Raw genomic sequence first — 55696 nt, forward strand, 5'->3', positions numbered from 1 at the left:
CACCGCGACCGTATCGTCGGGCTCGATGTCGCATTGCGCCGCGCCCTGCCAGCCGGTCGGGAAGATGTCGCTGAGGAAAAGCGCCTGCTCGTCCGTCATGCCATCGGGCACCTTGATGTGGGTGGCGTCGGCATAAGGCACGCGCAGATATTCGGCCTGGCCGCCCGGATAGCCGCCGGTCAGATGCGTGTAGCCGAACAGGCCCGCCGTGGTATGGCCGAACACCTTCTCGGCGAGATGCTTGTTGCGGTTGGTGGTCTCGCAGACCGAGAAATTGCCGCGCTTGCACTGCTCGCACTCGCCGCAGATGATCGTAAACGGCACGACGATGCGGTCGCCCTTCTTGAGCTTGCCGTTAACGCCGGAGCCGACCTCGACGACCTCGCCCATGGTCTCGTGGCCCATGATGTCGCCCGGCATCATCGCCGGGATGTAGTTGTGGAACAGATGCAGGTCCGAGCCGCAGATCGCGCAGCTCGTCACCTTGATGACCGCGTCACGCGGATGCTCGATCTCGGGATCGCTGACCGTGTCGCAGCGGATGTCCTCTTTGCCATGCCAGACCAGCGCCTTCATTCCCATCTCCGCGTCACCAAGACCTCCGGAGCAAGTCTGAGCCGCGACGATGGTTGCTATGAACGCGCGAATTTTCGCCGTGCCACGCGTGGTGCGGCACGTTCCGAGATCAGACGACGAGGCGCTGACCGGTGTGGGAGCTCGTCGCCCGGCTCACGTTCGGGGGTCAGCTCAGGCCTTCGTCTTGGCAGGCTTCTTCGGCCCGGTCTTCGCGGGAGGCGTCTTGCTCGCCTTGCCGCGGGGCGGCTTGGCCGGCGCGGCATCGGACGGCTTGTCGGCCTTCTTCTCCGGCGCCTTCTTGTCGGGGACCTTGGGCAGCTCGGCCGCGGCGGCCTGCCGCATCGCGCGGGCATAGCTGTCGGCAACGTTGTCGGCCGAGATCAGCAGCCGGCGCGCGGCGGCATTGGCCTGCTCGACCGCCTCACGGGCGAGCATCTTGAAGCGCTCCTTGGCGTCCTTGTCCTTTGCCTTGACCGCCATGCCGTTGAAACGGTCCCGGCGCTTCTTGGCGGCCGCCAGAATGGTCTTGTTCTGCTGCTTGGCCAGTTGCCGGATCACGGCATCAAGATCGGCATCTGCCATCGTCGTCCCCAAAACCCCCTCGAGAATCAGCGCGTCGGGCGCCGAAAAACGCGCGGACTATGCTATCCACGCCGCCACTTTGCAATCGGGGTACCAGAGGAGGGGCGCCGTCCCAATCGGAGGCGCGCTGGAGCCGTCGCATCCATCACCGCTCACGCCCCGAAGGGGCCTCGCGGGGGCCGCTGCATGTCAGTCATGCGGGGGGCGATGGTGCGAAGGCACCGTTTAGGACAATCGGAAACGGGATGTAACCGACTCTCTGCAATTCCATCAATTCCAACGCAACGGTTGATCCGCAACATCGTCCGCAACGGATCTTGTTTGTCGGAGTTTTGAGCCTTGTCGGCCGGACATCAGTACCTCACGCTTCTGTCGCGGTTCCAGCGCAACGACAGCGGTAATATCGCCATCATCTTCGCGCTGGCGCTGCTGCCGATCCTGGCCTTCGTCGGTTCGGCCATCGACTATTCGATGGCCGTGCGGGCCAAGGCCAAGCTCGCCGCCTCGCTCGACGCCGCCATGCTGGCGGCGACCGGCTATACGGCGATGCGCGGCAGCGCGTCGGACGCCAAGACGGCAGCGACCAACATGTTCAACGGCCAGATGTCGGCGCATAACCTGTCATCGAACGCGCTGACCATCGACATCGCCGACAGCGTGACCGCGCGAACCGTGACGGGAACCGCCAACGTGGTGGTGAAGACCGTGTTCATGTACATGTTCGGATATCCGACCATGACGATCTCCACGTCCTCGTCGGCCTCGGCCTCGTTCCCGACCTATATGGACTTCTACGTGCTGGTCGACAATTCGCCGTCGCAGGGGCTCGGCGCGACCACGGCCGACATGACCAAGCTGCAGAACGCGACCTCCGACAAATGCGCCTTCGCCTGCCACGACACCTATACGTCGAGCTCGAAGAAGACGCTGCAGACCAACAGCTATTACCAGATCGCCAAGAACAAGGGCGTGACGATGCGGATCGACGTCGTGAGGTCCGCGACCCAGTCGCTGACGGACACTGCGACCGCCAGCCAGGTCGTCAGCAATCAGTACCGGATGGCGGTCTACAGCCTGGGCAGCGATTGCGGCTCGCTGGGGCTGACGACCATCGCCAGCCTGTCCTCGAGCATGTCCTCGGTGAAGTCGTCGGTCGGCTCGCTCGACCTGATGACGATTCCCTATAACGGCTACAACAACGACATGTGCACCGATTTCGACGGCACCATGTCGGCCATGAACGGGGTGATCCCGACCCAGGGCGACGGCTCGTCATCGAAGCCGCAGAAATGGCTGTTCTTCGTCTCCGACGGCGTCGCGGATTATTCCTATCCGACCACGTGCAGCAAGACCGTGCTGTCCGGCGGACGCTGCCAGGAGCCGCTCAACATCACGACCTGCACTGCGCTGAAGGCCCGCGGCATCAAGATCGCGGTGCTCTACACCACCTATCTCGCGATCACCAACAACAGCTGGTACACGACCTACATCGCTCCGTGGCGCGACTCGATCGGCGGCATCATGAAGTCCTGCGCCAGCCCCGGCTACTACTACGAGGTCGATTCGAGCGGCAGCATCGGCACGGCGCTGACGGCGCTGTTCCAGCAGGCCATCGCCTCGGCGCATCTGACGAAGTAGGGCGGAGCTCATGCCTTTGCGGCAGGCAGCGTAACCAGCCGTTCCAGCGTCGCGCGGTCGTTGAGCACGGCGAGCGTTTCTCGGCGGGAGAGGAAGCCTGTCGCCTCGTCGAAGCTGGTCGCGTCGGCAATCCGGGCTTTTGCCGTCGCCAGCTCGACATTGATGTCGCCCGGCTTGCGCCGCGGCATTGCAGGCAGAGCGTCGACGTGCTGCCGTCGCAGTTCGGCATTCCGCTGCAGCGCGACCAGCGCGGGGGCGCGGCGCGGCTCCGGCTCATCCGCAAGCTGTCGGGCGCGGACCAGGACCGGGGGAGGAGAGCGGTCCTCGGGCGTGGTGAACAGGCCCGCGCCGGTGCTGCGTCCGCCGGTGATGAGGCCGATCGGAATCGACAGCACGAGGCCGGCGATCACCGGCGACATCCACGCCAGCAGAGGTAACGACACCGCATAGGCGCTGGCGGCCATCGCGAGACCGCACAGCGTCGGCAGCGCGAACTTGCGATAGATCTCCCGCCGGCTGACCCCGCCGTCGCTGCGCCGCTGCACCTGCCAGCCTGCGTCGCGGCCGAGCAGGATCTCGATCACCGCGATCGACTGGAAGATCATCATCGAAGGTGCGATCAACGCTGCAAGCACCGTTTCGGCGAGCACGGCAGCGCATAGCCGCAACCCGCCGCCGAAGCCGCGGCGCCTGTGACGGCGGAACAGCGTCGCGACACAGGCGAGCAGCTTCGGAATCATCAGCAGGCCGAGCGTCGCGGCGAAGACCTGGGCGGCGAGCACGGGATCCTGGGCCGGCCAGGTCGGAAACAGTGCAAAGCCCTTGGGGAAGTATTCGGGGCGGACGAAGTTGGCCTGCAGCGAAATGAGGATGCCGAGCACGAGGAAGGCGAACCACAGCGGTGCGGTCACATAGGCGCCGATGCCGATCAACAGATGCAGCCGCGATACCCAATGCAGGCCGAGTGCCGGCAGCACCGCCAGATGCTGCAGATTGCCCTGGCACCAGCGCCGGTCGCGCGCGGCATGGTCGATCAACGAGGGCGGCACCTCCTCGTAGCTGCCGTCGAGGTCGACGGTCATGTAGATGCCCCAACCGGCCCGGCGCATCAGCGCGGCCTCGATGAAGTCGTGGCTGAGAATATGGCCGCCGAACGGCTTCCGCCCGCGCAACTCCGGTAGCGCCGCGTCCTGCGCGAATGCTTCGACGCGGATGATCGCATTGTGGCCCCAGTAGTTGCCCTCGGAGCCGTACCACCAGGCATTGCCGGCTGCGATGAGCGGTCCGTAGAGCCGCCCGGCGAATTGCTGCAGCCGCGCGAACAGGCTGGTGCCGTTGACGATCACGGGCAGGGTCTGGATCAGCGCCGCCTGAGGTGCATGCTCCATGGCATGAGCCAGCCGCACCACGGTCGCGCCGCTCATCAGGCTGTCCGCATCGAGGATGAGCATGTGGTCATAGGCGGCGCCGAAGCGCTGGACCCATTCGGCAATGTTGCCGGCCTTGCGGGCGGTATTGTCCGCGCGGTGCCGGTAGAACACGCGGGCACCGCTGCAGACTTGGCGCAAAGCCAGGAACGCTGCCTCCTCGCCGATCCAGATGTCCGGATCCGTGGTGTCGCTGAGCAGGAACCAGTCGAAGCGCTCGGCCTGGCCGGTCTCGGCGACCGACTCGATCATGGCCCGCAGCCGCACCATCACCGCGTGCGGATCCTCGTTGTAGGTCGGCAGCAGCATCGCCGTACGGCTTGCGAGGGCGGGCAGGGGACCGTCGACGTCGATCGCGATCGTGTCGCGCCGCCGTGCGAACATCGCGCCGAAGCCGGCCAGCGCCGACACGAAGGCAAATGCGATCCAGGCGAGCAGGATCGAGAACAGCACGAGCACCAGACTCTCGAGCACCGTTACGCCGCCAACCTCGACGACCTCATACATCTTGGTGCAGCCCGCAAGCGTCAGGGCGGCGGTACCAAGAAACACGAGACTGCGACGGAAGGCGATGCGCGGTCCGCTCGTGACATCGCGCCTGGGGGGCGCGCGATCGTTGAGCGGCTTCGGCACCATCGCGAGCGGCGCCTCGGCCGGGAGAAAGCCCGAACCCGCGGCCTGATCGGATCGTCGCAGCTGGGTGGCGGTCATGGCGTCCATCGATAGATCCAGCTCTCTGAGATGAGCTTGTCGTTGGCGACCAGTTCCGCCCTGAGCTCGACCGGAGCGTCGCTGACCGCGCATTGGAAGCTGAGCCGCCAGCCTCCCGTTTCGGGATTGGGCTGCGCTACGATGTTCGTCACCTCGGACTTCGCCGCGCTGACCATGCCCTTGACCGTCGCCGGATCGATGCCCTTCAAGGCGTCGCCCTCCAGCTCGAGCACGAACAGCCGGCCTTCGCCGCGGGCGCCGACGCCGGTGCGCGTGAAGCGCGCCAGCGCATGTGGCTTCGGTCTATCCGGCCCCCAATGCAGCCGATAGGTCATGTTGTGCTCGCCCTTGGCGGCGAGCGGCGTCTTCGGCCGCCAGAATGCGGCGATGTTGTCGTGGATCTCTTGCTTGGTCGGGATCTCGAACAGCACCACGCTGCCTTCGCCCCAGTCGCCGATCGGCTCGATCCACAGGCTCGGCCGCTGCTCGAAATGCGACTCGAGATCCTGGTAGGCGGTGTATTTTCGTTCCCGCTGCATCAGGCCGAAGCCGCGCGGATTGAGATCGTTGAAGACGCTGACCTGGAGGTCGCGCGGATTGCTCAGCGGTCGCCAGAGCTGCTCGCCCTTGCCGTTGAATATCGCAAGTCCGTCGGAATCGTGCACCGCGGGCCGGAAGTCGTCGGCCTCATTGCGGTCGTTCGGACCGAAGAAGAACATGCTGGTCATCGGCGCCAGTCCGGCGTGGCCGATCTCGACGCGGGGATAGAGCGAGGCTTCGACGTCGAACACGGTGGTTTCGCCTGGACGGATGGTGAACCGGTACGAGCCGGTGGCGCTCTTGCTGTCGAGCAGCGCATGCACGACCATCGCGGTGGCGCCGCCCGTCGGCTTCTCCAGCCAGAACGCCTTGAAGACCGGAAACTCCTCGCCCTTCGCTTCGCCGGTGTCGATCGACAGCCCGCGCGCGGACAGCCCGTAGAGCTCGCCCTTGGACACGGCGCGGAAATAGCTCGCGCCCAGGAACACGCAGACTTCGTCGTAATAGTCGGGCCGGTTCATCGGTGCGTGAATGCGAAAGCCGGCAAAGCCGAGATCCGCCGCCGGAAACGCGGCCACCCCCGGACCGAACGCGAAGTCCTCGGGGCGATAGGGCACGGGCTTGGCCTGTCCGTCCGCGACCTCGTAGATGTCGACGCGGTCCTTGTAGATCGACCCGCGATGGAAGAACTGCGCCTGAAACGGCAAGTTCTCGCCGCGCCACAGCGCGTGATCCGGCAGGAAGCGGATCGAGCGATAGGCGTCGTAGTCGAGTTTGGCCAGAGCGTCCGGAAGCTGATTGTCCGGCGCGGCATATGGCTTGGCGGCGAGATTGCGCGCGAGATCGCGCACATAGGCTGCATTGAACGGCTGAGCAGCTGGCGCTGCGGCTGCCGCGCTCCGCACGAGTGATGCGGCGACCGGTATCGCAGCCGCAGATTGAATGAACTGACGGCGGTTCAACTTGTACTCGCTTTGCTGCATGGAACTGCGGAGCAACCTCTCAGGAGGCGTCGGGTTCCATCCGACTCGGCCGCATGTCTGACGAACAATGGATCATCGTGGCCGAACGGCAAATGAACGACGATCAGGACGCCGCTAACGGTGCATCATTGGCGGCAGCTCTGCGATATGGAATGCGACGGCGCGAGCGATGCTTCAACGCCGAGAGAGACCGATCTCCCCTGATCGGCGCCGTTCCGTGCGCAGGGCCCCAGCCGATCGGGAGCGCAACCAGTCGCGCAGGCTCATGACTTCCGGGCACTCCGCCGTGCCCTCAGGTGCCATGAGCCAGTCTCCCACCCCCGTGCCTTTGTCGATCCTGTCGCAGTGATAGCCTGGATGGCTGCCCAACCCGCGGCCGATCAGCGCATCGACCTTCCCTTCGACCAACTCACGCAAGCCGGCAGGCTGCAAGATGCGTAGACCAATGTCCGGATGGGTGCTGCGGAAATTCTCCAGGTCGAGGCGTCGCAACTCGAAGTTCTCAGGCACGCCCACCTGCAGCAGTACGGCGCATCGAGGCTTGAGTTGCAAGGTCGCATCTGCAATGCGGCGAAAGCCATCGGAGATTCCGACCAGATAGGCCTGCCCATCTGCGGTCAGCACGAGTTGCTTGTGCAGCCGCGCGAACAGGCGCACGCCGAGGCGTAGCTCCAGGGCCTTCACATGCTGCCCGACAGCGGCGGGTGTCACGTGCAGCTCATGTGCCGCCAGCTTGAAGCTGAGATGTCTCGCCGCGGCCTCGAAGGCACGGAGCGCGTTCAAGGGAGGAAGGCTGTAGGTCATTGTTTCATACTCTGGCACGGCTGCCACATGCGCTTGCAATAGATTTTCTATCGCTGAGGGGCAGAAACTCTGGTTTGAAACGCGCGCATGCTCCCGTCTACGATTTGCGTGCAAGTCCGCGGCCCTGGAACGGCAGGCGTCGCAGCACAGTCTTCGAAGAGGTGTTCGATGCCCGATATCCATCCATTCTACCAGACACAGCGCAGCGCCATGCAATCGGCTATGCGCCAACGTGTCACGCTTTCCCGCCCCCTGTTGCGCGCGCGGGCCGGATTGTTGGACCTCGACACAATCAGCGACGAGATCATGCAGGAATTCGACATCGTGCTCGCTCAGATGCCGTATGTCGGCGGCGTTGCGAGCCGCATGAGCGACTTCTTCATGCGGCTGATCGGATTCGTGGCGATGAGCCGGGTGCTTCGGCGACACGGGCTGAAACCCGCAGTGATCGGCGACATCGAACAGGAGGTCTACAATGCGCAACTCCTCGCCGAGCCTGAAGCAGACCGTCTCGCCGCGGGACGGTCTTTCATGTCGCCGGAGAACCAGCGATTGCTCCGCGACCAGGCGGCGTTGAGCGCCTCGGAAAGCCACCGAAGTGAATTCCCCGGTGACTTCGTCTACGATTTCGTCGAGCCCGCCCCTGGGGACGGGTTCGAATTCGGGATCGACTACAAGGCCTGCGGCTTCTGCAAGTTCGCAGCCAGTCATGGCGATCTGGACATTCTGCCGAACATCTGCGGGCTGGACTTCGTTGCCTATGCGGCGCGCGGCATCCGTCTTGAACGGACCCAGACTCTCGCCGGTGGGGCGAGCCACTGCAACTTCCGCTTCTCCCGGCTAAAGTCGGATCAGGTCGCCACGTTCGAGAGGTAGAGCAGGCAAAGGCGTGCTTGCAAGTCTGTCCGCGTCTATCACCGGCTGCTTCGCGCGCGTGACCACGATGCGGCCGGGTTTCGCCTGATGGACGGAGGGTACGCAGCCGCCCTTTGTGCGCCCGTTCGCCCAACCTGCGGGCATCACGGCCACCTCCGTCAACCGCGCTCGTCAGCGGCCAATCTGCCGATTTACCGAAAAAAATCCCGGTAACCCGGAAAATAGATCTTTCTTTTTTACAGAAATCATGGTTGTATGCACCGATCCCGTCTCGATCAAGGGGCGTATCGCGGTCGTCACGAGCGTTGATGCGGGATGCGATGGGCGTGTCGGGCCGCAGCGTGAGCAATCGCGCCGACGAACGGTTCGATGCGCACGGTCAAGCCGTGTGGTCCTGGTCTCCCGGTGCTGAGATCAAGTTCGCGCCGACGATGGTGCGGATGACAGGGGCAAGACAGCCGGTCCCTGGGGAGAGCGCGGAGTAAGCCGTAAAGCCATCGCGCAGGGAGGGCCGGGTCTGTCCGGCTGGACCTGTGGTACCTGCCGCCTGCATTTTTTTCGCAGGCGGGCCACGGGCCTCAGTCGAGGTCCGGCCTTCCCTGCGCCCTCGCGTTGTAAGTGAGGGTCCCGATCATCCCTTCGGGCGCGTGTTGCGCCGCGAGAGCAATGACGCCTGCGCGCCCCGGTGGCGCTGGCATACTGGATATGCTTAGTCGTTCGCGGGCGCCAAAGCGGGCGCTTCATCATGATCATTTCGGCCGGTCTCAACGGCTGAATCCAGGAGGAACCCAGATGGCACCCACCTCACGCCGCAATCTTCTCGCTGGCGCCGGCAGCATGGCTGCGGCGGCCGCGATCATGGCGGAGACACGCCCGGCTGCCGCACAGGCGGGACCGAAGCCGATCTTCGCCGTGCCGGCGACCACGATTCCGATCGTCGGCGAGCAAGGCGTGTTCCCGGTGCGGCGCATCTATTGCATCGGCCGCAACTACGCGGCGCATGCGATCGAGCGCGGCTCCGATCCGAATCGCGAACCGCCGTTTTTCTTCCAGAAGCCGACCGACGCGATTCAGAACGTTGCGGTCGGCGAGGTGGCCGATCATCCTTATCCCTCGCTGACCAAGAACTATCACCACGAGGTCGAGCTGGTCGCGGCGCTCAAATCCGGCGGCACCAACATCCCCGCCGAGCAGGCGCTCGATCACGTCTATGGCTATGCGCTCGGCCTCGACATGACGCGGCGCGACCTGCAGAACGGGATGGCCGCCGAGAAGAAGCCGTGGGAGATCGGCAAGAGTTTCGATCATGCCGCCGTACTCGGACCGATCCATCCGGTGGCGAAGGTCGGCCATTTCACCAAGGGCGCGATCTCGCTCGCGGTCAACGGCACGGTCCGGCAGAACTCCGATCTCACCAAGATGATCTGGAGCGTCGCCGAGCAGATTGCGAAACTGTCGGAAGCGTTCGAATTGAAGGCGGGCGATATCATCTATTCCGGCACGCCGGAAAATGTCGGCCCGGTGGTCAAGGGTGACGTGCTGCTGTGCAAGCTCGAGGGCCTGCCGGACATGTCGATCAAGATCGTTTGAGGGGAGGAGGATACGAGGTCAACCTGCTGCGCATCTACTCCTGTCAAATCAGATGAAGCTGGTCGCCGCGACGGATGGTGCGCTCCCTCTCCCCGTCCTTCATGGGGAGAGGGTTGGGGTGAGGGGTAGCCACGCGCACCGGCCCTGCGGAGAGCCCCCTCACCCGGATTGCATCTCTCGATGCAATCCGGCCTCTCCCCGCACGCGGGGAGAGGCGTGCAGCGAGCGTCGCCGTGCGTGCTGTTATCCCAAAGGGCGGCAGCCGCCATCATCCCTCCGGATGCCGCGCCTGCCGCCGTGGCGCTCGCGGCGCCGGGGTCCTCATCGCCTGCCGGCCACCGGTCATCGTTGTTCCCGCGCAAACAGCCGCTGCCAGCCGTTCGCAAGTTTGTGGGCCGACAAAGAGCCGCCGGGGATTGCCCTTTATCGTCGCCCGCAACAGGCAAGCGAACGAGGGCAGACGTGGCCATCACCATCGAGATCGATCACGCCAGGACGCGCCGCATGGCGCTGGAGCAGGGCCAAAGCCAGTCTCCGGCTCAACGCCTGACGCCGGTGCGCAAGCCGGCACGGTCGCCACGCCAGGTCGGCGGTCCCGTGGTCCCGCAAGGCGTCAAGGGACCGATCCGTCGGCTCAAATGGCTGATCCTGGTGCTGACGCTCGGCGTCTATTACATCACGCCGTTCCTGCGCTGGGACCGCGGCCCGAACGCGCCGGAGCAGGCGGTGCTGCTCGATTTCGCCCATGGACGGCTCTATCTGGGCCCCGCCGAGATCTGGCCGCAGGACCTCTATCTCATCACCGCGGCGATGCTGCTCGCGACCTTCGTCCTCGTCCTGGTCAACGCGCTGGCCGGCCGCCTGTGGTGCGGTTTCGCCTGCCCACAGACGGTGTGGACCGACCTGTTCCTGCTGGTCGAACGCCTCGTCGAGGGCGACCGGCGGCAGCGGCTGAAGAACATCGGCGCGCCGCTGACGGCGAAGCGGATCGCGCAGATCGTGACCAAGCACGCGTTATGGATCATGATCGCGCTCGGCACCGGCGGCACGTTGATCTTCTACTTCACCGATGCGCCGGAACTGGTGCGCGATGTCCTGCATGGCGAGATGTCGGCGACGGCGCTGACCTGGACGCTGGTGTTCGCGGGCACGACCTACGGTCTCGCCGGCTTTGCGCGCGAGCAGGTCTGCACCTTCATGTGCCCGTGGCCGCGGCTCCAAGGCGCGATCTGGGATCCCGAGGCCTTCACCGTGAACTACCGCGACTATCGCGGCGAGGTCAGGATGTCGGCGAAGAAGGCGGCCGAGGCGCGCGCGCTGGGCGAGCCGGCCGGCGACTGCGTCGATTGCGGCGCCTGCGTCGCGGTCTGCCCGATCGGCATCGACATCCGCCAGGGGCCGAACTTCGCCTGCATCAATTGCGGCCTGTGCGTCGACGCCTGCGACAGCGTGATGGCCAAGCTCGATCGGCCGCGCGGCCTGATCGACTACGAGAGCTGGCGCAACATCGAACGTGGCCGCGCTGCCGAGCCCCGCGTCTCGCGGCTGGTCCGGCCGAAGACCATCGGGCTTGCGCTCGCCTGTGTCACGCTGGCGGCGGTGATCGCGGTGTCGTTCGTGACCAAGACCACCGCGGTGCTGTCGGTCCAGCACGATCGCGATCCCTTGTCGGTGCGGCTGTCGGACGGCTCGGTGCGCAACGCCTACACCGTCAAGCTGCTCAACAAGTCTTCAGCGGTGCAGAGCTTCAAGCTCGGCATCAGCGGCGTCGAAGCGGCGCTCGCCATCATCGGCCATGTGGCGGCGGATGCCATCGAGGTCGAGCCGGACGGCTCGGAGACGCTTCGCGTGACGCTGACGATGTTCGCGCCCGTGGATGCGGACGTCACTTTCAAGGCCGTCGATGCCACCGGGCAGGTCGTGCTGAGCGCGCACGACCGCTTCGTCAAGCGGTAGAGGAGGGTCTAGAGATACGCCTTCGGCAGCAGCATGTGGATGCCCTTGTTGCCGTCGACCAGCTGGGTGACGCGCAGATTGCCGGCCAGCGAGCACAGCATGTAGGCCTGGTTGCGCGACAGGTTGGTGCGGGCGCAGACGTGCTTGACCATCTCGCGCACCGCCTGCTTGGCGGCGTCGTCGAGATCCTCGTCGAGGCCGATCGACATCAGGTGCGTGGCGTTCTCGGCGAACGGCCAGGTGACATCCATGTCCTTGCGCACGGTGAGGCGGAAGCTGCCGGTGACGCCGGTCTCGAGCGCGGTGATGCAGACTTCGCCATCGCCCTGCACGCCGTGACCGTCGCCGGCGAAGAACAGCGCGCCCTCGTTGAACACAGGCAAATACAGCGTCGTGCCGGGCCGCAGCTCCTTGTTGTCCATGTTGCCGCCGAAGCTGCGCGGCACCGGCGAGCCGCACCGCCCCCACGCCGGCGGCGGCGCGGTGGCGATGATGCCGAAGAACGGATCGAGCGCGATCTCCGTGCCCCAGGGCATGATGCAGACCTGGCGCTCGTGATCGACCTTCGGGTGGATGGTCTCGTAGTCGGTGAATTCCTCGGGCAGGGTGCCGAGCAAAGGCAGGATCGAGACGAAGCCCCAATCCTGGCTGACCTTGCAGCTGAGAATGTCGACCTGCAGCGTGTCGCCGGGCTGCGCGCCCTTCACATAGACGGGCCCGGTGATGAAATGCGGGCCCGGCCCCTGGATCATGGTGTCAAGCGCGGTGAGATAGGCGGGCGGAACAATGCTGCGGTCTTCGGGGAGGGTTTCCTTGCCGCCGGCCGGGAACGAATGCAGCGTCACGGTGTCGCCGGAGGCGACTTCGAGCACCGGCGGCGTGGTGCTGTCGAGATAGCCCCACACCATGCTCTCATGCGTCGCGGGAATCTCGTGGCGTTTGGACATGGGCTGTCTCCGTCGGGCTCGGGTCTCGGCGCTGATAACAAGGCAGGATGCGGCGGGCGGCAATGCCAAAAACTGGTCAGCTTTGCTCACGGCCCCGGCAGATCGACGGGACGTCTTCCGCTGATGTCAATTTTGCCAATCGGCGACGTGGCGCCGGCAGGCCCCGGCGATTCCACGCCGTCGCCCTTGACCGTTCCCGCCTTGCGCATCGGCGACGCGTGGTCGCGAGGGCCATGCGCCGGGGTACTACCAAGCTCATGGAATTCATGCGAGAATAGACCTGTTGGCCGCGTAGGGGTCTGTGAGCATGCGACGTTCCCTGCACACCGAGCACGAGATCCTGGTTCTGCTTTGCGAGGCGGAGTCGGGTGTTCCGATTGCCGAAATTTGCAGCACGGCCGGCGTGTCGCTGCGCACCTTTTATCGCTGGCGCCAGCGCTATGGCGGTCTCACCAGTCCTGCCCTGCGCCATTTGAAGGAGCTGGAGATCGAGAACCAGCGGCTGCGCTCGCTGGTGACCAAGCTCGTCGAGGGGCAGCCGAATGCCACCGTTGCCCCGAAGGTCGCGCCGGCACCGCTGCGCCAGGATTGCGGCAGCACGCCTCATGGCGTGGCCGGTGCGCCGGGACAGGCCCGCGGCGCCGTGATCGGCCGTTATGCCTCGGTGCGCTACGGCCGCTAGCTCGTTGCCGTTCTGTTGAAGGGATCATCGGCCGGATCGCTCCGGCCGATGACAGGCTCGTCGTCTTAGATCGCGAGCTGCTTGCCGATCGGCAGCGTGCGCAGACGCTTGCCGGTGGCGGCAAAGATCGCGTTGGCGAGCGCCGGCGCAAACGGCGGCACGCCCGGCTCGCCGACGCCGCTCGGCGGCGTGTCGGGATCAGCCGGCACGATGTGCACGTTGGTGATGAGCGGTGCCTCGTCGATCCGGACCACCGGATGGTCGTCGAAGTTGCGCTGCTGCACCCGGCCGTTCTTGAAGCTGACCTCGCCGTATTTGGCGAGGCTGAGCCCCATGATCGCGGCACCCTCGAGCTGCGATTGGATCCGCTCGGGGTTGACGAAGACACCGCAATCGATCGCGCTATCGACCTGGTGCACCGTCAGCTTGCCCTTGTCGTCGACCTCGACCTCCACGATGGTGGCGATGTAGCTCACGAAGCTGCGATGCGCGGCGATGCCGAGGCCACGGCCCTTGTCCACCTTGCGGCCCCAATTGCCCTTCTCGGCGACGAACTCGACGACCCTGCGCAGCCGCCCGGTATCGATCGGGTAGCTCTCATAGGGCTCGCCATAGTTCCAGAGGTCCTTTACCGAAGCGAGCTTGACGATGCGCGGAATGCCGATCAGTTCGAGCAGCATGTCCTTCTGGTCGCGACCGGTGGCGGCGGCGATCTCTCCCATCATCGATTGCACGGCGAAGGCGCGCGGGATGTTCGAGACCGAACGGAACCAGCCGATGCGGGTCATCGCCTTGGCGGCGGGGTTCTCGCACTGGATGTTGGCGATCTCGAACGGCATGTCGACAAGGCCCATGCCGAGCTCGAACGGCGCGGCGTGATCGGCGCCGGCTGCAAAGGTCGACAGGATCGTCGGCGCAACGCTGCGGTGACGCCACGCCACCACCTTGCCGGACTTGTCGAGCCCGGCCTCGATCCTTTCCACCGAGACGGTGTGCAGGAAGTCGTGCTGGATGTCGTCATCACGCGTCCACTGCACCTTCACGGGCGCGCCCAGCTCCTTGGAGAGCAGGGCGGCTTCGAGCGCGAAGTCGCATTTCGATTTGCGGCCGAAACCGCCGCCGAGCAGGGTGACGTTGACGGTCACGTTCTCGATCGGGATCTGCAGGGTCTTGGCGACGTCCTCGCGGGTGCCGCCCGGGCTCTGCACCGGCGCCCAGATCTCGGCCTTGTCGCCCCTGACGTCGGCCACCGCGACCGGCGGCTCCATGCTGGCATGGGCGAAATGCGGCAGATAGTACTCGCCGGTGATGACCTTGTCGGCCGACTTCAGCGCCGCTTCGACATCACCTTCCTGGCGCACGACGAGTCCCGGCTGGCGCGCGGCCGCTTCGAGCTCGGCGCGGTAGGCGACGGAGTCGTAGGCCGCATTGGGGCCGTCGTCCCACTCGACCTTCAACGCGTCGCGGCCCTTGATCGCAGCTCCCGTATTGCGCGCGATCACGGCGACGCCGCCAAGCGGCTGGAACTTCGATGGCCATGGCCAGCCCTTGACCTCGAGCACCTTCTCGACGCCGGACACCTTGAGCGTCTCTGCCGGATCGAACGACTTCACCTTGCCGCCCGTGACCGGCGGCCGGGCGATGACCGCGTACTTCATGCCGGGCAGGCGGATATCGGCACCATAATGCGCCGTGCCGACGGTGATGTCGTGCAGGTCGACGATGCTGACCTGGCCCTTGCCGAGATACCGGAAATCTCTAGGCGACTTCAGCTTGATGGTGTCGACCGCGGGCACCGGCTGACTGGCGGCGTCGGCCGCGAGCTCGCCGAAGCCGAGGCGCTTGCCGCTGGCGCTGTGCACGACCTCGTGATTGACCGCTTTCACCTCGCTGGCGGGCACGCCGAGCTTCTTGGCGGCAGCCGCCTCCAGCATCGCCCGCGCCATCGCGCCGATCTGGCGCATCGGCAGCAGATAGTGCCGCGTGCTGCGCGAGCCGTCGGTGTCCTGGTTGCCGAACTTCACCTCGTCGCCGGGCGCCTGCACGACGCGCACGCGCGACCAGTCGGCTTCCATCTCCTCGGCGACGATCAGCGGCAGGCTGGTGCGCACGCCTGTGCCCATCTCGGAGCGATGCGCAAGGATGGAGACGATGCCGTCGGGGGCGATCGACACGAAGATCTTGGGATCGACCACGGTGCCATGCGGCATCTTGCCGGCGCCGGTCTCATAGGCGGCGAACGCCGGACGCGACAACAGGGGGGCGGCGAGCACGAAGCCGCCGGCCAATCCCAGCGTCTGCAGAATTGCGCGACGCGAGACGTTCTCGACCTTGAGATGCTGTTCGAAGCCGCGGCGGGATGCGGGCTTTGCGATCTCGGGATTTGCGATGATGCTCATGATCACACCCCCGTCGAGGCCAGATGGACCGCATTCTCGATGCGCTGATAGCATCCGCAGCGGCAGATGTTGCCGGCCATCGCGTCCCGGATCTGGTCATGCGAGGGCTTCGGATTCTGGTTGAGCAGCGCCGCCGCCTGCATGATCTGCCCGGCCTGGCAGAAGCCGCATTGCGGGACGTTGACCTGCCGCCACGCTTTCTGCACCGGGTGGTCGCCGGTCGGGTGCAGGCCTTCGATGGTGGTGACCTCGCGGCCGGCGACGTCCGATACCGCGGTGATGCAGGCGCGCGCGGCCTCCTTGTCGATCATCACGGTGCAGGCGCCGCACAGCGCCTGGCCGCAGCCATATTTGCTGCCCGTCAACCCCAGCTCATCGCGCAGATACCACAGCAGCGACAGACTGGGATCGCCATCCCAGCTCTGCTCCTGGCCGTTGATTTTCACCTTGATCATGTTCGCCCTCGCTCTGTCGGACCAATGGTCGTTGGTTCTGATCGTTGGTGGACGCGCGCGGGACCACATGTCCCTGGTGCACGCGCCGGATCAATTGAGTTGTCGGAAAGTCACCCATGATAACAGACCGGGAGTGAGGTCGGACTACACAGGCGCGTGTATTGACGAGATGCGCGGCGGCCGTGTGCGGGTGCAGTATCGCAGATCCATGATGCCGCATCGCGCGGTGCAACAGATGCGCGCGGCCAGCAGGTGGCTCAAATAAAGAATGCCTCGCCGGCGCGATGGCAGGCGAGGCACCAAGTCTTCAGGAAGGAACGCTTCAGTCGTTACGCTACGGCCGTCAGGCCGCCTTTGCTTTCGCCACGTGAGTGGCGATCGCATCCATCAAGGCCGGCGACAGGCAGTCATAGGGCTCGAGCCCCAGCTCCTTCAGCCTCGCCCGGATCTCGCCCATCTGCTCCGGCTTCACGCCCGATTCGATCACCGAGGACACGAAGGCGGCGAAGCCCGGTGCCGCCGAGCCCTGCTCCTGGAACAGCTCGGGGTGAATGAAGTCGAGGCCGTAGAACGGGTGACCGGTGTTCTCGATGCGGCCATACATGTGGGTGCCGCAACCGGTGCAGGCATAGCGCTGGATGACGGCGGAGGGATCGACGATCTTCAGCTTGTCGCCGTTCTCCAGAACCGCGACGTTCTGCCGCGGCACGACGGCCACGACCGAGAAGGTCGCGCCGGATGGCTTCCAGCACTTGGTGCAGCCGCAGGCGTGGTTGTGAGCCACGTCACCGGTGATGCCGACCTTCACCGGCCGATCGTGGCACTTGCAGACCAGCGTGCCGCCGGCGAAGTGGCCGCTTCCCTGTTTGACGCCGTTGTCAACGGACGGATGGATGTGGACAGTCATGGCGCAATCCTCCTCATGTTTGCGTGCTTGGGGTCAGAACACGACGACGGAACGGATCGATTTGCCCTCATGCATCAGGTCGAAGCCCTTGTTGATCTCTTCGAGCGTGAGCGTGTGGGTGATCATCGGATCGATTTCGATCTTTCCGTTCATGTACCAATCGACGATCTTGGGAACGTCGGTGCGCCCGCGCGCGCCGCCGAACGCCGTGCCCTTCCAGACGCGTCCGGTGACGAGCTGGAACGGGCGGGTGGCGATTTCCTTGCCGGCTTCGGCGACACCGATGATGATCGATTCGCCCCAGCCGCGATGGCAGGCTTCCAGCGCCTGACGCATGACGGTGGTGTTGCCGGTGCAGTCGAAGGTGTAGTCGGCGCCGCCGTCGGTCAGCGCGACCAGATGTTGAACGATGTCGCCGGTGACCTTCTTGGGATTGACAAAATGGGTCATGCCGAAACGACGGCCCCATTCCTCCTTGCCGTCGTTCAGGTCGACGCCGATGATCTTGTCGGCGCCCGCCATCCGGGCGCCCTGGATGACGTTGAGACCGATGCCGCCGAGGCCGAACACGATCACGTTCGAACCGGGCGTGACCTTGGCCGTGTTGACGACGGCGCCGACGCCCGTGGTGACGCCGCACCCGATGTAGCAGCTCTTGTCGAACGGTGCGTCCTCACGGATCTTCGCCACCGCAATCTCGGGCAGCACCGTGAAGTTCGAGAAGGTCGAGCAGCCCATATAGTGGTAGATCGTCTGGCCCTTGTAGCTGAAGCGCGAGGTGCCGTCGGGCATCAGGCCCTTGCCCTGCGTTGCTCTGATCGCGGTGCAAAGGTTGGTCTTGCGGCTGAGGCAGCTCTTGCACTGCCGGCATTCCGGCGTGTACAGCGGAATCACGTGATCGCCGGCCTTCACCGAGGTGACGCCGGGGCCGACCTCGCGCACGATGCCGGCGCCCTCATGGCCGAGGATCGAGGGGAAGATGCCCTCGCTGTCGAAACCGTCGAGCGTGTAGGCATCGGTATGGCAGATGCCGGTCGCCTTGATCTCGACCAGCACCTCGCCGGCCTTCGGTCCTTCGAGGTCGAGCTCGACGATCTCCAGCGGTTTCTTGGCTTCGAAAGCGACCGCGGCGCGCGTCTTCATGTCTTCAACTCCTGTTTCAGTCTCTTGAGGTCCGCGGCGTCGTCCGGGCGCGGACCACGTCGTCGGCTATTTCTTGCCCATGCAGGAGTTCTCCGCTTCCGTATAGGCTGGCGGCTTGTCCTCATGCTTGGCCGGGCGGACGCGTCCCACCGCGTCATTGCCGCGGGCGCGCAGGTAGATGTAGAGGTCGTCCATGTAGCAGGCCACGTTCGGATTGTCGCCGAAGGCCGGCATGACGTTTTCCTGGGCCGTGCTGACATTCTTTCGTCCGCTGGCAATGACCCCGATGAAATCGCCGTAGCTCATGTTCTTGACCGAGTCCTTGAGCGCCGGCGCATAGGTCGATCCCATGCCGTCGGGCCCGTGGCAGACATGGCACTCGGAATGGTAGCGGCGGTATCCGGAATAGGTGTACCAGTCCACCGAACCATCGGCGCCAACCTTGTAGGTCGGATTGCCGTCCTTATCGAAGTACTTGCCGTCTTCGGACTTGACCGCCGTCGGATCTCCCGGGCCCTCGGCCCAGGCGTTCTCGACCACACTCATTCCACCGGTTGCCGCGCACAAGGCTGCGGCGACCGCAATCAGAATCTTACGCAAGGGCGTCATCCCCAAATTTTCGAGGCAGGCGAACCGGCGCATGGACGCGATCCATGCGCCGGAAGCAGGCTGCTCCGCCTATTGCTGCGGGAGCGAGAACACGGTGAGCGCGCCGCCGAGCGCGGTATAGTTGCTCAGCGCTGCATAGCCACCGACTGCACCGAGACCGGCGGTCGGATCCGTGAGGCCCGCGGCGAGACCGATGCCGGCCCAGCCGCCGACGCCCGAGAGCACGGCCACATACTGCTTGCCGCCGTTCTCGTAGGTCGTGACGTTGCCGATGATGCCGGACGGAGTCTTGAACTTGTAGAGCTCCTTGCCGGTCTTGGCGTCGACTGCCTTGAGGTACCCTTCGAGCGTTCCGTAGAACACCACGCCGCCAGCGGTGGCCAGCGCACCCGACCACACCGAGAACGGCTCCTTGTTCGACCAGGCGATCTTGCCGGTCTTGCCGTCCCAGGCGATGAAGTTGCCCATATGGGTCTCACCCGCCGGAGGATACATCGACAGCGTCGCGCCGACATAGGGCTGACCTGCGGTGTAGCTCACCTTGAAGGGCTCGTAATCCATGCAGACATGGTTGGTCGGAACGTAGAACAGCTGCGTGTCCGGAGAGTAGGCGGCCGGCTGTTCGTCCTTGGTGCCGAGCGCCGCCGGGCAGATGCCCTTGGTGTTGACGTCCTCGCCCTGCTTGTCGGTCGAGTACTGATCGACAACCTTGGGACGGCCATAGGTTGCCGAGTTCTTGTCCATGTCGACGCCGGTGGTCCAGTTCACCTTCGGGTCGAACTTCTCGGCCACCAGCAGTTCTCCGGTGGCACGATCGAGCGTATAGCCGAGGCCGTTACGGTCGAAGTGCGTGAGGAGCTTGCGCGGCTGCCCATTGATCGCCTGGTCGGACAGGATCATCTCGTTGACGCCGTCATAGTCCCACTCGTCGTGGGGCGTCATCTGATAGACCCACTTCGCAACGCCGGTATCGGCCGCGCGCGCGAAGATCGTCATCGACCATTTGTTGTCGCCGGGACGCTGCTTCGGATTCCAGGTCGAGGGATTGCCCGAGCCGTAATACACCATGTCGAGCTGCGGGTCGTAGGAGATCCAGCCCCAGGTGCAGCCGCCGCCCGTCTTCCACTGGTCGCCCTGCCAGGTCTTCAGGCTCGAATCCTTGCCGACGGGCTTGCCGAGCGATGTGGTGTTGGCGTCGAACAGGATCTGATCATCCGGGCCTTCGGAGTAGGCCTTCCAGACCTGCTTGCCGCTCTTGATGTCGTAAGCGGTCATGCTGCACTGGACGCCGAACTCGCCGCCCGACGTGCCGACCAGGACCTTGTCCTTGACGACCAGCGGAGCGGAGGTGCCGGTCTGGCCCTTGCTCGGATCGCCATTGACGGCAGTCCAGACGTGCTGGCCGGTCTTGGCGTCGATCGCCACCAGCTTGTCGTCGGCCTGATGCAGGAAGATCTTGCCTTCGCCATAGGCAACGCCGCGATTGACCGTGTCGCAGCACATCACCGGAATGACGTTTGGATCCTGCTTGGGCTCGTACTTCCAGACGATCTTGTTGTCGTTCGCCAGATCGATGGCGTAGACCTTGTTCGGGAACGGCGTATGCACATACATCATGTTGCCGACGATGAGCGGTCCGCCTTCATGGCCGCGCAGCACGCCCGTGGAGAAGGTCCACGCGACCTGCAGCTTGCCGACGTTCTGTGCGTTGATCTGGTTGAGCTTGGAGTAACGCGTGTTTGCGTAGTCTCCCGCCGGCATCACCCAGTCCTTCGGGTTGGCCGACATCTTGACCAGCTCTTCGCTGGCCCATGCGCCACCCGCGGCGAGCGCCGCGACTGACGTCAGACATGTTGCGAGTAGCACTCTTCGCATCGTCTTTCCTCCCGGGTTCAACTGAGGTTCCGCAGAAAGCGGCCCAGTATTCGTTTTCGGCATCATTGATTATCCACTTCCCGATCGGGAAACTTGCCCAAAAGAGAAAAGAGCTTGCTCAAGAGTGAAGCGAACAGAAGTTTTTGCAGGAGATTTTGCTTTGCTGGTCCGCAACATCGGGCGCATTCTTGCTGCGGAGCATCAATTCGCACCATCCGGGTTCCACCGAAGGTTGATGTTTTTCTTGACCTTACAGGGATGAAGGCGGAGGATCGTTGCGGGCGTTTTATGGAACTGATGCGTCGCGAGGGATATCGCGGCCTTAAAATCGGAGTAATCTTGCAGCATTCTCATCCGCCGTCCTGCGGCGGACCCGTTGCGTCTCGATCTTGAATCGGTGGATAAATATGTCCGATACGATCCGCTCGCTTACTACCTCGGGGTTCTCGCCCAGGAGCCAGATTCAGCGTTGGTCAGATGCCCTGACCGATCTCTGCGGACGTTTCGATGTCGACCCTCTCGAGGGGGCTTCGTTCGAGGGCCGTATCAATTTCACCACGGTCTCGCGGCTGAAGCTGTGCCAGATCGAGGCCAGCCAACACCGCATTGCGCATACCTATGCCCGGGCCCAGAAGGTCGCGCATCCCTACATCAAGATTCTGTTCCAGACCTACGGAATCTCCTATTTCGAGCAGGATGGCCGCCAGATCGAGATCGGCCCCGGCGATTGCCTGGCCTATGATGTCTCGTCGCCGCACACCATCATCAGCCCCGCGCTGACACGCCATGACGTCGTGATCGTGCCCAAGGAGTTGCTACAGGAGCGCGGCTTCCGGTCCGAGAAGATGCCGGCCTACAAGCTGTCGGCGCGGAGCGGCACCGGCCGGATCGCGCACGACGTCACGCATGCCGCTTTCGACGAAGCGACCCGGCTGTCCCCGAACTCGGCGGCCAGCGTCGCCGAGTCGCTGATCGATCTGCTGCTGCTGCCGCTCCGCGAAGCCGATCGGATGCTGGATCGTGCCGGACCCGAGGCCGTCTACATCAGGGCACAGGCTTTCATTCGCGAGCACCTTCGCGATCCCGACCTCTGCATCGATCAGATTTCGGCAGCCTTAGGTTGTACCAAGCGCTATCTTCATATGGTCTTCAGCGACCGTGGCATGACCGTGAGCGACTATATCTGGCGCGCCCGGCTGCAGCATTGCCGCCAGGAGCTGGAGACGCAGACCGGCAAGACCATCACGGATGTCGCGTTCTCATGGGGCTTTTCGAGCTCGTCGCACTTCAGTCGCGTGTTCCGGAAGTATTTCGGCGTGGTGCCCTCGTCGGTTCACAAGACGGCAGCGCGCGCAGGCTGAATTGCAGCGGCGCTAGCGTGCGCCGCTGCGGATGATTTTCTGGAACGCATCACCAAGAATGATCGGCTCGCGGGGCGGCAGATAGGTCAGGCCGGCAGTCCCCGCCAGCTTGGCTAGCTCTCCAGATCCTTCCAAGTCCGCCAGGATCTTATTGACCGCCGCCAGCAGTTCCGCCGAACCCGACAGAGCGACATAACCCCGGTTGGCGCCGATCGGATAATTGTATCCGGAGGCGACGAGCTTGCTGTCGGGATGAGCGGCCCGGTAGGCATCGAAGCGTCTGCCATCAAGCAGCGTTGCTTCGAACTTGCCCTGTTCCAGAGCGCCGAGCAGATCATCCCGCGTCGGAATCAAATGAGTGATGTCGTCGATGAGGCGGCCCTTGTCGAACGTCATCAGGATCGCGTCCGCCAACGTGCCGCTTTCGATCGCGAGCCGCAGCCCGGCCAGATCGCCGATATCGCTGATCCGACGCGGTTTGGCGGCCGGGCCGAGAACGACGGTCAAGCTCGAGAACAGATATGGCCTGCTCGGCATCAGCTTGTCGAGCGCAACGCGGCGCCGGCGATCGTCGCGCGTCGCGCCATCGAAATCCGGCAACTTCGCCGTTTTGACTCCAGGCGCGACCAGCCCGTCCTGCGTCAAGGGATAGCTCCCCAGCAGTGAACAGCGTCCGTCCGACAGCAGCGCATTCGCTTCCAGTGCCGGAGATGAATCCTCGTCCAGCTTGCTCTCGAACCACTGGATTTCGAGCTTTCTGCCGAGACGGTCAGCGATTGCCTCGCCCAGCAGAACGTCAAAGCCGCTGCCGGGTTTGCCGCGATGATGGAGCGACAGCGGCGGAAGATTTTCGTCGAGGCAGAGTCGGAGGACATCGTCAGTGGCCTTGGCCGCTGTCGATGCCGTCAACATCATGAATGCCGCTGCGCAATAGACGAGACGGTGCATCACTGCGCTCTCCGGCTCGAGACATAGGCCCAAAGCGCGGTGATCTCGTCATCGCTGAGAATGTCACCCCATGGGGGCATGCGGCCGTTCTTGCCTTGCTTTACCGTGGTGACGAAACGCGGCTGATCGTCGGGAAAGCGGCGCAGGTCGGGAGTGACCGTGCCGGAGGTCACCATGTTCGGGCCATGGCAATGCGAGCATTTCTGCGCGAATGTCGTCTTGCCGAGGTCGATCGGGCTGTGAGCGGCGGTGCCGTCCTGCTGCTGAGCGAAGGCGGCCGTGGAAAGCACGGCCGACATCGCCACTACGGCGGCGAAGGTCGCCGCCGTTCTCATGAACATGTTCTGTCTCACGGGCAATCCGTACTCAGTTCTTGACCGCGAAGACCCAGAGCGAGCCGCCAGCGGGAACGTTGGCGAGGCGCTCGTCACCTGAGAACAGCGAGTACACGCCGCCATAGCCGGAGGTCACGGCGACATATTGCACGCCGTCCTGCTGCCAGGTGACGGGCTGGCCTTCGATGCCGGAGCCGGTCTGGAACTGCCAGAGCTTCTTGCCGCTGTCGGCGTCGAACGCCTCGAACTCGCCGGTCAGCTTGCCCGAGAACACCACGCCGCCCGCGGTCGACAGCACACCGGAGAAGCGCGGGATGTCACTCGGCTGCTCCCACTTGGTCTTGCCGGTCATCGGATCGATGGCCTTGAGCTGACCGCGCGGACCTTCCGGCCAATCCCAGAGGTCCGTCAGATCCATGCCGAGGTACCACTCGCCGGCCTTATAGGTCGCCGGCTCGGTCTTGTAGTGGCCGCCGAACACCAGCGTGTTGGCGTAAGCCAAGCCGGTCTGCGGATTGAACGACATCGGCTCCCAGTTCTTGCCGCCGAGAATCGAGGGGTAAACCGTGACCTTCTTGCCCTCGCGCGCATCACGCGTCACATCGGTTTCGACCGGCTTGCCGGTCTTCATGTCGATGCTGGAGGCCCAGTTCACCTTCACATAGGGGTTGGCGGCGAGCAGCTTGCCGTTGGTGCGATCGAGCACGTAGAAGAAGCCGTTACGGTTGGCGTTCATCAGCACCTTGGTCGGCTTGCCTTCGACGTTCATGTCGGCAAGCACCATCTCGGCGACGGCGTCATAGTCGAACGGATTGTTCGGCGAGAACTGGAAGTGCCATTTGATCTTGCCGGTCTTCGGATCGAGCGCGAGCACCGAGCAGGTGTAGAGATTGTCGCCCGGGCGCACTGCCGCGTTGAATGGGCCGGGGTTGCCGACGCCCCAGAACACGGTGTTCTGCTCGGGGTCGTACGATCCGGTGATCCAGGTCGAACCGCCACCGAGCTTCCAGGTGTCGCCCTTCCAGGTGTCACCGCCGGGCTCGTCCGGGCTCGGAACGGTGTGGGTTCGCCACAGATGCTTGCCGGTCGCCGGATCCCAGCCATCGATGAAGCCACGCGTGCCGAACTCAGCGCCAGAAATGCCGGTCAGCACGACGCCATTGGCGACGAGCGGCGCGACCGTCATCGAATAGCCTTCCTTGATGTCGGCCGCCTTCTGGCGCCACAGCTCCTTGCCGGTCTTGGCATCGAGCGCGATCACGTTGGCATCGAGCGTCGTTCGGAACAGCTTGCCGTCGTACAGCGCGGCTCCACGGTTGATGATGCCGCAGCAGACCACGCGCGGCGTCTCCGCCGGATATTCGATCTTGCTCTTCCAGATCTGCTTGCCGGTCTTGGCGTCGACCGCCATGGTCGCATTGTGGGTCGTGACGTAGAGCACACCCTGATACACCAGCGGCTGCGATTCCTCGCTGCGGTCATCGGCAAAGCTGTAGTTCCAAACCGGAACGAGATTCTTGGCGTTGTCCTTGTTGATCTGCGTGAGCGAGCTGAACCGCTGCAGATTGTAGCCCATGCCGTAATTGAGGACGTTCGCCGTATCAGTTGCACCCTTGATCAACTGATCGGCACTCTGCGCGCTTGCACCATGTGATGCAAAAATGGCGAGGCCTGCGGCCAGCGCGATCCGCTTCATTCATTTCCTCCAAGATTTTTATGCGCGCCTATCCTGACGCTGCGGGAATAACACTCCGCTCGAAATCGGGAACCGTCAATACGAAAAGCTGGCAGCCGCCATCGCCCGATCGGGACATCATCCCAGTCGGCCCGGACTGGGCAGTCAAGCCATTGTCCCTGCAGGGCGCTTGCGAGCTGCAGGATCTCATCTCGTTCATGCTGCTTTGCGGCACGAACATTGCTTCGTTGCAGCATGCCGGGCTAACATGAGGAGTGGTGGATGACACGAACCATCCTTTGGCTCGGCATGCTTTGTTGCCTCTGGGTGAGTGCGAGTGCGCGTGATGTCGGGCAATGGGGAGCAACCGACCCGGCGTTGCGCCAATGGTACGAAGCCCTGATGCAGCCCGACGTGCCGACGGCGTCGTGTTGCGGTGAGGCTGACGCGTATTTTGCCGACGAGATCCATGTGCGGGACGGCAAGACCTATGTGGTCATCACCGATGACAGGCCTGATGCGCCTCGTGGGCGTCCGCACGTCGATATCGGCACCGAAATCGAGGTCCCTGATCACAAGCTGAAATGGGACAAGGGAAATCCCACAGGTCACGGCATCATCTTCCTGAGTCGCAATCGATATGTGTTCTGCTACGTGCAGCCGGGCGGCGCGTGAGCGGCAGAAGCCCTGACAGCACCGGGATTGTCGCGATCTCGTGTGAGAAATGAGGCGGAACGCCGTCACGTCCGGCCGTGGGCGTTCGCTTCGTTCAAGCGAGCGACTAGCAACGGGATACGCTCCGGGCCGTCGAGCCTTGCGTTCTCTCGGATGCGGTCCTAGCTTCGGCGTCGGCGCGAGCGAAGCGCCAGTCAATGATAGTCTGAATTTGGGAGCTCGAAATGGCCTGGAAGACACCGAAGATCGTCGAAGTGCCGGTGGGCATGGAAATCAACATGTATGCCTGCGCGGCGCGCAAGTAGCGACTAGCGATCTGCCAAGCCATCCGAGCGACGTTTGCTTCGAGCTGGCTTGGCGGATCCATTGTTGAGGCCGACCGGCTCATCGGCCGATCGGACGTAGCGGCGAGCCGTCGAACGAATGCGATCGTCGATCGCTCAGACGTCCTGCGTGTCGAAGATATAGAGGTCCACGCCGCCATCGGCGAAATTGGGCAGATCCCCCGCTGCCGCCTTGCCCTCGGCCGACCCCATCCCTGCCTGCAACGCCTGCATCGAATCAAACACCAGGGTGGCGACGAGGTGGATGTTGGTGGGACCTGCCGGCCCATTCACCGGGCCGCGGCTGATGTCGTAGCTCTTCAAGCCCGGAATCTTCTTTGCCAGCGGGACGTGGACACTCATGTAGTGCTTGTCGAACGCCTCGGCGCTCTTCGGCGTCTTGTAGAGTACGAGAACCTTGGGCATCTGCTTCCTCCGCATTCGCTTTCTTGAAGGTCGATCGACCACGGACATTGCAGCCGATCTGCCGGTCCGGATCAAGCGTCAGGACGCGATGGGCCGGATGCTGGTCGTTTCCGACCGGTTCCACGCCATAATCTGGTGTGGACCGAGAAACCGATGCAGCCCGTCGTCGTAGTTTGAGATAGTCTGTCGACGTCAGGCTTATCGAAGGACACTGAGCCATGAGCCCCATCGATCTCGTCATCACCGTCTGCGCGGTCCTGTCGCCATCCAACTGCGAAGAGCAGCATCTCGTTTTCGCCGATGGCGGAGCCTCATTGCAGCAATGCGCGATGAAGGCGCCGCCCTATATTGCCCAATGGGTCGGCGAGCACCCGAAATGGACGGCGGTGCGGTGGCGCTGCGAGTACCCCCACAGCAACGACAAGGCCTGAGTCGCTCCGCGGCTTAGTTCGTGCACTCCTTGAGGTCCTTGTCCGCGACCTGAATGATGGCGTCGGGCTTGACGTCGAGGTCACGGACGATGCATTGGCGGTCGCCGGAATAACTCACTTTGGCATCGTAGCGTCCCGGCTCGACCCCGATCAGCTTCAGCCGCTCGTCGTGATCGAGCTCCTTGTCCTTGTCGTTCAAGGTCTGGTTGGGTCCCCAATTGTTCTGGCCGGCCGGCGAGAGCTGGAAGCCGGTCATCGTCGCGGTGGTCAGATTCCACAGCCGGACGCCTTTGCCCTGGGCGAAGGTGGCGGTCGGCAGGGCCGGCAGAATGATGGCCGTCACGGCAAAGGCGAGTCTCATGGCATGTCCCGGGCGTCCGATGTCCATCGATTGCCATGACTATGACACGGAAAAATCCAATCGCGCCAGATCGGCCTTCAGCGCGGCGACGTCCGCGTTGCTGCGCTGCGCGCGGGGCACGTCGATCGTGACCGCGTGAAGCAGGCGGGCAGGGCGCGAGGACAACAGGAAGATGCGATCCCCGAGCCGCACCGCGTCGTCCATGCTGTGTGTGACGAGGAGCGTGATCATCGGCCGCGAAGCGACCAGCGTCGCGATCTCCTCGCGCAGCCGCGCAGCCAGCGCGTCGTCGAGCGAAGCCAGCGGCTCATCCAGGATGAGGAAGTCCGGCTCGACGGCAAAGGCCCGCGCCAGCGCCACGCGGCGGGCGAGGCCAAGCGACAGCTCGCCCGGAAAATGCGTGCGGTGGGCTCCGAGCTCGAGCACGCCGAAGATCGCAGCCAGCCGGTCCTCCGCCACATCGGGCGCGGCGAGCCGGATGTTCTCCTCCACCGATCGCCACGGCAGCAATCGCGGCTCCTGAAACACCATCGCAAGGCGCGCGCCGGCGGGCTGCGATACCCGGCCCTGATAGTCGGGGTCGAGTCCGGCAAGGATTCGCAGCATCGTGCTCTTGCCGCAGCCGGATGGGCCGACGACGACGCCGACCTCGCCCCTTTGCAGCGCAAATTCAATGCCGGAGATCACCTCCTGGCGCTTGCCATTGGCGCTGGTGTAGCTCTTGGACCTGATATCGACCTCAAGCCGCACGGAGCCGCCACCTTGATGCGCGCTGCTCGAACGGTTGGACGATGACGGCTTCGATCACGAGCACCACGGCGGCGAAGCTGAGCGAGTAGGCGAGCAGCAGCGGGATGTCGAACAGCTGGAAGGCGACGCCGATCTCGAAGCCGATGCCGTTGGGCCGACCGAGCAGCTCGGCCACGAGCACGATCTTCCAGACCAACGAAAGGCCGGAACGCGCGGCAGCCGCGATGTAAGGCGCAAGTTGCGGCAGCAGCACGTGGCGCAAAATGCGGCCGCGCGGGAAGGCGAACACTTTTGCCATCTCGTCGAGCGACGGATCGAGCGCGCGGGCGCCCTCGCGCAAGGTCACGACGGCCGTCGGCAGCTTGTTGATCGCGATCGCGGCGATCGCGGCGACCTCGGTGAGGCCGGCCCAGATATAAGCGAGCACGATCACCACCAACGCCGGAAGATTGAGCAGCAGGATCAGCCAGGGATCGCCGAGGCGGTTGGCCAGCCGGCTGCGCCCCATCCAGTAGCCGAGCGCCGACCCGATCGTCATCGAGAGCGTGAAGGCCAGCGCGACGCGGGCGAGCGTGGCGCCGAGATGCAGAAACAACGCGCCGGACTTGGCTTCCGCGACCGTGACCGCCAGCACGGCCGAGGGCGGCGGCAGCTTGGTGCTGCCGGCGACGGTCGCGGCCACCCACCAGGTGGCCAGCAGAAGCGCAAAGGACAACAGCCGCAGCACTAATCCCTCGCATCCGCCCTGTAGTAGGTGCCGGGGCTGAGCTCAGCGGCGGGGCCGACCAGATCACGACCGCCGATCGAGGCGAGCACGCCGTAGAGAATGCGGGCGTCGGCCTCTTCCTCCGCAACTGAGCGGCGCGGAATGCCCTCGCGGTAGCGATTGCGATAGGCGCGCAACGTGGCTTCGTCCGGCGCGCCGGTCAGCGGCGCGATGGTCTGCCAGTCGGCGTCCGACGTTGCCAGGATCTCCTTGGCCTTGGCCGTGACGGACAGAAAGCGTGCAACGAGATCGCGATGTTTGCCGGCCCAGTCCTCGTCGAACACGTAGCCGATCATCGCAGTGCGGCCCTTGGCGCCGAACGGCGGCAACAGATCCTCGATCCCGGCAAGACGGCGGAAGCCCTTGGCCTCGAGCGCCGCGCAGAAATTCCAGTAGTTCAAGCCCGCGTCCATTTCGCCGTCGGCGAGCTTGGCGGCGAGCAGCGGCGGCGCGCCATAGGCGATGGTCGCCTGCGACTTCAATTCGACGCCGTCGCGCTTCAGGGCGGCTTGCAGCAACAGCCAGCTCTTGTCGAGCGGGCCGCCGGCCACTGCGAGCTTGCGTCCCTTGAGATCGGCAAGTGTTTTGATTGGCGAACCGGCCGGCACCATCACGGCGCCGAGCGCGCTTGAATAGGGGAAGAAGGTCAGCTTGGCGCCGAGCGTGCGCTCGCGCGAGACCCAGAGCCAGTCCGACACCATGATATCGGCATTGCCGGCGCGCAACGCGATCTTGCCGGCCTCGGGACTTGCGAGCTCGACGGCATCGATCGCGATATCCGCCTGCTTGTCGAGCTGGTGCGCGCGGATGACAGCCAGTTCCCAGGCAAATGTGCCGGTCTTCTGCACTGCAACCCTGACGGTCTCGGCAGCGCAGCATGCCGAAACCGGCAGCACGGCGCAGGCGAATAGTGCGATCAACAAGCGACCGATCCGCATCATGAGCCCGTCTGCGTTTCCTCGAGGAGTGTTCTTTTCAGCCTCATTCCCTTAGCATAGCTTCGGCTGCGATGCCGCGGAGGACTGTGATGCGTTGTGCTGTTTCGGTAGGACCGATTGTCGCCTTTTGTGTCGCCCTGATCGGCACGAGTGCTCCGTCTCGTGCCGAGGATCTCAACGACTATCCGACCTCGGCCCGGGCCGAATATGTGTTCGGCTGCATGAAGGCGAATGGCGAGTCCCGCCAGTCGATCGCGCAATGCTCCTGCTCGATCGACGTGATCGCCTCGATCATTCCCTACGAGCGCTATGTCACGGCCGAGACCGTCCTCAGCATGTCCCAGGTGCGCAGCAACCTCGGCACTCAGTTCCGCACCTCCGAGCAGGCCGCCAATGCGCTGAACGATCTCCGCCGGGCGCAGGCCGAAGCCGAAGTGAGATGCTTCTGATGCCGTTCGGCCTTGCCTCTCCATCAGGTGCCTGAACCCTCCGCCGGCCACTCGCGCTCGAACACATGGCCCTGCGTATCCCGGGCTTCTGCACGGAAGTGCTTGGCGCCGTTGGATACATAGGTGAAGCGGATGTTCGGGTCCTCCGAGATCGAAATGCCGCCCTCGACCGACAGCACGAGGCTGCCGTCCTGCGACAGCGTCAGCTGGTCGACGAAGAAGGCGGGGATGTAGAGCTGCGTCAACTGGTCCATCTGCAGTCCGGAATTGTTCGGATGGCCGACCATCACCTGAGCTTCACGCATGCCGCTGGTGGCGCCTTCGCCGGCTTGCGCGAACTGCCGGTAACGCATCTGGCCGATCCGCGCCTTGGCCTCGTCCGGATTCTTCGCGGCCGGCGCCGAGCAGCCGCCGGAGGCCTTCACGAACGTCTTCACGACGTAGAGCTGGCCGTCGGTCAGCTCGGCCACGGCATGTACATCCGTGTAGTTGTTTACGCGGACGCGGGTCGAGATCGCGGTCACGTTGGCATCGGGGCCGAGCGTGAACTTGGCCGCCATCGGCGCCGGATTCTGGTCGATCACCAGCGTGATGGTCCTGATGCGGCGCCCATCGGCCGGGGACAGCCTGCTGCGCAGGGTGACCGGAACCACCGAGGCATCCTCGGCGCGCGTCGGCATCTCGATCGACAGCACATTGGCGCCGTCCTGCATCGCCTTGTTGTTGAAGATGTCCTGGACCAGTCCCGGCCAGGGATCGTAGCCATCGGCGGCTTTCGCAGGTGCGAATGCAAATGCGAGGCATACCCCGAGAAGCAATGTGGACGGCAGGCGGAGCCGGATCATGGCGCAGTCCTCCAAGAGCGTTCTGGCAGGCTGACGATCATAGCGCGTCCCCGAGTTCATTCCCATTCCAATTCCGAGAATGCCGCCGTGGCGTTGCGCGCATTATAGTCGCCAAACAGCTCCCATTTGTCCCGTTCCGATCTGGCGGCTCCCGCCGCATCCGCAATCGGCTTGCCCGCCTTGATCAGCCCGCGAACGTCGCTGGCCAATGTGTCGAGGTAGCGGTGCTCATCGCTGAGCGCCAGTGGCCATTCACTGACGGGTCCATGACCCGGCACCACGCGCGCGGCGGGGATCGTCGCCAGCCCCGCAAGGTCCGCAATCCAGCCACGCAGGCTGCCATCCATGACGGGGATGTGGCGCAGGAATACGAGATCGCCGGCAAACAGGATCCGGCTCCGGTCATCATAGACGGTGAGGTCGCAGTCGCTATGTGCGGTGCTCCAGGCCTTCAGCGTGAGCGCGCGGCCGCCCAGGTCGAGCACCGTCTGGTCGTCGACGAGGATCGCAGGGGCGACGAGGCGCACCTCGTCGATCAACTCGGCGCCCATCAGCCGGCGGAACGCCTCGATATAATGCGGTCCGCGCACGGCGAGCGCGCGGGGCAGGTTCTTGGCGCCGACGAAGTTCGTTCCCTCGCCCTCGAAGGCGGCGTTCCCGAACACGTGATCCGGGTGAGCATGGGTGTTGATGACATAGCGGACCGGCTTGGTGGTGCGGGCGCGGATCGCCGCGAGCAGAGCGCGTCCTTCCCGGACGCTGCCGCCGGTGTCGATAACGGCGACCGCGTCGTTGCCGATGACGAAGCCGACATTGGCGATGGCGCCTTCGTTCTCGGCGTTCATGAGCGCCGTCTGGCCGATATGCACGAACACGCCGGGCGCGATCTCGCTGACCTCGAGTTGTGACGCCCCGGCATCGGCCGAGCTGCCGATCGCAACAGCGCCCCATGCGGCGATGGCGAGAATGAGTTGCTTCACCATTGGCTCGCCTTGCTCATGTGCGACGTCCCGCGGACGCTGCAGTGCAACACCGGGTCAACTCTTCGCGATGACAGCAGCTGTTGCGCCCGCGAGGCAGGCAGCCTAGCATTTTCGAAAATACCTCGATGCGCTCCATAGGGATGGAAATAAGAATGACGAAGCGTCGCACTGTCATCTGCTCGCTGGCCGTTGCCGCTGGGCTTAGTCTGCTCGGACCGGCCGCCTGTTACGCCCAGAGCAATGACGGCCTGGACCTGTCGATCGAGCTGGTCGATCCCAAAGTGCTGAGGGTCTGCGCCGACCCCCGCAACCTGCCGTTCTCCAACGAGAAGGGCGAGGGCTTCGAGAACAAGCTGGCCGACTTCCTGGCCGCCAAGCTGCAGAAGAAGGTCGACTATACGTTCTTTCCGCAGGCGACGGGCTTCGTGCGCATGACGCTCGGGTCGCATCGCTGCGACGTCATCATGGGCTTCCCGCAAGGGGATGATCTGGTGCAGAGCACGAGTCCCTACTACCGGACGGCCTACGCGATCGTGACGAAGCCGGGCTCCGAGCTTGCCGACGTGACGACACTGGAGGACGCCAAGCTCAAGGGCAAGCACATCGGCATCGTCGCGGGGACGCCGCCCGCGACCAACATGGCGCTCGCCGGGCTGATGCCGACGGCGAAGCCCTATCCCCTGATGATCGATACGCGCGTGGACTCCTCGGCCGAGGCGATGATCAACGACCTGAAGTCCGGCGAGATCGATGCGGGCGTGCTGTGGGGGCCGATGGCCGGCTACTATGCCAAGCAGGCGAGCCCGCAACTCCACGTGACGCCGCTCGTCAAGGAGACGTCGGGGCCGAAGCTGATCTACCGGATCGCCATGGGCGTGCGCGGCGCTGACCAGAACTGGCGCCGGCAGCTCAACAAGCTGATCCAGGAGAACCAAAGCGAGATCAACAAGATCCTGCTCGACTACGGCGTGCCGCTGCTGGATGAGAGCAATCATCTGATCACCGCGGAGGCTGCCAAGTAGGCACCATGCTCGTTCGGCTCACCGCAGCTGTCTTGGCCGGCGTGCTGCTGCTGATCGCAGCGGCCGCATGGGCTGATGAACTCGTGGCCGAGCCGGACAGCTATCGGACCGAGAACTACCGCGCGCCGGTGCCGACCACGCTGGCCGGCGCGCGTGTGCTGTCGACGCAGGACACCGAAACGATCTGGCGCGCCAGGTCCGCCGCCTTCATCGACGTGCTGCCGCGGCCGCCCAAGCCGAAGAACCTGCCGGCCGGAACGGTGTGGCGCGAGCAGCCGCGCCTCGACATTCCCGGCAGCATCTGGCTGCCTGACACCGGCTATGGCGTGCTGGCGGCGCCGACGGAGGACTACCTGAAGCGCGGCCTTGCACGCGCGTCCGACGGCGATTTGGGTCGTTTGCTCGTGTTCTACTGCCTCGAAGACTGCTGGATGTCGTGGAACGCCGCCAAGCGCGCGCTGACCTACGGCTACCGCAACGTCGCCTGGTACCCCGACGGCACTGATGGCTGGGCTCGCGCCGACCTGCCGCTGCAGCAGACGCAGCCAGAGCCGCGGACGGAGGAGTGAGTACGCAAGCTCGCACAGGCGAATGCCGCTGCTGACTATCTTGCTCGCCATGCCCGGGCTTGACCCGGGCGTCCACCTGTTACCGCGCGGGATGACGTGGATGGCCGGGACAAGCCCGGCCATGGCGGTGTGGGAGCGGCGGTGCAATCGCTCGACATTATCCTCTGGTCTGGCGAGCGGCATGCGGTCAGCTACTCCATGTCCTGCTGGATCTCGCGCGCGAGCGCGAACAGGCGCTGGTCGATCGCGGTCGGGACCTCGCAGACGAACTTCATCACGCGCCGGCGGTCCTCGAAGATGCGCGTCTCCCAGTTCAGCTGGTTGGTCATCTCCTCGATCTTCGCCTGATCCTGCGAGGCGCTGCTGTGCATTTCCTGGAGCGCGATGGTGTCGCCGCGCACCTTGTCGACGGCCTCGCGCTGCTTGCGCATCACGCGTTCGAGGCCATTCATGACCGAGGTCCGCTGGGCGTTGAGGGTGTCGAACAGGCCGGCGAACAGCAGCTTGCCCTTGCGGGTCTTCTCTTCGGCCGTGCCGGTGAGGAAATCGGCGACGTCCTTCTGCGCCTGCTCCAGCGGGATGCGGCGTGCGGCGAGCTTCGCGACGAGCTCGGCAATCTTGGCATCGTCCTTCCAGCTCGTGCCGACATCGTCGATCGGGGGGCCGGCCCAGACCGCTGCAATCGAGATCTCCGGCACCTTGGCCTGCGGGCAGGGCCAGTCGGGATAGCGCGGATCGGCCGCGTGCGCGGTGCCGGCCGATGCGATCAGGCCGATGGCCAGCAATATCGATCTCACCCTCATGCCTCGCCTCCGGGACCACGCCTGACAAACCCGCGCGACGGATCGTAGGCCAGGATCGCGCCGATCATGAACACGGCGGTGCAGCCGCCGACCACGGCCAGCGAGACCCAGTTCAGCTTGCCGTACAGCGCAAACCGAATGAGCTCGACCGCGTGGGTGAAGGGGTTGGTTTCGCAGAGATACGCAAGCCACGGGCTGCCTTCCTCGACGCGCCACAAGGGGTAGAGCGCCGACGAGGCGAAGAACATCGGGAAAATCACGAAGTTCATGACGCCGGCAAAGTTCTCCAGCTGCTTGATGCCGGAGGAGATCAGCATGCCCAGCGCGCCGAGCATCAAGCCGGACAGGATCAGGGCCGGCAGCACGGTGAGATAGCCCATTGGCGGCGGCGTGATGTCCCAGAACCAGGCGATGACCAGGAAGGCGTAGACCTGGAGCACGGAGACGGCGGTGCCGGCGAGGAGCTTGCAGAACAGCAGATAGCCGCGCGGCAGCGGGCTCACGAGGAGAGTGCGCATGTTGCCCATCTCGCGGTCGTAGACCATCGACAGCGACGACTGCATGCCGTTGAACAGCTGGATCATCGCCATCAGGCCGGGCGCGATATAGACCTCGTAGAGAATGTAGGTCTCGTAGGGCGGGATGATCGATATGCCGAGCACCTGACGGAAGCCGGCAGCGAAGATGAACAGCCACACCAGCGGCCGCACCAGCGCCGAGACGAAACGCTCGCGCTGATGCAGGAAGCGGAGCCCCTCGCGCCAGACGATGCCGATGAGGCAGGTGACGTATTCGCCCGCCGAGAAGCCGCTGCGTGCGGGCGCGGGTGAGTGGACGGTCGTGACGGTCATGACTCTGCGCTCCGCAGCGAAGAAGCGCTGGACTGGCTGGCCTGTGTCGTCAACCGTGCAAACGCGGCATTCACGTCGGAGGCGCCGGCCTCGGCGATCACCTGCGGCACGAGACCGCGCGCCAGCACGCGGCCCTGATGCAGCACCACGAGATCATCCGTCGCGGCGATCTCGTCGAACAGATGCGTCGCCCAGAGTACGCCGATGCCCTGCTCGGTGACGAGCTGGCGGACATGACCGACGATGTCGGCCCGGGCCTTGACGTCGAGCCCGACGGTGGCCTCGTCGAGCAGCAGCAGGCGCGGTCGGTGCAGCAGCGCGCGGGCGATCTCCAGGCGGCGCATCTGGCCGCCGGAGAGGTCGCGCACCTTGTTGCCGGCGCGGTCGGCGAGGCCGATGCGGGCCAGCAGCTCCTCGCTCCGGGTAAGGGCCTCGCGGCGCGCAATGCCGTGCAGCGCGGCGTGGTAAAGCAGGTTTTGCCGCAGCGACAAATCGAGATCGACCGTGCGCGGCTGGAACACGACGCCGAGCAGCCGCAGCGCCTCGCCCGGCGTGCGGCCGATGTCATGGCCGAAGATGTTGATCTGTCCGGACTGAACTGCGAACAGCCGCGTGATCAGCGAGAACAGCGTGCTCTTGCCGGCGCCGTTGAGGCCGAGCAGGGCGGTGAAGCTCGCAGGCCGCACGGCGAAGCTGACGTCGTTGAGCGCCTTGCGCGCGCCGTAGGAATGGCTGACACCGGCGACCGACAGCGCCGGGATCTGATCGGGCGCCGGCTGCGCCGTGGGGCTCGTCGCGTCGAGGGCGGGTGCGTTCTGCGTCATCATGGCTGTGCAATCGTGATGCCCCAGGGCAGCTCGCCGACCTGGATGGTCTTGATCACCTTCTGCGCGGCCACGTCGATCACCGAGACGTCGTTGGAGACGCCGTTGGTGACGAGCAGATATTTCTCGTCCGGCGTGAACTCCATGTGCCAGACGCGCTGTCCGACCAGCAGATATTTCTTCACCTCGTGGGTCGTTCCGTCGACGACGGCTACGCGGTTGGCGGGACCGAGCGCGACGAAGCCGGTCTTGCCGTCCTTGGTCAGGGCGATGCCGACCGGCTGGATCGCCTCGCTGCGCAGGCCGGGCACGGCGAACTTGATCTTGCCCGTCACCTCGCGCTTGGCCGGATCGATGATCGAGACGGTGCCGCCGATCTCGGCCGACACCCACAGCTCGGAGCCGTCGCTCTTGAACTCGGCGTAGCGCGGCCGCGCATCGACCAGCACATTCGCCACGATCTTTCGCGTCGCCGTGTCGATGAAATGCGCCATGTTGGTGGTCTCTGACGTGCAGATCAGGATCTTGCCGTCGGGGCTCAGCATCATGCCTTCCGGCTCGACGCCCACCTGGACGTCGCCGATGCGGATGCGCTTCTCGAGGTCGAGCACGGTGACGGTGTTGTCGTTCTCGTTGGCGACATAGAGCGTCTTGCCCTGGGCATCCTGCGCGAACAGCTCGGGATCGGGGCCGGAGGGCAGGGTGTCGACCACCTCCATCTTCTTGGCATCGATCACCTGGATGGTGTCGTCGTCGCCGACCGCCACCATCACGAACTTGCCGTCCCGGGTGAACGCAATCCCGCGTGGGCGCTGGCCGACCTTGATGGTCTTGGTCACGGTCCAGCTGTCGGTGTCGATGACGGAGACCGTGTTGCCTTTTTCGTTCGAGACGAAGGCGACGTAGGCGGAGGCGGGAGCGATGGCGGCAAGTGAGAGTGCGGCGGCGAGCAGGCCAGCTGCTACGTTGAAGCGTTGCGGGAAAGGCTTACGGGCCTTGCCAGCCAAGCTTGCCACTCGCTGATCTCTCCCTCGATCTGAAATTTGATGCGGAGACATCGCGTCACGGCCGGTGCGCCCCCTCTCCTCGTTCATCGCTCTCTCACGGATAGGCGTTTCCGACAAACCGCGTTTCTCATGGTGCATCTGATCGGTCGGACTAATCATCTTCATCAGCATGGTTCGATCCGACATCATTGCAGCTTGCACTTGGTTTCGGGGCGGTCGACACCGAGCGTGTCGAGCTCGGAGACCTGGTGCAGGAAACCCTCCTGCGGGGAGACCGAGACGATCATGCGGCCGTCGGCGAGCAGGATCGGCTGGCGGAGTTGCAGGTTCCAGTCGCGCAAAGAGAGCCGCGTGCCCTTGAAGGCGGCGATGGTGAAGTTCGGGCCCTTGAGATAGTCGCTCATCGCTTTGGTGTCGCCGGAGTTGGTGCGGGAGGCCGCTTCGCCGACCATGCGCACGGCCATCCAGGCCTGCATGTCCAAAGCGTCCATCCGGCGTGAGGCCAGCTTCATGAAGCGGTTCTGCAACTGCGTGGCGCCCCATTGGTCCTGCGCCGGGTCCCAGCTCGCCGGCCGCAGGCCTGCGGAGCCCGCGACAGGGCGCGCATCCCAGGTGCGATAGGGCAAATAGTTGGCGAACACCTCGCTCTCGTCGGCCGCGACCAGCACATCGTAGGCAGGCGCCTTCTGCGTGAACACCGGCATCTGCCGCTGGATCAAGGTCACGCCGGAGTCGGTGCGGCGCGCCCCGCCGGTGTCCTCGAACGTGCGCTCCTCCACGATCTTGGCACCGAAGCGCGTCGCGGCGCGGCGCAGCGCATCGGCGAACAGCTTGTCCTTGTCGTGAGAGCCGGTGACGAGCAGCCAGCGCTTCCACTGCTTCCACACCAGATATTGCGCGAGGCCGTCGGCGAGCATCGAGCGCGTCGGCGCGACGTGGATGACATTGGCGCGGCAGTCCTGCTCGCGCAGCCGGTCGTCGGTGGCGCCGACGTTGAGAAGCGTGATGCCACGGCCGCGCAGGCTGTCGGCGACCTTCAGCAACGCATCCGCCGGCAGATCCGCCAGGATGAAGCCCGTCTTTGCGGCGAGCTCGTTGGCAGCTTGCGCCGCGTCCTCGTCGTCCTTCACCCGACGGTCGACCAAGGTGAAACGCTGGTTGAGGAACTTGCCGGTGGTGTTGTTGTCCTCGATCGCGAGCTTCGCGCCGGCCACGCCGTCATCGGCCGCCGGCTGGTCGAGCGGCGACAAGGTCTGCGGCACGCCCGCGCGGCCGAGATAGCCGATCGCAATGTCGATCGGCTCCGCGGCGCGACTTGCGGTTGCGACGGCCACGAGGCCGACCGCGCCGATCAGGGATCGGGCCAGAACTCCAAGGACCACATGTCCTCCCATTGTTCCCTCGGCGTTTTTCGGCGAGGTTTCGTCTTGCAAGATGAACGAATTGGCCTAGCTTTCAACCCCATCTTTGGCCGCTGCCGCGTCATTTCGGATCACGACCTTGAAAGCTGCTGTTCTCCTCGCGTTTCTCATCCTGACGTCGGCGACATCTGCACGCGCCGAGGCGCCCAAGGTGGCGGTGTTCGATTTCGAGCTGATCGACACCAGCCTGCAGGGCGAGGTGCAGGGCCCGCGCCAGGACGAACAGGCCCGGCTGACGCATGCCGCCGAGCAGTTGCGGTCGGCGCTGCAGGAGTCCGGCAGATTTCGCGTGCTCGACATCGCGCCTGTTAACGATGCGGCGCACCACAGCAATCTGCAGGCCTGCGGCGGCTGCGACGTCAAGCTGGCGGGCGACATCGGCGCCGATCTCGCCATCACCGGGACCGTGCAGAAGGTCTCCAATCTCATCCTCAACATGAACATCTATCTGCGCGACGCCCGCACCGGAAAGCCGGTGGCGGCGATGACGGCCGACATGCGCGGCAACACCGACGAGTCCTGGACGCGCACGATGGCCTGGCTGATCCGCAACCGCCTGCTGGCTCCGAACTACGGCGCCCCGCAGGCGCAGTAGCTGTCGAGGCATGAGGGTTCACTCTCGCGGCCGCTGAGGCCCGAGCTTTGCGTGTCGACGGCCTCCCGGAAACAGAGAGGCGCAGGGAAGGCCGGGAGCCTGCCGCCCCCATGGCCCGCCTGCAGAAGAAAATGCAGGCGGCAGTACCACAGGTTCGGCTGGGACATCCCGGCCCTCCCTGCGCGATGGTTTTCACGGTTGCTTCGCGTTCTCCCCGGTGCGCCGGGCTGTCTGGTCACCGTGCGCGACGACACGCTTCTCGCGCGCCGCCGCGGGGGCATCGGCGTCGGGATGCCAGGACCACGCGACTTGGCCGTACGCCGTGGCACGTTCGTCCACATGCTCTCTGGGCATGCTATGCCCAGCGCACGCTGCGCGCCGCCGGCGTCCACCGCATCCCACCTCCACGTTCGTGACGACCGCGATACGCCCTCTCGACGAGGCAGAATGCGCTACTCAATCATGAATTCTGGAAAAGAGAAACGAGATTCTTTTTGGCGCCGGGACTGGACAGGGGTGATCGTCTTGTGCCGCCAGCGGAAATCGCCCCGCGCGCGCACGCGATGATCGGACCGTGGCGACGGCGACATCGCCGCCGCACGGGCGTCATCGCGCCCGTCGAGCAAATCAGGCTGCGGCCGACCTCAGCGTCCCAGACGCGCGGCGTGCCAACGCAGGTGGTCGGCCATGTAGGTCGAGATGAAGTAGTAGCTGTGATCGTAGCCCTCCTGCTTGCGCAGCAGCAGCGGGATGCTGGCCTTCTCGCAGGCGGCCTTGAGCAGCTCCGGCCGCAGCTGTTGCGTCAGGAACTGGTCGGCGGTTCCGACATCGACCAGCATGTCGGAGACGCGGGCGCCGTCCTCGATCAGCGCCACCGCATCGTGCTTGCGCCAGGCCGCCCTGTCGGAACCGAGATAGCCGCCCAATGCCTTCTCGCCCCACGGCACCTGCGACGGCGCCACGATCGGCGAGAACGCGCTTGCTGCGCGATAGCGGTCCGGGTTGCGCAGCGCCACCGTGAGCGCGCCATGGCCGCCCATCGAATGGCCCATCACCGACTGCCGGCGCGGGTCGACCGGGAAGTTCGCCGCCACCACGCTCGGCAGCTCCTCGGTGACATAGCTCCACATCCGGTAGTTCTTCGCGAACGGCGCCTCGGTCGCATCGACATAGAAGCCGGCACCTAGGCCGAAATCATAGGCATTGTTGGGATCGCCGGGCACGCCGTCGCCGCGCGGTGAGGTGTCGGGCGCGACGAAGACGAGGCCGAGCTCGGCGCAGGCGGCGCGGAACTCGCCCTTCTCGGTGACATTGGCGTGGGTACAGGTGAGGCCCGACAGATACCAGACGACCGGCAGTTTGGCGCCGTCGGCATGCGGCGGCACGAACACCGAGAACGTCATCTCGGTCTTGGTCTCCTGGCTGGCGTGGCGATAGACGCCCTGGACACCGCCATGGGACTTGTTCTGCGAGACGGTCGTGAGCGTCATGGGATCACCTGTGCGGCAATGATGTGGGGGCGGTCGGCGCGCGTGTCGCCAACGTGTTTTACGCTGCGTCGTTCGGTCAACGCCAATCAGGCCACGCCGTTCTCGATCGCCAGACGCACCAGCTCGCCGGACGTTCGCACGCCGAGCTTCTGACGGATGATCGAGGAGGTGTTGGCGACGGTCTTGTAGGACGAGTGGATCAGCCAGGCAATCTCGGACAGGCTCTTGCCGGCGCTGAGCAGCCGGAGGATCTCGAGCTCGCGCGACGTCAGTTTCGCCAGCGGGCTCTGGGCCACCGCGGAGCCCGCGAAGGCGATGCTGCGGGCGATCGCCGGCGGCAGGTAGCTGCCGCCGCGCGCGACCTCGCGGATCGCCTCGGCGAGATCGTTTGGATCGCCGCTCTTCGACACATAGCCCTTGGCGCCGATGTCGATGGCGCGCGCCGCGAACACCGGGTCGTCGTTCATGCTGAACATGATCAGCCGGGCATTGGCATCACGGCCGAGGATGCGGCGCGCCAGCTCGAAGCCGGATACGGTCGGCAGGTTGATGTCGACGACGCAGACGTCCGGCCGGCGCGCGATGAAGCTCGCTTCACCGCTCTCGGCATCCGCCGCCTCGAGCAGCTCCAGCTCAGGGTCGGTCGAAAGCAGGGCCCGGCAGCCGGATGCCACAATGGGATGGTCATCGACGATCAGAACGCGCATGCCTTGGGGTCCCGGACTTCCATCTCGCGTCATTATTGCAATGCATCATGGATGCGAGCAGCGCGATGTTGCATCATGTTGCAATTAGATCGCTGGCGGATTTGTCTGTCAATGTAAGTGCGCGTGAAACACGGTGGCTTTGAGGCGGAGATAATGTGGCAGAATTGGTCATTGCGCAGGCGCATCAACGTGCTGCTCGCGCTGGTGCTGACGCTGGGTCTCGCGGTCAACATCGGCCGGCTGGTGCTCGAGGCGGCGCCGCGCGTGCTGGCCGAGGATCAGAGCGTGATCCGCCTCGCGCGTGCCTTCGTCGAGACCATCATGGACGAGGTCAATGATGCGCCGGACCCGGACTCCCGCCTGAACCGCATCGTCAGCGATCTCGGGCAGCTGCGGCATGTCAGCGTCGTCAGGCAGGCCATGCCGGCTCAGCGCGAGCGGTCGTCCAGCGCCGGGGACCGGGCGGCGCCGGGGTGGTTCATCGCGCTCGTGCATCCGGACAAGACGTCGGTCAGCATGCCCGTGGTGGTGGCGGGCAAGCCCGATACGCTGGTGATCACGTCGCATCCCGATGACGAGATCGCCGAGATCTGGGACGGCATCGTCACCCAGCTCATCGTCGGCTCGGCGATTGCGATGGCGATCTTCGGGATCACCATGCTCGTCGTCGGCCGCGCGCTGGCGCCGCTGGCAGATTTGTCCGAGGCGATGAGCCGGATCGAGGCCGGCGCCTATGACGCCCGCGTCAAGCCGGGCGGCGCGCCCGAGCTTGCCGCGCTCTGCGCCAAGCTCAATCATCTCGCCGGCGCGCTCGGCGAGGCCGTGGAGGAGAAGCGCCGTCTGGCCGAGCGCACCGTGTCGCTGCAGGACATCGAGCGCAAGGAGATCGCGCGCGAGCTGCACGACGAGTTCGGGCCGCATCTGTTCGCGCTGCGCGCGCATGCCAGCGCCCTGATGCGGCTGCCGGAGGCGAAGACGATCGACGTCGCCGCGATGCGCCGGCACGGCCAGGCCATCCTCGACCAGGTCAATGCCGTGCAGCAGTTCAACCGCCGCATCCTGGAGCGGCTGCGTCCCGTCGGCCTCGCCGAGCTCGGCCTGCGCGAGGCGCTCGGCGCCCTGGTGCGGCTGTGGCGGGAGTCGCGGCCCGAGGTGGCGATCGCGACGACGTTCGCTGACGACCTCGTGCGCAGCAACGAGACCTCGGAGCTGACGATCTATCGCGTCGTGCAGGAGGCGCTGACCAACGTGTTCCGCCATGCCGAGGCGACTGCGGTCGACGTCACCATCGAGCCGCTGCAGCAGACCATGGCCGGGCACCGCCGCAGCTACACGCGGGTGTGCGTGCGCGATGACGGACACGGGCTCCAGCCCGAGCACAAGCTCGGATTCGGGTTGACCGGCATGCGCGAACGGCTGCTGGCGCTCGGCGGCACGCTGACGGTCGCCTCGAGCGGCACGGGTGTCACGATCGAGGCCATGGTGCCGGCGGATGCGGCGTGAGCCGCAGTCCGGGGCACGCGCCGGTAGCTTGCGGTGATCAGATGCCCAGAACCTTGCCTGTGCCGGGCGGCGCAACCTTGCTGGCGGCGCTGCCGTTCCACGATGCCCTCGATCCGCTGCTTCATGCCGGGCAATCTGAGCTGAGCGCGACCCATCGATGCCGTCCTGACGCGCGATGCGGCTGCGGCACATGGTCCTGCGCGCACCGGCGCTGGAACTTCGTCTCCGCTCCCTGATTGCTACCAAGTCATGCAGTCGATGAGACCTGCGCGGCTTCCCGCCCATTGCGGCAGGGGGCGTCCAGCCTGGCGAGGATCACCATGGAAGAGACCGACGATGCACATCTGCAGCAGCGCATCCGCGAGCGCGCGCATGCTCTGTGGGAGCAGTCCGGCCGGCCGGAGGGTCGTGAGGATGAGTTCTGGTATCAGGCCGAACGCGACGTTCGCGACATCGAGCAGTTGCACGACGAGGCGACCGCTCCTCCGCCAACGATGCTGCCGACCTGAACGCCACGCCGCCACCAACCGAAGGAAGACCCGATGAGCAAGGAAACACCGAAGGACGATCCGCGCCAGGAGAGCGACTGGGGCTCGATGAAGCAGACCGACAAGCCCTGGGCCGAGAAGCCGGAGAAGGAGCAACGCTCCGAGGCGGCGAAGGACTTGGAGAAGTGGGGCGAGAGCAATACGCATTGAGGTGAGGTTCGGGGTTGGGCGGCGAGAAGGGCGGGGGCCTTCATCGCGACTTCCCGTGTGGCTGCCCCTCACCCCAACCCTCTCCCCGTAAGAACGGGGAGAGGGGGCGCACTGCGCGTGCGGCGAGAGCTCGCGCTGCATCTGCCAAAACAAAGGCTGACTATCAATCGTTGGATGTTCGCCGCGTGCTCAAGACTGCCCCCGACCACGGGTAAGTGTCGAAATGCATAGCGTGCCCGTTGTGAGTTCTCGTCGTCGCCTCATCGGCGCTGCGCTCCCTCTCCCCGTTCTTCACGGGGAGAGGGTCGGGGTGAGGGGCAGCGGTACGGGTGGTGAGAGTGGTAGACCTCGATCGCTTCACTCACCTCGCATCAACACCGTCACGCGGTATGCCCGGGATCGACATCATCCGGCGTCTTCTTCTCACGTTGCGGCGTCATCTTCGCCGGGTCCTTTGCGCCGGGTACGCCGCGCGGGCCGAGCTGATTGCGCTGGATGTCGTCCTCGGAGCGGTCGGGCTCGCGCCCGTTGATGGGGAGGTCGTTTGCCATGACGTGATCCTTCCGACTGTTCGCTCGAGGCAATGCGCGGGCTGGTGCTCACGTTCCCCCGCGGGCCGCGCTGCAGGAACAGCCGTCCGATCCTGCGATTGAAGCCGCAGCAACCGTCAGGAGAACAGTCATGTCCGACCATCATCCCGCGCCGCCGTTCCCGCCGCAGCAGCAAGCCATGCCGGGCACGACGGCGGCCATGCAGCCGAGGCCCGACCACGGTGAGACCAGTTACAGGGGCTCCGGCAGGCTGGCCGGCAAGAAGGCCGTGATCACCGGCGGCGACAGCGGCATCGGCCGCGCGGTCGCCATCGCCTATGCACGCGAGGGAGCCGACGTGCTGATCGCCTATCTCGCGGAGCATGAGGACGCTCGGGAGGTGCAGCAGCTGATCGAAAAGGAAGGACGCAAGGCGGTGCTGATGCCGGGCGACATCCAGGACGCATCCCACTGCAAGGCGATCATCCAGCGCGCTGTCGACGAGCTCGGCGGCATCGACATCCTCGTCAACAACGCCGCGCACCAGGCCACCTTCAGCGACATCGGCGACATCTCTGATGACGAATGGGAGACGACGTTCCGCACCAACATTCACGCCATGTTCTATCTCACGAAAGCGGCGGTGCCGCACATGAAGCCGGGCAGCGCGATCGTCAACACCGCCTCCGTCAATTCCGACATGCCAAATCCGAGCCTGCTCGCCTACGCCACCACAAAAGGCGCGATCCAGAATTTCACCGGCGGCCTTGCCCAGATGCTGGCCGAGAAGGGCATCCGCGCCAATGCCGTGGCGCCCGGGCCGATCTGGACGCCGCTGATCCCCTCGACCATGCCGGAGGAGAAGGTGACGAGCTTCGGCCAGCAGGTCCCGATGAAGCGGGCCGGCCAGCCGGCGGAGCTCGCGACGGCCTATGTGATGCTGGCGGACCCGCTGTCGAGCTACACGTCGGGAACGACGGTCGCGGTCACCGGCGGCAAGCCGTTCATCTGAGGCGTCGACGGTGCGGTTCGGCCGCGACCGGCCTCCTGGTTGAGACGGCGCTGCGGCCTCCTCACCGGGGAGGACCGAAACCAGCGCTGCTCCGGCAATTGGTGTCGGATTGTCCGACATCCGACAGCGCGCGATGCGACACGCGCGCGCGTTGTTGTCGCCTCACGCCACCGACATCAGCTCGCACGGCGCGGGCTCGGCGTGCACCGGCCAGACCCTCGCGGTGGCGGTTTCGCCCTGCCGTTCGTCGAGAATCCGCTTCACCGAGCGCGAGCAGAGGCCGCATTGGACCGAGCAGCCCAGGCAATCATACACTTGCGCCGGCGAGCCGAAGATGGTGTCGGCCGTCGTGACGACGTCACGAATGGCGGTGTCGCTGATGACGTTGCAGGAACAAATGATCATGGCTGTTGCTCGCTCCTGCCAACGATAAGCAACGGCGATGCCAAGCCGGTTGCGAAGGCCGAGGCCGTCCGGGCGGGCTCGTCAGAATCGTTCAAAGCGGCGGTATCAGTGCGGGCTGGCGGCGCTTGCACGGACCCCACCGGCCGCGTGCTTGCGGATCGCGGCGATGGCCGCCTGCGCCAGCGCCTGTCCCTGCGTGTCGATGCCGGTCCATTGCGCGTGCCGGCCGCGCCGATCGATCTCGGCCAGCGCAACACCGGCTGTCACATCGCTGCCGTCGCGGACGATGCCGCGTAGGATGCCGTCATAGGGCGCGGTGACCGCGATGCCGCAGAGATGACCGATGACGAAGCCCTTGTAGATCCGGGTGCCGATCTCGACCGGCGTGTGCCAGCGGCCCTCGTGAGGCGAGTGCACCAGCCGCTCGGCGCCGATGCCGCCGAGTTCGCCGACGTCATCCTTGGCCAGTGTCCAGCCGTCGCGAACGACCTGCGCGAGCCGGTCTGGCCGGGTCTCGATCGCCACGTCGCAATTGACCGACGGTGAGAAGCCCGGGCCGATGCCGATCGAGAAGCGCGTCATGCCGCGCAGATTCGGCGTCACCTTCCGCGTCTGCATCCGCGCATCGATCAGCACGTCGATGCCGCGCACCGGCAGCAGATCGAGCAGGCCGAGCCAGGTGACCAGGACGTGCTGCGGGCCGGCCAGCGCCTTGAACACGTCCATCGTGCTCTCGACGCGCGCGCCGATCACATTCTCGACGCGGGCGACGTCGCCGAACAGCGCGTCGTGGAACGCCATCTTGCGCCGGAGCACGGGCGGGTTCGGGTCATGCGACAGCACCACGCAGTAGCCTTCGCGGTGCAGATGGACGCCGATCGCCGAAGCAATTTCGTTCGTGCCAAGGACCACGGCGAAGCGCACTGCATTCGTCCCCATGTCCCGGTCCATACGGTGTTGCGTCTCGTGGCTGTCCATTGGTCAGACTGGAAAGCCCGCTTCCATTTCGAACGTGCGGTCCGTCGAGCAAGACTTGGACCATCACCCACCATCTCGAAAAGGACTGCGGATTGAGAGGCTTGTCCGAGGCACGGGGGAAAGCCGACGCTGGCAGTGTCCCGAAGCCGCCAATCTGTCGCGAACGCGACAGGAATGAACGGCTTTGCCCGCGGTTTTCGCTGGCCCGGAATCTGCACAACTGCCGCATGGCAATACCGCGGACCGATCCGCGGCTGCCGCGCCCCGCTCGGTGGCCAGGAGGTCGGCAGCCGGATGGCATCGCGGCGTGATGATCAGGACAGCATGAGGTGAGCCTCGATCTCGACCAGGATGTTCGCGAATCGGCCGCAGATGATGTGGCGGCAAGCGTTGCGTCATGTCCGTTCCATCGGGACGTCGTGGCCGCTGAACGTCCTCAGCGCAGCGAGCAGAAGACGCTGGTGCTGACCGGCGGCTCGCGCGGCATTGGTCACGCGACGGCCCGGCTGTTCTCCGATGCCGGCTGGCGCATCATCACCTGCTCGCGCCAGCCGTTCGACGGTGTCCGCTGCCCCTGGGACGCCGGGCCGGACAATCACGTCCAGTTCGACCTCAGCGATCGCAAGGCCATCCCGCGCGCCATTGCCGACATCAAGGAGAGGCTCGACGGCGCGCCGCTGCACGCGCTCATCAACAATGCCGCAATCTCGCCGAAGGCCGAGGATGGCGGCCGGCTCGACTCGCTTTCGACCTCGGTCGAGACCTGGATGACCGTCTTCCACGTCAACTTCCTCGGTCCGATCCTGCTGGCCCGTGGCCTGTTCGAGGAACTGAAGCGCGGGCAGGGGGCGGTGGTCAACGTGACGTCGATCGTCGGCACGCGTGTCCATCCGTTTGCGGGCACAGCCTATGCGACCTCCAAGGCGGCGCTCGCCTGCCTGACCCGCGAGATGGCGCACGACTTCGCGCCGCACGGCATTCGCGTCAACGCCATCGCGCCGGGCGAGATCAAGACCGAGATGGTGTCGCCTGAGACGGAGGCGCGATTCTCGCCGCTGATTCCGATGCGCCGGATCGGCGCGCCGGAGGAGGTGGCGAAGGTGCTTTTCTTCCTGTGCTCGGATGCTGCCAGCTACGTGACCGGCGAGGAGATCCAGATCAATGGAGGTCAGCACCTGTAGGTTGATCGACGCATGGTGCGGACGACACGGTGATGTGAAGAGTAGAGGCCGCGGTCTGGCAGCCGGGAGCCGCGAGTGCCACGGCGGGCGTGGAAAGTTGGTGTTCAGGTCTGCTCTTTTCAGGCCAATCGCGCGCGGCGTCTAGGTCGGCAAATATCAGGCGTCGGGAAGACAACGCGAATTCGTGACGCGCGCGGTTTTCCGCCTCGCCGGGTCATGCGATGCACTCGCGATGCGGGGTGTAAACTAATTTGTTAACATCATGAAAGGTTGCAGCTTTTTTGCTCCATTCGTTGCACACTACTTCTGCGGCAATGCAGCAAAGTTAGGCACGACAATCATCTGCAGTTAGGGGAGGATGTTAGAACACCTACAATCACGGGCGGTCGCAATGAAGCGTCCGTGACGATCAGAGAAGCGACCATGGTCCAAACGGAAACACGTCAGGTCGAAGCTCAGGACGTCAGGTCCAACGCCGCCCCGATCCCGCTGAGCGAGATCGCCCTGACGGGAATTTTCGAAATATCGAAAATTCTGGCCGCGCCGACGCGGCTGGAAATCACTCTCGCCAACGTCGTCAACCTTCTGCAATCCTTCATGCAGATGCGCCACGGCGTGGTGTCGCTGCTCGCCGATGACGGCATCCCGGATCTTGCCGTCGGGGCCGGGTGGAGCGAGGGCAGCGACCAGCGCTATCGCGAGCGCCTGCCGCAGAAGGCGATCGACCAGATCGTCGCAACAGCGGTGCCGCTGATCGCGGAGAACGTCGCCGATCATCCCGCCTTCAGCGCCGCCGACGCGGCCACGCTCGGGGCCGGAGCCGACACCCGCGTGTCGTTTCTCGGCGTTCCCATTCGCATCGACCAGCGCGTCGTCGGCACCTTGACGATCGATCGCGTCTGGGATGGCCGCGCCGTATTCCGGCTCGACTCCGACGTTCGTTTCCTGACGATGGTTGCCAACCTGATTGGCCAGACCATCAAGCTGCATCGGGTCGTCGCACGCGACCGCGAGCGGCTGATGGCGGAGAGCCACCGGCTGCAGAAGGAGCTGCTCGAGCTGAAGCCGGCGCCAGCTAAGGGCAAGAAGGTGCTGGTCGACGGCATCGTCGGCGACAGCCCGGCGCTGCGCGCGCTGCTCGAGAAGATCAACGTCGTCGCCAAGTCGAACGCGCCGGTGCTGCTGCGCGGCGAATCCGGCACCGGCAAGGAGCTGGTGGCCAAGGCGATTCACGAATTGTCGAACCGCGCCAAGCGCCCCTTCATCAAGATCAACTGCGCGGCGTTGCCGGAGACGGTGCTGGAATCGGAGCTGTTCGGGCACGAGAAGGGCGCCTTCACCGGTGCGATCAATTCGCGCAAGGGCCGCTTCGAGCTCGCCGACAAGGGCACCTTGTTTCTGGACGAGATCGGCGAGATCTCGCCGGCGTTCCAGGCCAAGCTGTTGCGGGTGCTGCAGGAGCAGGAGTTCGAGCGCGTCGGCGGCAACCAGACCATCAAGGTCGACGTGCGCATCGTCACCGCGACCAACCGCAACCTGGAAGAGGCGGTGTCGCGCAACGAGTTCCGCGCCGATCTCTACTACCGGATCAGCGTCGTGCCGATCAAGCTGCCGCCGCTGCGCGAGCGCCGCAGCGACATTCCGCAGCTGGCGCGCGAGTTCCTGCGCCGCTTCAATTGCGAGAACGAGCGCGATCTCACCTTCGACGTCAGCGCCATCGAGGTGCTGATGCATTGCGGCTTCCCCGGCAATGTACGCGAACTGGAGAACTGCGTGCAGCGGACCGCCACCATGGCGTCGGGCTCGGCAATCGGGATGGACGATTTCGCCTGCAGCCGCAACGAGTGCATGTCGGCGATCCTGTGGAAGGGCAACACGGTGACCCCGCCGCCGCCCCGCGGCCAGCCGATGGTGCCGTTGCCGATCCTGCCGCGCACCTCCGCGCCGATCGAACCGCCGGCCGACCTGCCTGCGGCTGAGGCCGACGACGGTGAGTACTCCGAGGCCATGGACGGCGGCGCCGTGCCCGAGCGCGACCGCATCGTTCAGGCGATGGAGCGCTCCGGCTGGGTCCAGGCCAAGGCCGCTCGCCTGCTGGGTTTGACGCCACGCCAGATCGGCTACGCGCTGAAGAAGTATAACATTGAGGTCAAGCGGTTCTGAGCGGATGTGCTCGGTGGTGATGGAGGGCGCGCGGTGGCGCGCCCTTTTGTTTGGATCCTCCGGCGGAGCTCCAATCTCGCCGTCATTCCGGGGCGGCGCGCGAAGCACGGCGAGCCCGGAATCCATTCTTCCGCGCGCTATGCCGCGCAATGGATTCCGGGCTCGTGCTGCGCACGCCCCGGAATGACGGAGGAGAGAAGTGCGATGATCTCGAACATCGCGTCATAGGAGAGGCGGCTCGCGTTGTCATCGGACCGTGCTGCAAGACGTCCCGCCGCCCTGTCGCACTTGCGACATGCTGTCGGGAGAACGACAGCTGCCGCGACGTGTGACATTTAGAATCCTCCTTAGAAATCAACCAAATGAGCTCTGGCACGGCGCTTGAAAGATCATGCCCGAATGACATCGCCCGATGTCGCTAGATGCGCGGGGAGCGGCACATGACCTACAAGATCATCGCCTCACAATGCACGGTCTGCGGAGCCTGTGAGTTCGAATGTCCGAATGCGGCCATTCGGCTGAAGAACGACATGTACATCATCGATCCGAAGAAGTGCACGGAGTGCGAAGGCCACTTCGACGCACCGCAATGTGCCGCCGTCTGTCCGGTGCCGGACACCTGCGTGCCCGCCTGACGCGGGCGCCTCGTCGACAGCTTGGAAGCGGAGTGAGAGATGGCAGCGGTTCAGGAGACCATTGATCGGGTCAAGGGCATAGACGTCGATCAATATCGTTACGGGTTCGAGACGCAGATCGAATCCGAGAAGGCTCCGAAAGGCCTGTCCGAGGACACCATCCGCTTCATCTCGGCCAAGAAGAACGAGCCGGCGTGGATGCTGGAATGGCGGCTGGAGGCGTATCGCCGCTGGCTGACCATGACGGAGCCGACCTGGGCGCGCGTCGGATACCCCAAGATCGACTATCAGGATCTCTATTACTATTCGGCGCCGAAGCCGAAGAAGAAGGTCGCCTCGCTCGACGAGATCGATCCGGAGATCCTGAAGACCTATGAGAAGCTCGGCATTCCCCTGCGCGAGGTCGAGCTCCTCGAAGGCGTCGAGCGTCCGTCCGCAGCGGTGGAGACCGAGGATGGCGAAGCGGCCGCGCCGCGTACCAAGATCGCCGTCGATGCCGTATTCGACTCGGTCTCGGTGGCGACGACCTTCAAGGAGGAGCTGAAGAAAGCCGGCGTGATCTTCATGCCGATCTCCGAGGCGTTGCGCGAGCATCCGGACCTGGTGCAGAAATATCTCGGCACGGTCGTGCCGACCACCGACAATTACTTCGCCACGCTCAACTCGGCCGTGTTCTCGGATGGCTCGTTCGTCTACATTCCGCCGGGCGTGCGCTGCCCGATGGAGCTGTCGACCTATTTCCGCATCAACGAGCGCAACACCGGCCAGTTCGAGCGCACGCTGATCATCGCCGACAAGGGCGCCTACGTCTCCTATCTGGAAGGCTGCACGGCGCCGCAGCGCGACGAGAACCAGCTGCATGCCGCCGTCGTCGAGCTGGTCGCGCTGGACGATGCCGAGATCAAATATTCGACGGTGCAGAACTGGTATCCCGGCAATTCCGAGGGCGTCGGCGGCATCTACAATTTTGTGACCAAGCGCGGCGATTGCCGCGGTGCAAATTCGAAGATCTCGTGGACCCAGGTCGAGACGGGATCGGCGATCACCTGGAAATATCCGAGCTGCATCCTGCGCGGCGACAATTCCAGCGGCGAGTTCTACTCGATCGCGATCTCCAACGGCTTCCAGCAGGTCGATAGCGGCACCAAGATGATCCATCTCGGCAAGAACACGTCGAGCCGGATCATCTCCAAGGGCATTGCCGCCGGCAAGTCGCAGAACACCTATCGCGGCCTGGTCAGCGCCCACCGCAAGGCGTCCGGCGCGCGCAACTTCACCGCCTGCGATTCGCTGCTGATCGGCGATAAATGCGGCGCGCACACGGTGCCCTATATCGAGGCCAAGAACTCCTCCGCCGTGTTCGAGCATGAGGCGACGACCTCCAAGATCTCCGAGGACGTGCTGTTCTACTGCATCCAGCGCGGTCTTTCGCAGGAAGAGGCGGTCGGGCTCGTCGTCAACGGCTTCGTCAAGGACGTGCTGCAGCAACTGCCGATGGAGTTCGCGGTCGAGGCGCAGAAGCTGATCTCGATCAGCCTCGAAGGTTCAGTCGGATAAGGACGTCGCGCGCGGCGACAACAAATGAGGAGTGTTCGATGACGGCCTTGCTCGAAATCAAGGGGCTTCATGCCGAGATCGCCGGCGGTCGCAAGATCATCCAGGGCCTGGACCTGACCGTGAACAAGGGCGAGATCCACGCCATCATGGGACCGAACGGCGCCGGCAAGTCGACGCTGTCCTACGTGCTCGCCGGCAAGCCCGGCTACGAGATCACCGCCGGCGAAGTCTACCTCAACGGTGAGGATCTGCTGGCGATGGAGGCCGACGAGCGCGCCGCCAAGGGCGTGTTCCTCGCGTTCCAATATCCGCTGGAGATCCCGGGCGTCGCGACTCTGACGTTCTTGCGTGCTGCCTTCAACGCCCAGCGCAAGGCGCGCGGCGAGGAGGAGCTGTCGTCGCCCGACCTGATCAAGCGCGTACGCGAGATCGCCAAGACCCTGAACATCGACGCCGACATGCTGAAGCGGCCGCTCAATGTCGGCTTCTCCGGCGGCGAGAAGAAGCGCAACGAGACCCTGCAGATGGCGCTGCTGCAGCCCTCGCTTTGCGTGCTCGACGAGACCGACTCCGGCCTCGACATCGACGCGCTGAAGGTGGTCGCGAACGGCGTCAACGCGCTGCGCTCCGCGGAGCGCGGCATGATCGTGATCACCCACTATCAGCGGCTGCTCGATTACATCGTCCCCGACATCGTCCATGTGTTCGCGGCGGGCCGCATCGTCCGTACCGGGGGCGCGGATCTCGCCCGTGAGCTCGAGGCGACCGGCTACGCCCAGTACCAGAGCGAAGCCGCGTAAGGCAGGGGAGCACGGATATGGGCGTCGCGATCCGCAAGACCAAGGCCGAGCTCGGACTGGCCGATCTGTACCAGGGCGCCCGCCGCTATCTGCCCGGGGGCGAGGAGATCACGGCGGTGCGCGCCGCCGCCTTCGATCGCTTCAACGCGGTCGGCCTGCCGCACCGTCGCGTCGAGGCGTGGCGCTACACCGATCTGCGCACGCAGATGAAGGAAGCCAAGCGGCTCGCCTCGCTGCCGGACGACGCCGCCAAGACGAAGGCGCGCGAGGCGCGCGACTTGTTTGCCGGCGCCGGCTTCCGCAAGCTGATGGTCGTCGACGGCGCATTCGTGCCCGAGCTGTCCGACCTTGCCGATCTCGAGCCGGGTCTCGCCATCCAGCCGATGTCCGATGCGCTCGCCGCCGACAAGCCGCTGCTGTCGCAGCGTCTCGGTCCGGTCGTGCCGGATGACGATCCGGCCCTGGCGCTCAACACCGCGCTGGCCGCCAATGGCGTGGTCATCCTGGTCGCCCCGGGGACCGCACTGAGCCGGCCGATCCATGTCGCCTTCGTCACGACCAACTGGGTTGCGACCTCGATGTTCACCCGCTCGCTGGTGAATATCGGCGCAGGTGCCAGCGCTACCGTCGTCGAATCGCATCAGGGGCCCGATGGCAGCGAGTATCAGGTCAACACCGCGATGCAGTTGGTCGTCGGCGACGAGGCGCGGATCGACCACATCAAGGTGGTCGGTGAGGGCAACGGCGCGCTGCACATCGGCTCGCTGCTCGCCAACATCGGGGCGCGCGCGACCTTCAATCAGCTCGGCTTCGTCGCCGGCGGCAGCCTGATCCGCAACCAGCTGTTCGTCCGCCTGGCGGGCGAGGGCACCGTCGCCGACATCCGCGGCGGCGCGCTGCTGTCGGGCACGCAGCACGCCGACACCACGCTGGCCATCGAGCATGCCGCCGAGAACGGCCAGAGCCGCGAGACCTTCAAGGCCGTCGTCGGCGACACCGCCCGCGCGGTGTTCCAGGGCAAGATCACGGTCGCTCCCGGCGCGCAGAAGACCGACGCCAAGATGATGTCGCGCGCGCTGCTGCTGTCCGACGAGGCCGAGGCCGACTCGAAGCCGGAGCTCGAAATCTTCGCCGACGACGTCCAGTGCGGTCACGGCACCACGACAGGGGCCATCGACGACGAACTGCTGTTCTATCTGATGGCGCGCGGCATTCCGCCGGCGGACGCCAAGGCGCTGCTGATCCAGGCCTTCATCGGCGAGATCATCGAGGGCGCGGCCAATGAGAGCGTGCGCGACGCGCTGACCGGGGCGATGCTGGGCTGGCTCGGGCAACGGGAGTAGATGATGCATGCAGCGGTGAGCGGAAGCGGCTACGACGTCGGCCGCATCCGGGCGGATTTTCCCATCCTCGGCATGCAGGTCCACGGCAAGCCGCTGGTCTATCTCGACAACGCCGCCTCGGCGCAGAAGCCGCAGGCGGTGCTCGACCGGATGAACCAGGTCTACACCTCAGAGTATGCCAACGTGCATCGCGGGCTGCATTATCTCGCGAACGCCGCCACCGAGGCCTATGAGGGCGCCCGCGCCAAGGTGGCGACGTTCCTCAATGCCGAGAGTTCCGAGCAGATCATCTTCACCCGCGGTGCCACGGAAGCCGTGAACCTGGTGGCCCAGACCTTCGGCCGCGAGCGGATCGGGCCGGGCGACGAGATCGTGCTCTCGATCATGGAGCACCATGCCAACATCATTCCCTGGCATTTCCTCCGGGAGCGTCAGGGTGCCGTCATCAAATGGGCTCCGGTCGATGACGACGGCAATTTCCTGCTCGACGAGTTCGAGAAGCTGCTGACGCCGCGCACCAAGATGGTGGCGATGACGCAGATGTCGAACGTGCTCGGCACGGTGGTGCCGGTCAAGGAGGTCATCCGGATCGCGCATGCGCGCGGCATCCCGGTGCTGATCGACGGCTCGCAGGCCGCCGTGCACATGGAGGTCGACGTCTGCGATCTCGATGCCGATTTCTACTGCATCACCGGGCACAAGATCTACGGACCGACGGGCATCGGCGCGCTCTATGGCAAGCGCGAGCTCCTGGCCTCGATGCCGCCGTTCAACGGCGGCGGCGAGATGATCCGCGAGGTGTCACGCGACTGGGTCACCTATGGCGACCCGCCGCACCGCTTCGAGGCCGGCACGCCGCCGATCGTCGAAGCCGCCGGTCTCGGCGCCGCCATCGACTACGTCGCCTCGATCGGCAAGCAGCGCATCGCCGCGCATGAGCATGATCTCGTTGCCTATGCGACCGAGAAGTTGCGCGAGATCAACTCGCTGCGCATCATCGGTAACGCCGCCGACAAGGGGGCCATCGTCTCGTTCGAGATGCAGGGCGCCCACGCCCACGACTTCGCCACCGTCATCGACCGCGCCGGCGTCGCAGTGCGCGCCGGCACGCATTGCGCGATGCCGCTGCTGGAGCGGTTCGGTGTGACCGCAACCTGCCGGGCGTCGTTCGCGATGTACAACACGCGGGAAGAGGTCGATGTGCTCGTCCGCGCGCTGAAGAAGGCGCAGGAGTTTTTCTCGTAGCGGCTGAAATTCCGGTCGCTAGTATCGCATGAAACGGTGCCGATAAATGTGCCCTCTCCCCTTGTGGGAGAGGGCTACACTGCTATCAGCCCCAGACTGGCTTGGGTGAGGGGTCGTCTCCGCGAGTCAAGACCGTCCGAGTATGCCGAGCGAACCCTCACCCGGCGCGCCTTCGCTGCGCTCACGCGCACCACCCTCTCCCACAAGGGGAGAGGGTGCACCGACGATGACGCGCTAGGCGGGCTCAATCAAACAAGAAAGCAGCTAATTCAACTTACGCCGCCGCGGCCATTGCCGCCTGCGCATCCGCCTTGATGCGGCTGACCATGGAGCGGAAGCCGTTGGAGCGCTGCGGGGTCAGGTGCTCGCGGAGGCCGAGCTTCTCGAACAG

Annotated in this window: 57 protein-coding genes (2 of these 57 cut by a window edge); 24 read left to right on the top strand and 33 right to left on the bottom strand. The window is 65.0% G+C overall.

Translation table 11 applies throughout. The features are described from left to right. Positions 1 to 576 carry the 5' end (the start) of a zinc-dependent alcohol dehydrogenase gene (locus tag HL666_RS12680; RefSeq protein WP_172114139.1) on the bottom strand. It extends 600 nt beyond the left edge of the window, so the window shows 576 of its 1176 coding nt (coding positions 1-576); it begins with the start codon at positions 574 to 576; its stop codon lies off the left edge, out of view. Positions 577 to 747: 171 nt separating this feature from the next. Further along, the gene (locus HL666_RS12685) at positions 748 to 1158 is read right to left on the bottom strand and encodes a hypothetical protein (protein ID WP_172114140.1); all 411 of its coding nucleotides are present in this window, start codon (positions 1156 to 1158) and stop codon (positions 748 to 750) included. A gap of 339 nt (positions 1159 to 1497) precedes the next feature. Between HL666_RS12685 and HL666_RS12690 the strand changes: the two genes are divergently transcribed. Beyond that, positions 1498 to 2796 (top strand): TadE/TadG family type IV pilus assembly protein, encoded by a 1299-nt coding sequence (locus HL666_RS12690; protein WP_172181708.1) that lies wholly within the window; start codon positions 1498 to 1500, stop codon positions 2794 to 2796. Between the two features lie 8 nt (positions 2797 to 2804). On the opposite strand, the gene mdoH is transcribed toward HL666_RS12690, so the two are convergent. The 3 genes from mdoH to HL666_RS12705 all read right to left on the bottom strand — a co-directional run bounded on the left by mdoH (position 2805) and on the right by HL666_RS12705 (position 7261). Next, a complete protein-coding gene (mdoH, locus tag HL666_RS12695) occupies positions 2805 to 4943 on the bottom strand; it encodes a glucans biosynthesis glucosyltransferase MdoH (RefSeq protein ID WP_172181710.1) in 2139 nt (712 codons plus the stop codon). Next, entirely contained in the window at positions 4931 to 6436 is a 1506-nt protein-coding gene (locus HL666_RS12700; RefSeq protein WP_172114143.1) for a glucan biosynthesis protein G, read from the bottom strand. Before HL666_RS12700 ends, mdoH begins: the two co-directional genes overlap by 13 nt. Positions 6437 to 6631: 195 nt before the next feature. Beyond that, the gene (locus tag HL666_RS12705; RefSeq protein ID WP_172181712.1) at positions 6632 to 7261 is read right to left on the bottom strand and encodes a LysR family transcriptional regulator; all 630 of its coding nucleotides are present in this window, start codon (positions 7259 to 7261) and stop codon (positions 6632 to 6634) included. A gap of 168 nt (positions 7262 to 7429) precedes the next feature. Here HL666_RS12705 and HL666_RS12710 point away from each other — a divergent pair, with 168 nt between their 5' ends. From HL666_RS12710 to ccoG, 3 genes are all read left to right on the top strand, one after another. After that, positions 7430 to 8137: an L-2-amino-thiazoline-4-carboxylic acid hydrolase gene (locus tag HL666_RS12710; RefSeq protein ID WP_172181714.1), complete on the top strand. Its 708-nt coding sequence runs from the start codon at positions 7430 to 7432 to the stop codon at positions 8135 to 8137. Positions 8138 to 8929: 792 nt separating this feature from the next. Then, positions 8930 to 9727, top strand: coding sequence for a fumarylacetoacetate hydrolase family protein (locus HL666_RS12715; RefSeq protein ID WP_172114146.1), 798 nt, complete (start codon positions 8930 to 8932; stop codon positions 9725 to 9727). A gap of 462 nt (positions 9728 to 10189) precedes the next feature. Beyond that, positions 10190 to 11683, top strand: a complete 1494-nt coding sequence (gene ccoG, locus HL666_RS12720) for a cytochrome c oxidase accessory protein CcoG (protein ID WP_172181715.1) — start codon at positions 10190 to 10192, stop codon at positions 11681 to 11683. Between the two features lie 8 nt (positions 11684 to 11691). Here the strand turns inward: ccoG and HL666_RS12725 are convergent, their stop codons facing one another. Next, on the bottom strand, positions 11692 to 12630 hold the full coding sequence (locus HL666_RS12725; protein ID WP_172114148.1) for an acetamidase/formamidase family protein: 939 nt from the start codon (positions 12628 to 12630) through the stop codon (positions 11692 to 11694). A 307-nt stretch (positions 12631 to 12937) separates the two neighbouring features. Between HL666_RS12725 and HL666_RS12730 the strand changes: the two genes are divergently transcribed. Next, positions 12938 to 13312: a transposase gene (locus HL666_RS12730; RefSeq protein ID WP_172114149.1), complete on the top strand. Its 375-nt coding sequence runs from the start codon at positions 12938 to 12940 to the stop codon at positions 13310 to 13312. Between the two features lie 65 nt (positions 13313 to 13377). On the opposite strand, the gene HL666_RS12735 is transcribed toward HL666_RS12730, so the two are convergent. The 6 genes from HL666_RS12735 to xoxF5 form a co-directional block, all read right to left on the bottom strand. Beyond that, complete coding sequence (locus tag HL666_RS12735; RefSeq protein ID WP_172181717.1) at positions 13378 to 15711, bottom strand: xanthine dehydrogenase family protein molybdopterin-binding subunit; 2334 nt, start codon at positions 15709 to 15711, stop codon at positions 13378 to 13380. A gap of 2 nt (positions 15712 to 15713) precedes the next feature. After that, positions 15714 to 16166: a (2Fe-2S)-binding protein gene (locus HL666_RS12740; RefSeq protein WP_172114151.1), complete on the bottom strand. Its 453-nt coding sequence runs from the start codon at positions 16164 to 16166 to the stop codon at positions 15714 to 15716. Between the two features lie 343 nt (positions 16167 to 16509). Beyond that, positions 16510 to 17073 carry an S-(hydroxymethyl)glutathione synthase gene (gene gfa, locus HL666_RS12745; RefSeq protein ID WP_172114152.1) on the bottom strand — a complete coding sequence of 188 codons (564 nt, stop codon included), beginning with the start codon at positions 17071 to 17073 and terminating at the stop codon, positions 16510 to 16512. A 33-nt stretch (positions 17074 to 17106) separates the two neighbouring features. After that, positions 17107 to 18216, bottom strand: coding sequence for an S-(hydroxymethyl)glutathione dehydrogenase/class III alcohol dehydrogenase (locus HL666_RS12750; RefSeq protein ID WP_172114153.1), 1110 nt, complete (start codon positions 18214 to 18216; stop codon positions 17107 to 17109). 66 nt (positions 18217 to 18282) lie between these two features. Beyond that, the gene (locus tag HL666_RS12755) at positions 18283 to 18762 is read right to left on the bottom strand and encodes a c-type cytochrome, methanol metabolism-related (protein ID WP_172114210.1); all 480 of its coding nucleotides are present in this window, start codon (positions 18760 to 18762) and stop codon (positions 18283 to 18285) included. 132 nt (positions 18763 to 18894) lie between these two features. After that, positions 18895 to 20700, bottom strand: coding sequence for a lanthanide-dependent methanol dehydrogenase XoxF5 (gene xoxF5, locus HL666_RS12760; protein WP_172114154.1), 1806 nt, complete (start codon positions 20698 to 20700; stop codon positions 18895 to 18897). Positions 20701 to 21107: 407 nt separating this feature from the next. Between xoxF5 and HL666_RS12765 the strand changes: the two genes are divergently transcribed. Then, positions 21108 to 22061 carry a helix-turn-helix domain-containing protein gene (locus tag HL666_RS12765; protein WP_172114155.1) on the top strand — a complete coding sequence of 318 codons (954 nt, stop codon included), beginning with the start codon at positions 21108 to 21110 and terminating at the stop codon, positions 22059 to 22061. Between the two features lie 12 nt (positions 22062 to 22073). On the opposite strand, the gene HL666_RS12770 is transcribed toward HL666_RS12765, so the two are convergent. Genes HL666_RS12770 through HL666_RS12780 form a run of 3 tightly spaced genes read right to left on the bottom strand, consistent with a single transcriptional unit; the run spans position 22074 to position 25040 of the window. Beyond that, positions 22074 to 23009 (bottom strand): substrate-binding periplasmic protein, encoded by a 936-nt coding sequence (locus HL666_RS12770; protein ID WP_172181718.1) that lies wholly within the window; start codon positions 23007 to 23009, stop codon positions 22074 to 22076. Next, complete coding sequence (locus HL666_RS12775) at positions 23009 to 23350, bottom strand: c-type cytochrome (RefSeq protein WP_172181720.1); 342 nt, start codon at positions 23348 to 23350, stop codon at positions 23009 to 23011. Before HL666_RS12775 ends, HL666_RS12770 begins: the two co-directional genes overlap by 1 nt. Positions 23351 to 23375: 25 nt before the next feature. After that, on the bottom strand, positions 23376 to 25040 hold the full coding sequence (locus tag HL666_RS12780) for a methanol/ethanol family PQQ-dependent dehydrogenase (protein ID WP_172181721.1): 1665 nt from the start codon (positions 25038 to 25040) through the stop codon (positions 23376 to 23378). Positions 25041 to 25421: 381 nt separating this feature from the next. Between HL666_RS12780 and HL666_RS12785 the strand changes: the two genes are divergently transcribed. Both HL666_RS12785 and pqqA read left to right on the top strand, forming a co-directional pair. Further along, positions 25422 to 25694, top strand: coding sequence for a hypothetical protein (locus HL666_RS12785; RefSeq protein ID WP_246739989.1), 273 nt, complete (start codon positions 25422 to 25424; stop codon positions 25692 to 25694). Positions 25695 to 25918: 224 nt separating this feature from the next. Beyond that, a complete protein-coding gene (gene pqqA / locus HL666_RS12790) occupies positions 25919 to 25999 on the top strand; it encodes a pyrroloquinoline quinone precursor peptide PqqA (RefSeq protein WP_009031067.1) in 81 nt (26 codons plus the stop codon). A 135-nt stretch (positions 26000 to 26134) separates the two neighbouring features. Here pqqA and HL666_RS12795 read toward each other — a convergent pair whose 3' ends face one another. Then, positions 26135 to 26443 (bottom strand): EthD family reductase, encoded by a 309-nt coding sequence (locus tag HL666_RS12795; protein WP_172114159.1) that lies wholly within the window; start codon positions 26441 to 26443, stop codon positions 26135 to 26137. Between the two features lie 218 nt (positions 26444 to 26661). Here HL666_RS12795 and HL666_RS12800 point away from each other — a divergent pair, with 218 nt between their 5' ends. Then, positions 26662 to 26874 carry a hypothetical protein gene (locus HL666_RS12800; protein WP_172114160.1) on the top strand — a complete coding sequence of 71 codons (213 nt, stop codon included), beginning with the start codon at positions 26662 to 26664 and terminating at the stop codon, positions 26872 to 26874. Between the two features lie 13 nt (positions 26875 to 26887). Here the strand turns inward: HL666_RS12800 and HL666_RS12805 are convergent, their stop codons facing one another. From HL666_RS12805 to HL666_RS12820, 4 genes are read right to left on the bottom strand one after another with little or no spacing between them, the layout of a single operon-like run. Beyond that, entirely contained in the window at positions 26888 to 27235 is a 348-nt protein-coding gene (locus tag HL666_RS12805) for a hypothetical protein (protein WP_172181723.1), read from the bottom strand. Between the two features lie 39 nt (positions 27236 to 27274). Then, positions 27275 to 27985: an ABC transporter ATP-binding protein gene (locus HL666_RS12810; RefSeq protein WP_172181724.1), complete on the bottom strand. Its 711-nt coding sequence runs from the start codon at positions 27983 to 27985 to the stop codon at positions 27275 to 27277. Next, positions 27975 to 28712 (bottom strand): ABC transporter permease, encoded by a 738-nt coding sequence (locus HL666_RS12815; RefSeq protein ID WP_172181726.1) that lies wholly within the window; start codon positions 28710 to 28712, stop codon positions 27975 to 27977. The genes HL666_RS12810 and HL666_RS12815 overlap by 11 nt, the downstream gene beginning before the upstream one ends. Further along, positions 28712 to 29692: an ABC transporter substrate-binding protein gene (locus HL666_RS12820; protein WP_172181727.1), complete on the bottom strand. Its 981-nt coding sequence runs from the start codon at positions 29690 to 29692 to the stop codon at positions 28712 to 28714. The genes HL666_RS12815 and HL666_RS12820 overlap by 1 nt, the downstream gene beginning before the upstream one ends. An 86-nt stretch (positions 29693 to 29778) precedes the next feature. On the opposite strand from HL666_RS12820, the gene HL666_RS12825 reads away from it, so the two are divergent. Beyond that, positions 29779 to 30138, top strand: a complete 360-nt coding sequence (locus tag HL666_RS12825; protein ID WP_172114165.1) for a hypothetical protein — start codon at positions 29779 to 29781, stop codon at positions 30136 to 30138. A gap of 23 nt (positions 30139 to 30161) precedes the next feature. Here HL666_RS12825 and HL666_RS12830 read toward each other — a convergent pair whose 3' ends face one another. Together HL666_RS12830 and HL666_RS12835 are read right to left on the bottom strand one after the other, a co-directional pair. Further along, positions 30162 to 30983: a quinoprotein dehydrogenase-associated SoxYZ-like carrier gene (locus HL666_RS12830; protein WP_172114166.1), complete on the bottom strand. Its 822-nt coding sequence runs from the start codon at positions 30981 to 30983 to the stop codon at positions 30162 to 30164. A gap of 56 nt (positions 30984 to 31039) precedes the next feature. After that, positions 31040 to 31966, bottom strand: coding sequence for a quinoprotein relay system zinc metallohydrolase 2 (locus HL666_RS12835; RefSeq protein ID WP_172133581.1), 927 nt, complete (start codon positions 31964 to 31966; stop codon positions 31040 to 31042). Positions 31967 to 32118: 152 nt separating this feature from the next. Here HL666_RS12835 and HL666_RS12840 point away from each other — a divergent pair, with 152 nt between their 5' ends. Further along, positions 32119 to 32988, top strand: coding sequence for a substrate-binding domain-containing protein (locus HL666_RS12840; protein ID WP_172133582.1), 870 nt, complete (start codon positions 32119 to 32121; stop codon positions 32986 to 32988). Positions 32989 to 32993: 5 nt separating this feature from the next. Further along, positions 32994 to 33557, top strand: a complete 564-nt coding sequence (locus tag HL666_RS12845) for a PQQ-dependent catabolism-associated CXXCW motif protein (protein WP_172133583.1) — start codon at positions 32994 to 32996, stop codon at positions 33555 to 33557. Positions 33558 to 33748: 191 nt separating this feature from the next. Here HL666_RS12845 and HL666_RS12850 read toward each other — a convergent pair whose 3' ends face one another. From HL666_RS12850 to pedA1, 5 genes are all read right to left on the bottom strand, one after another. Next, entirely contained in the window at positions 33749 to 34360 is a 612-nt protein-coding gene (locus tag HL666_RS12850) for a hypothetical protein (RefSeq protein WP_172114170.1), read from the bottom strand. Then, a complete protein-coding gene (pedC, locus tag HL666_RS12855) occupies positions 34357 to 35211 on the bottom strand; it encodes a lanthanide ABC transporter permease protein PedC (RefSeq protein WP_172181729.1) in 855 nt (284 codons plus the stop codon). Before pedC ends, HL666_RS12850 begins: the two co-directional genes overlap by 4 nt. Beyond that, entirely contained in the window at positions 35208 to 36035 is an 828-nt protein-coding gene (pedB, locus tag HL666_RS12860) for a lanthanide ABC transporter ATP-binding protein PedB/LutE (protein ID WP_376698593.1), read from the bottom strand. Before pedB ends, pedC begins: the two co-directional genes overlap by 4 nt. Beyond that, the gene (locus tag HL666_RS12865) at positions 36035 to 37051 is read right to left on the bottom strand and encodes a YVTN family beta-propeller repeat protein (RefSeq protein WP_446471656.1); all 1017 of its coding nucleotides are present in this window, start codon (positions 37049 to 37051) and stop codon (positions 36035 to 36037) included. The genes pedB and HL666_RS12865 overlap by 1 nt, the downstream gene beginning before the upstream one ends. 176 nt (positions 37052 to 37227) lie before the next feature. Beyond that, positions 37228 to 38436 carry a lanthanide ABC transporter ABC transporter substrate-binding protein PedA1 gene (pedA1, locus tag HL666_RS12870; protein ID WP_172114173.1) on the bottom strand — a complete coding sequence of 403 codons (1209 nt, stop codon included), beginning with the start codon at positions 38434 to 38436 and terminating at the stop codon, positions 37228 to 37230. A gap of 106 nt (positions 38437 to 38542) precedes the next feature. Between pedA1 and HL666_RS12875 the strand changes: the two genes are divergently transcribed. Next, the gene (locus HL666_RS12875; protein ID WP_172114174.1) at positions 38543 to 39058 is read left to right on the top strand and encodes a DUF3280 domain-containing protein; all 516 of its coding nucleotides are present in this window, start codon (positions 38543 to 38545) and stop codon (positions 39056 to 39058) included. A gap of 644 nt (positions 39059 to 39702) precedes the next feature. Here the strand turns inward: HL666_RS12875 and fghA are convergent. Continuing rightward, positions 39703 to 40548, bottom strand: a complete 846-nt coding sequence (gene fghA / locus HL666_RS12880) for an S-formylglutathione hydrolase (RefSeq protein WP_172114175.1) — start codon at positions 40546 to 40548, stop codon at positions 39703 to 39705. 86 nt (positions 40549 to 40634) lie between these two features. Beyond that, complete coding sequence (locus HL666_RS12885) at positions 40635 to 41255, bottom strand: response regulator transcription factor (RefSeq protein ID WP_172114176.1); 621 nt, start codon at positions 41253 to 41255, stop codon at positions 40635 to 40637. A 153-nt stretch (positions 41256 to 41408) separates the two neighbouring features. Here HL666_RS12885 and HL666_RS12890 point away from each other — a divergent pair, with 153 nt between their 5' ends. The 3 genes from HL666_RS12890 (at position 41409) to HL666_RS12900 (ending at position 43456) form a co-directional block, all read left to right on the top strand. Then, positions 41409 to 42758: a histidine kinase gene (locus HL666_RS12890; RefSeq protein WP_172114177.1), complete on the top strand. Its 1350-nt coding sequence runs from the start codon at positions 41409 to 41411 to the stop codon at positions 42756 to 42758. Between the two features lie 320 nt (positions 42759 to 43078). Beyond that, complete coding sequence (locus tag HL666_RS12895; RefSeq protein WP_172114178.1) at positions 43079 to 43267, top strand: DUF2934 domain-containing protein; 189 nt, start codon at positions 43079 to 43081, stop codon at positions 43265 to 43267. A 33-nt stretch (positions 43268 to 43300) separates the two neighbouring features. Beyond that, positions 43301 to 43456 carry a hypothetical protein gene (locus HL666_RS12900; protein ID WP_172181730.1) on the top strand — a complete coding sequence of 52 codons (156 nt, stop codon included), beginning with the start codon at positions 43301 to 43303 and terminating at the stop codon, positions 43454 to 43456. 380 nt (positions 43457 to 43836) lie between these two features. Here the strand turns inward: HL666_RS12900 and HL666_RS12905 are convergent, their stop codons facing one another. Next, positions 43837 to 44007: a hypothetical protein gene (locus tag HL666_RS12905; RefSeq protein WP_172114179.1), complete on the bottom strand. Its 171-nt coding sequence runs from the start codon at positions 44005 to 44007 to the stop codon at positions 43837 to 43839. Between the two features lie 130 nt (positions 44008 to 44137). On the opposite strand from HL666_RS12905, the gene HL666_RS12910 reads away from it, so the two are divergent. After that, positions 44138 to 44998 (top strand): SDR family oxidoreductase, encoded by an 861-nt coding sequence (locus tag HL666_RS12910; RefSeq protein ID WP_172114180.1) that lies wholly within the window; start codon positions 44138 to 44140, stop codon positions 44996 to 44998. A gap of 162 nt (positions 44999 to 45160) precedes the next feature. Here HL666_RS12910 and HL666_RS12915 read toward each other — a convergent pair whose 3' ends face one another. Together HL666_RS12915 and HL666_RS12920 are read right to left on the bottom strand one after the other, a co-directional pair. After that, positions 45161 to 45403: a (2Fe-2S)-binding protein gene (locus HL666_RS12915; protein WP_172114181.1), complete on the bottom strand. Its 243-nt coding sequence runs from the start codon at positions 45401 to 45403 to the stop codon at positions 45161 to 45163. Between the two features lie 105 nt (positions 45404 to 45508). Further along, complete coding sequence (locus HL666_RS12920; protein ID WP_172114182.1) at positions 45509 to 46342, bottom strand: xanthine dehydrogenase; 834 nt, start codon at positions 46340 to 46342, stop codon at positions 45509 to 45511. Between the two features lie 368 nt (positions 46343 to 46710). Between HL666_RS12920 and HL666_RS12925 the strand changes: the two genes are divergently transcribed. From HL666_RS12925 to HL666_RS12955, 7 genes are all read left to right on the top strand, one after another. After that, the gene (locus HL666_RS12925; protein ID WP_172114183.1) at positions 46711 to 47562 is read left to right on the top strand and encodes an SDR family NAD(P)-dependent oxidoreductase; all 852 of its coding nucleotides are present in this window, start codon (positions 46711 to 46713) and stop codon (positions 47560 to 47562) included. 423 nt (positions 47563 to 47985) lie between these two features. Beyond that, a complete protein-coding gene (gene nifA / locus HL666_RS12930) occupies positions 47986 to 49725 on the top strand; it encodes a nif-specific transcriptional activator NifA (protein ID WP_172114184.1) in 1740 nt (579 codons plus the stop codon). Between the two features lie 440 nt (positions 49726 to 50165). Then, the gene (locus HL666_RS12935) at positions 50166 to 50360 is read left to right on the top strand and encodes a 4Fe-4S dicluster domain-containing protein (protein ID WP_006609648.1); all 195 of its coding nucleotides are present in this window, start codon (positions 50166 to 50168) and stop codon (positions 50358 to 50360) included. Between the two features lie 39 nt (positions 50361 to 50399). After that, complete coding sequence (gene sufB / locus HL666_RS12940) at positions 50400 to 51917, top strand: Fe-S cluster assembly protein SufB (protein WP_172181732.1); 1518 nt, start codon at positions 50400 to 50402, stop codon at positions 51915 to 51917. Positions 51918 to 51955: 38 nt separating this feature from the next. Continuing rightward, the gene (sufC, locus tag HL666_RS12945; protein WP_172181733.1) at positions 51956 to 52717 is read left to right on the top strand and encodes a Fe-S cluster assembly ATPase SufC; all 762 of its coding nucleotides are present in this window, start codon (positions 51956 to 51958) and stop codon (positions 52715 to 52717) included. 17 nt (positions 52718 to 52734) lie between these two features. After that, complete coding sequence (sufD, locus tag HL666_RS12950; protein ID WP_172181735.1) at positions 52735 to 54060, top strand: Fe-S cluster assembly protein SufD; 1326 nt, start codon at positions 52735 to 52737, stop codon at positions 54058 to 54060. Positions 54061 to 54063: 3 nt separating this feature from the next. Continuing rightward, positions 54064 to 55305 carry a cysteine desulfurase gene (locus tag HL666_RS12955; protein ID WP_172181736.1) on the top strand — a complete coding sequence of 414 codons (1242 nt, stop codon included), beginning with the start codon at positions 54064 to 54066 and terminating at the stop codon, positions 55303 to 55305. 274 nt (positions 55306 to 55579) lie between these two features. Here the strand turns inward: HL666_RS12955 and HL666_RS12960 are convergent, their stop codons facing one another. Then, positions 55580 to 55696, bottom strand: the 3' portion of a protein-coding gene (locus tag HL666_RS12960; protein WP_172114189.1) for a SufE family protein. It continues 345 nt past the right edge of the window; 117 of the gene's 462 nt are visible here — the last part of the coding sequence; its start codon lies beyond the right edge, outside the window; its stop codon occupies positions 55580 to 55582.

It is taken from the genome of Bradyrhizobium aeschynomenes (genome assembly GCF_013178945.1).
GTDB lineage: Bacteria > Pseudomonadota > Alphaproteobacteria > Rhizobiales > Xanthobacteraceae > Bradyrhizobium > Bradyrhizobium aeschynomenes.

Bases quoted from the DNA above. Each gene is read 5' to 3' on its own strand.
- HL666_RS12685 (WP_172114140.1), bottom strand. From the start codon at position 1,158: ATGGCAGATGCCGATCTTGATGCCGTGATCCGGCAACTGGCCAAGCAG.
- mdoH (WP_172181710.1), bottom strand. From the start codon at position 4,943: ATGGACGCCATGACCGCCACCCAGCTGCGACGATCCGATCAGGCCGCG.
- HL666_RS12705 (WP_172181712.1), bottom strand. From the start codon at position 7,261: ATGACCTACAGCCTTCCTCCCTTGAACGCGCTCCGTGCCTTCGAGGCC.
- HL666_RS12710 (WP_172181714.1), top strand. From the start codon at position 7,430: ATGCCCGATATCCATCCATTCTACCAGACACAGCGCAGCGCCATGCAA.
- HL666_RS12715 (WP_172114146.1), top strand. From the start codon at position 8,930: ATGGCACCCACCTCACGCCGCAATCTTCTCGCTGGCGCCGGCAGCATG.
- HL666_RS12725 (WP_172114148.1), bottom strand. From the start codon at position 12,630: ATGTCCAAACGCCACGAGATTCCCGCGACGCATGAGAGCATGGTGTGG.
- HL666_RS12730 (WP_172114149.1), top strand. From the start codon at position 12,938: ATGCGACGTTCCCTGCACACCGAGCACGAGATCCTGGTTCTGCTTTGC.
- HL666_RS12735 (WP_172181717.1), bottom strand. From the start codon at position 15,711: ATGAGCATCATCGCAAATCCCGAGATCGCAAAGCCCGCATCCCGCCGC.
- HL666_RS12740 (WP_172114151.1), bottom strand. From the start codon at position 16,166: ATGATCAAGGTGAAAATCAACGGCCAGGAGCAGAGCTGGGATGGCGAT.
- gfa (WP_172114152.1), bottom strand. From the start codon at position 17,073: ATGACTGTCCACATCCATCCGTCCGTTGACAACGGCGTCAAACAGGGA.
- HL666_RS12750 (WP_172114153.1), bottom strand. From the start codon at position 18,216: ATGAAGACGCGCGCCGCGGTCGCTTTCGAAGCCAAGAAACCGCTGGAG.
- HL666_RS12755 (WP_172114210.1), bottom strand. From the start codon at position 18,762: ATGAGTGTGGTCGAGAACGCCTGGGCCGAGGGCCCGGGAGATCCGACG.
- xoxF5 (WP_172114154.1), bottom strand. From the start codon at position 20,700: ATGCGAAGAGTGCTACTCGCAACATGTCTGACGTCAGTCGCGGCGCTC.
- HL666_RS12765 (WP_172114155.1), top strand. From the start codon at position 21,108: ATGTCCGATACGATCCGCTCGCTTACTACCTCGGGGTTCTCGCCCAGG.
- HL666_RS12770 (WP_172181718.1), bottom strand. From the start codon at position 23,009: ATGCACCGTCTCGTCTATTGCGCAGCGGCATTCATGATGTTGACGGCA.
- HL666_RS12775 (WP_172181720.1), bottom strand. From the start codon at position 23,350: ATGTTCATGAGAACGGCGGCGACCTTCGCCGCCGTAGTGGCGATGTCG.
- HL666_RS12780 (WP_172181721.1), bottom strand. From the start codon at position 25,040: ATGAAGCGGATCGCGCTGGCCGCAGGCCTCGCCATTTTTGCATCACAT.
- HL666_RS12785 (WP_246739989.1), top strand. From the start codon at position 25,422: ATGCAGCCCGACGTGCCGACGGCGTCGTGTTGCGGTGAGGCTGACGCG.
- pqqA (WP_009031067.1), top strand. From the start codon at position 25,919: ATGGCCTGGAAGACACCGAAGATCGTCGAAGTGCCGGTGGGCATGGAA.
- HL666_RS12795 (WP_172114159.1), bottom strand. From the start codon at position 26,443: ATGCCCAAGGTTCTCGTACTCTACAAGACGCCGAAGAGCGCCGAGGCG.
- HL666_RS12800 (WP_172114160.1), top strand. From the start codon at position 26,662: ATGAGCCCCATCGATCTCGTCATCACCGTCTGCGCGGTCCTGTCGCCA.
- HL666_RS12805 (WP_172181723.1), bottom strand. From the start codon at position 27,235: ATGAGACTCGCCTTTGCCGTGACGGCCATCATTCTGCCGGCCCTGCCG.
- HL666_RS12820 (WP_172181727.1), bottom strand. From the start codon at position 29,692: ATGATGCGGATCGGTCGCTTGTTGATCGCACTATTCGCCTGCGCCGTG.
- HL666_RS12825 (WP_172114165.1), top strand. From the start codon at position 29,779: ATGCGTTGTGCTGTTTCGGTAGGACCGATTGTCGCCTTTTGTGTCGCC.
- HL666_RS12830 (WP_172114166.1), bottom strand. From the start codon at position 30,983: ATGATCCGGCTCCGCCTGCCGTCCACATTGCTTCTCGGGGTATGCCTC.
- HL666_RS12835 (WP_172133581.1), bottom strand. From the start codon at position 31,966: ATGGTGAAGCAACTCATTCTCGCCATCGCCGCATGGGGCGCTGTTGCG.
- HL666_RS12840 (WP_172133582.1), top strand. From the start codon at position 32,119: ATGACGAAGCGTCGCACTGTCATCTGCTCGCTGGCCGTTGCCGCTGGG.
- HL666_RS12845 (WP_172133583.1), top strand. From the start codon at position 32,994: ATGCTCGTTCGGCTCACCGCAGCTGTCTTGGCCGGCGTGCTGCTGCTG.
- HL666_RS12850 (WP_172114170.1), bottom strand. From the start codon at position 34,360: ATGAGGGTGAGATCGATATTGCTGGCCATCGGCCTGATCGCATCGGCC.
- pedC (WP_172181729.1), bottom strand. From the start codon at position 35,211: ATGACCGTCACGACCGTCCACTCACCCGCGCCCGCACGCAGCGGCTTC.
- pedB (WP_376698593.1), bottom strand. From the start codon at position 36,035: ATGACGCAGAACGCACCCGCCCTCGACGCGACGAGCCCCACGGCGCAG.
- pedA1 (WP_172114173.1), bottom strand. From the start codon at position 38,436: ATGGGAGGACATGTGGTCCTTGGAGTTCTGGCCCGATCCCTGATCGGC.
- fghA (WP_172114175.1), bottom strand. From the start codon at position 40,548: ATGACGCTCACGACCGTCTCGCAGAACAAGTCCCATGGCGGTGTCCAG.
- HL666_RS12885 (WP_172114176.1), bottom strand. From the start codon at position 41,255: ATGCGCGTTCTGATCGTCGATGACCATCCCATTGTGGCATCCGGCTGC.
- HL666_RS12890 (WP_172114177.1), top strand. From the start codon at position 41,409: ATGTGGCAGAATTGGTCATTGCGCAGGCGCATCAACGTGCTGCTCGCG.
- HL666_RS12895 (WP_172114178.1), top strand. From the start codon at position 43,079: ATGGAAGAGACCGACGATGCACATCTGCAGCAGCGCATCCGCGAGCGC.
- HL666_RS12900 (WP_172181730.1), top strand. From the start codon at position 43,301: ATGAGCAAGGAAACACCGAAGGACGATCCGCGCCAGGAGAGCGACTGG.
- HL666_RS12905 (WP_172114179.1), bottom strand. From the start codon at position 44,007: ATGGCAAACGACCTCCCCATCAACGGGCGCGAGCCCGACCGCTCCGAG.
- HL666_RS12910 (WP_172114180.1), top strand. From the start codon at position 44,138: ATGTCCGACCATCATCCCGCGCCGCCGTTCCCGCCGCAGCAGCAAGCC.
- HL666_RS12915 (WP_172114181.1), bottom strand. From the start codon at position 45,403: ATGATCATTTGTTCCTGCAACGTCATCAGCGACACCGCCATTCGTGAC.
- HL666_RS12920 (WP_172114182.1), bottom strand. From the start codon at position 46,342: ATGGGGACGAATGCAGTGCGCTTCGCCGTGGTCCTTGGCACGAACGAA.
- nifA (WP_172114184.1), top strand. From the start codon at position 47,986: ATGGTCCAAACGGAAACACGTCAGGTCGAAGCTCAGGACGTCAGGTCC.
- HL666_RS12935 (WP_006609648.1), top strand. From the start codon at position 50,166: ATGACCTACAAGATCATCGCCTCACAATGCACGGTCTGCGGAGCCTGT.
- sufB (WP_172181732.1), top strand. From the start codon at position 50,400: ATGGCAGCGGTTCAGGAGACCATTGATCGGGTCAAGGGCATAGACGTC.
- sufC (WP_172181733.1), top strand. From the start codon at position 51,956: ATGACGGCCTTGCTCGAAATCAAGGGGCTTCATGCCGAGATCGCCGGC.
- sufD (WP_172181735.1), top strand. From the start codon at position 52,735: ATGGGCGTCGCGATCCGCAAGACCAAGGCCGAGCTCGGACTGGCCGAT.
- HL666_RS12955 (WP_172181736.1), top strand. From the start codon at position 54,064: ATGCATGCAGCGGTGAGCGGAAGCGGCTACGACGTCGGCCGCATCCGG.